Annotated in this window: 51 protein-coding genes, 1 tRNA gene and 2 pseudogenes (2 of these 54 running past the window's edge); 23 read left to right on the forward strand and 31 right to left on the reverse strand. The window is 54.8% G+C overall.

The genetic code is table 11. The features are described 5' to 3' along the window. From recB to rppH, 11 genes are all read right to left on the reverse strand, one after another. Positions 1 to 2,048, reverse strand: partial view of an exodeoxyribonuclease V subunit beta gene (gene recB / locus ELK40_RS18535; protein ID WP_127732198.1) — the 5' portion only. It extends 1,495 nt beyond the left edge of the window; only the first 2,048 of its 3,543 coding nucleotides appear in the window; the start codon lies at positions 2,046 to 2,048; the stop codon falls past the left edge of the window. Next, positions 2,045 to 4,927, reverse strand: coding sequence for a pitrilysin (gene ptrA, locus ELK40_RS18540; protein WP_127732200.1), 2,883 nt, complete (start codon positions 4,925 to 4,927; stop codon positions 2,045 to 2,047). Before ptrA ends, recB begins: the two co-directional genes overlap by 4 nt. Positions 4,928 to 5,066: 139 nt before the next feature. After that, a complete protein-coding gene (gene recC / locus ELK40_RS18545) occupies positions 5,067 to 8,441 on the reverse strand; it encodes an exodeoxyribonuclease V subunit gamma (protein WP_127732202.1) in 3,375 nt (1,124 codons plus the stop codon). A 12-nt stretch (positions 8,442 to 8,453) separates the two neighbouring features. Next, positions 8,454 to 8,777: a prepilin-type N-terminal cleavage/methylation domain-containing protein gene (locus ELK40_RS18550; RefSeq protein WP_127732204.1), complete on the reverse strand. Its 324-nt coding sequence runs from the start codon at positions 8,775 to 8,777 to the stop codon at positions 8,454 to 8,456. Next, positions 8,762 to 9,163, reverse strand: coding sequence for a DUF2509 family protein (locus ELK40_RS18555; RefSeq protein ID WP_127732206.1), 402 nt, complete (start codon positions 9,161 to 9,163; stop codon positions 8,762 to 8,764). Before ELK40_RS18555 ends, ELK40_RS18550 begins: the two co-directional genes overlap by 16 nt. Next, positions 9,160 to 9,720 carry a prepilin peptidase-dependent protein gene (locus ELK40_RS18560; protein WP_127732208.1) on the reverse strand — a complete coding sequence of 187 codons (561 nt, stop codon included), beginning with the start codon at positions 9,718 to 9,720 and terminating at the stop codon, positions 9,160 to 9,162. The genes ELK40_RS18555 and ELK40_RS18560 overlap by 4 nt, the downstream gene beginning before the upstream one ends. Beyond that, positions 9,711 to 10,175 (reverse strand): prepilin peptidase-dependent protein, encoded by a 465-nt coding sequence (locus ELK40_RS18565; RefSeq protein WP_127732830.1) that lies wholly within the window; start codon positions 10,173 to 10,175, stop codon positions 9,711 to 9,713. The genes ELK40_RS18560 and ELK40_RS18565 overlap by 10 nt, the downstream gene beginning before the upstream one ends. Positions 10,176 to 10,359: 184 nt before the next feature. Continuing rightward, positions 10,360 to 11,154, reverse strand: a complete 795-nt coding sequence (gene thyA / locus ELK40_RS18570) for a thymidylate synthase (protein WP_111966081.1) — start codon at positions 11,152 to 11,154, stop codon at positions 10,360 to 10,362. Between the two features lie 6 nt (positions 11,155 to 11,160). Beyond that, positions 11,161 to 12,036, reverse strand: coding sequence for a prolipoprotein diacylglyceryl transferase (gene lgt / locus ELK40_RS18575; RefSeq protein WP_127732210.1), 876 nt, complete (start codon positions 12,034 to 12,036; stop codon positions 11,161 to 11,163). Between the two features lie 193 nt (positions 12,037 to 12,229). After that, positions 12,230 to 14,476, reverse strand: coding sequence for a phosphoenolpyruvate--protein phosphotransferase (ptsP, locus tag ELK40_RS18580; RefSeq protein ID WP_111966082.1), 2,247 nt, complete (start codon positions 14,474 to 14,476; stop codon positions 12,230 to 12,232). Positions 14,477 to 14,488: 12 nt separating this feature from the next. Then, the gene (rppH, locus tag ELK40_RS18585; RefSeq protein ID WP_013098553.1) at positions 14,489 to 15,019 is read right to left on the reverse strand and encodes an RNA pyrophosphohydrolase; all 531 of its coding nucleotides are present in this window, start codon (positions 15,017 to 15,019) and stop codon (positions 14,489 to 14,491) included. Positions 15,020 to 15,702: 683 nt separating this feature from the next. Between rppH and mutH the strand changes: the two genes are divergently transcribed. From mutH to ELK40_RS18600, 3 genes are all read left to right on the forward strand, one after another. Continuing rightward, entirely contained in the window at positions 15,703 to 16,395 is a 693-nt protein-coding gene (gene mutH, locus ELK40_RS18590; RefSeq protein ID WP_111966083.1) for a DNA mismatch repair endonuclease MutH, read from the forward strand. A 128-nt stretch (positions 16,396 to 16,523) separates the two neighbouring features. Continuing rightward, the gene (locus tag ELK40_RS18595; protein WP_008499668.1) at positions 16,524 to 16,742 is read left to right on the forward strand and encodes a YgdI/YgdR family lipoprotein; all 219 of its coding nucleotides are present in this window, start codon (positions 16,524 to 16,526) and stop codon (positions 16,740 to 16,742) included. Between the two features lie 131 nt (positions 16,743 to 16,873). Then, positions 16,874 to 17,914 carry an NADP(H)-dependent aldo-keto reductase gene (locus tag ELK40_RS18600; protein ID WP_127732212.1) on the forward strand — a complete coding sequence of 347 codons (1,041 nt, stop codon included), beginning with the start codon at positions 16,874 to 16,876 and terminating at the stop codon, positions 17,912 to 17,914. A 92-nt stretch (positions 17,915 to 18,006) separates the two neighbouring features. Here ELK40_RS18600 and lplT read toward each other — a convergent pair whose 3' ends face one another. Beyond that, complete coding sequence (gene lplT, locus ELK40_RS18605) at positions 18,007 to 19,200, reverse strand: lysophospholipid transporter LplT (RefSeq protein ID WP_127732214.1); 1,194 nt, start codon at positions 19,198 to 19,200, stop codon at positions 18,007 to 18,009. Then, positions 19,193 to 21,352 (reverse strand): bifunctional acyl-ACP--phospholipid O-acyltransferase/long-chain-fatty-acid--ACP ligase, encoded by a 2,160-nt coding sequence (gene aas / locus ELK40_RS18610; protein WP_127732216.1) that lies wholly within the window; start codon positions 21,350 to 21,352, stop codon positions 19,193 to 19,195. Before aas ends, lplT begins: the two co-directional genes overlap by 8 nt. 425 nt (positions 21,353 to 21,777) lie before the next feature. On the opposite strand from aas, the gene galR reads away from it, so the two are divergent. Next, positions 21,778 to 22,794: an HTH-type transcriptional regulator GalR gene (gene galR, locus ELK40_RS18615; protein ID WP_127732218.1), complete on the forward strand. Its 1,017-nt coding sequence runs from the start codon at positions 21,778 to 21,780 to the stop codon at positions 22,792 to 22,794. On the opposite strand, the gene ELK40_RS18620 is transcribed toward galR, so the two are convergent. Continuing rightward, positions 22,755 to 23,240: a GNAT family N-acetyltransferase gene (locus tag ELK40_RS18620; RefSeq protein ID WP_115876206.1), complete on the reverse strand. Its 486-nt coding sequence runs from the start codon at positions 23,238 to 23,240 to the stop codon at positions 22,755 to 22,757. The genes galR and ELK40_RS18620 overlap by 40 nt on opposite strands. Before the next feature lie 220 nt (positions 23,241 to 23,460). On the opposite strand from ELK40_RS18620, the gene ELK40_RS18625 reads away from it, so the two are divergent. Beyond that, a complete protein-coding gene (locus ELK40_RS18625) occupies positions 23,461 to 24,498 on the forward strand; it encodes a LacI family DNA-binding transcriptional regulator (RefSeq protein WP_127732220.1) in 1,038 nt (345 codons plus the stop codon). Here ELK40_RS18625 and lysA read toward each other — a convergent pair. After that, the gene (gene lysA, locus ELK40_RS18630) at positions 24,468 to 25,730 is read right to left on the reverse strand and encodes a diaminopimelate decarboxylase (protein WP_127732222.1); all 1,263 of its coding nucleotides are present in this window, start codon (positions 25,728 to 25,730) and stop codon (positions 24,468 to 24,470) included. The genes ELK40_RS18625 and lysA overlap by 31 nt on opposite strands. Positions 25,731 to 25,851: 121 nt before the next feature. Between lysA and ELK40_RS18635 the strand changes: the two genes are divergently transcribed. Next, complete coding sequence (locus tag ELK40_RS18635; protein ID WP_111966091.1) at positions 25,852 to 26,784, forward strand: LysR family transcriptional regulator; 933 nt, start codon at positions 25,852 to 25,854, stop codon at positions 26,782 to 26,784. A 19-nt stretch (positions 26,785 to 26,803) separates the two neighbouring features. On the opposite strand, the gene ELK40_RS18640 is transcribed toward ELK40_RS18635, so the two are convergent. Beyond that, a complete protein-coding gene (locus tag ELK40_RS18640) occupies positions 26,804 to 27,355 on the reverse strand; it encodes a flavodoxin family protein (protein ID WP_173647440.1) in 552 nt (183 codons plus the stop codon). 187 nt (positions 27,356 to 27,542) lie between these two features. Between ELK40_RS18640 and ELK40_RS18645 the strand changes: the two genes are divergently transcribed. Next, positions 27,543 to 27,935 carry a helix-turn-helix domain-containing protein gene (locus ELK40_RS18645; RefSeq protein WP_115876208.1) on the forward strand — a complete coding sequence of 131 codons (393 nt, stop codon included), beginning with the start codon at positions 27,543 to 27,545 and terminating at the stop codon, positions 27,933 to 27,935. 14 nt (positions 27,936 to 27,949) lie between these two features. On the opposite strand, the gene ELK40_RS18650 is transcribed toward ELK40_RS18645, so the two are convergent. The 6 genes from ELK40_RS18650 to ELK40_RS18675 form a co-directional block, all read right to left on the reverse strand. Then, on the reverse strand, positions 27,950 to 28,642 hold the full coding sequence (locus ELK40_RS18650; protein ID WP_115876209.1) for an aspartate/glutamate racemase: 693 nt from the start codon (positions 28,640 to 28,642) through the stop codon (positions 27,950 to 27,952). Between the two features lie 132 nt (positions 28,643 to 28,774). After that, entirely contained in the window at positions 28,775 to 30,190 is a 1,416-nt protein-coding gene (locus ELK40_RS18655; protein ID WP_127732224.1) for a sugar porter family MFS transporter, read from the reverse strand. A 311-nt stretch (positions 30,191 to 30,501) separates the two neighbouring features. Beyond that, positions 30,502 to 31,263, reverse strand: a complete 762-nt coding sequence (kduD, locus tag ELK40_RS18660; RefSeq protein WP_127732226.1) for a 2-dehydro-3-deoxy-D-gluconate 5-dehydrogenase KduD — start codon at positions 31,261 to 31,263, stop codon at positions 30,502 to 30,504. A 63-nt stretch (positions 31,264 to 31,326) separates the two neighbouring features. Then, a complete protein-coding gene (kduI, locus tag ELK40_RS18665) occupies positions 31,327 to 32,163 on the reverse strand; it encodes a 5-dehydro-4-deoxy-D-glucuronate isomerase (RefSeq protein ID WP_111966095.1) in 837 nt (278 codons plus the stop codon). A gap of 233 nt (positions 32,164 to 32,396) precedes the next feature. Beyond that, positions 32,397 to 33,575, reverse strand: a complete 1,179-nt coding sequence (locus tag ELK40_RS18670; RefSeq protein ID WP_111966096.1) for an acetyl-CoA C-acetyltransferase — start codon at positions 33,573 to 33,575, stop codon at positions 32,397 to 32,399. A 93-nt stretch (positions 33,576 to 33,668) separates the two neighbouring features. Further along, a complete protein-coding gene (locus ELK40_RS18675) occupies positions 33,669 to 34,535 on the reverse strand; it encodes a LysR family transcriptional regulator (protein ID WP_127732228.1) in 867 nt (288 codons plus the stop codon). Between the two features lie 105 nt (positions 34,536 to 34,640). Here ELK40_RS18675 and ELK40_RS18680 point away from each other — a divergent pair, with 105 nt between their 5' ends. Together ELK40_RS18680 and ELK40_RS18685 are read left to right on the forward strand one after the other, a co-directional pair. Beyond that, positions 34,641 to 35,102, forward strand: a complete 462-nt coding sequence (locus ELK40_RS18680; protein ID WP_127732230.1) for a multidrug/biocide efflux PACE transporter — start codon at positions 34,641 to 34,643, stop codon at positions 35,100 to 35,102. Positions 35,103 to 35,221: 119 nt separating this feature from the next. Further along, the gene (locus ELK40_RS18685) at positions 35,222 to 36,451 is read left to right on the forward strand and encodes an amino acid permease (RefSeq protein ID WP_127732232.1); all 1,230 of its coding nucleotides are present in this window, start codon (positions 35,222 to 35,224) and stop codon (positions 36,449 to 36,451) included. Between the two features lie 38 nt (positions 36,452 to 36,489). Here ELK40_RS18685 and ELK40_RS18690 read toward each other — a convergent pair whose 3' ends face one another. Then, positions 36,490 to 36,960 (reverse strand): Lrp/AsnC family transcriptional regulator, encoded by a 471-nt coding sequence (locus tag ELK40_RS18690; RefSeq protein WP_127732234.1) that lies wholly within the window; start codon positions 36,958 to 36,960, stop codon positions 36,490 to 36,492. 115 nt (positions 36,961 to 37,075) lie between these two features. Between ELK40_RS18690 and ELK40_RS18695 the strand changes: the two genes are divergently transcribed. Further along, complete coding sequence (locus ELK40_RS18695) at positions 37,076 to 37,687, forward strand: LysE family translocator (RefSeq protein WP_127732236.1); 612 nt, start codon at positions 37,076 to 37,078, stop codon at positions 37,685 to 37,687. A gap of 27 nt (positions 37,688 to 37,714) precedes the next feature. Here the strand turns inward: ELK40_RS18695 and ELK40_RS18700 are convergent, their stop codons facing one another. Beyond that, positions 37,715 to 37,987 (reverse strand): GNAT family N-acetyltransferase, encoded by a 273-nt coding sequence (locus ELK40_RS18700; RefSeq protein ID WP_032664303.1) that lies wholly within the window; start codon positions 37,985 to 37,987, stop codon positions 37,715 to 37,717. Between the two features lie 10 nt (positions 37,988 to 37,997). Further along, a complete protein-coding gene (yjdI, locus tag ELK40_RS18705; RefSeq protein ID WP_008499689.1) occupies positions 37,998 to 38,228 on the reverse strand; it encodes a 4Fe-4S mono-cluster protein YjdI in 231 nt (76 codons plus the stop codon). A 176-nt stretch (positions 38,229 to 38,404) separates the two neighbouring features. Here yjdI and ELK40_RS18710 point away from each other — a divergent pair, with 176 nt between their 5' ends. The 5 genes from ELK40_RS18710 (at position 38,405) to ELK40_RS18730 (ending at position 44,894) form a co-directional block, all read left to right on the forward strand. After that, positions 38,405 to 40,045 carry a sensor histidine kinase gene (locus ELK40_RS18710; protein ID WP_115876219.1) on the forward strand — a complete coding sequence of 547 codons (1,641 nt, stop codon included), beginning with the start codon at positions 38,405 to 38,407 and terminating at the stop codon, positions 40,043 to 40,045. After that, positions 40,029 to 40,724: a response regulator gene (locus ELK40_RS18715; RefSeq protein ID WP_032638033.1), complete on the forward strand. Its 696-nt coding sequence runs from the start codon at positions 40,029 to 40,031 to the stop codon at positions 40,722 to 40,724. Before ELK40_RS18710 ends, ELK40_RS18715 begins: the two co-directional genes overlap by 17 nt. 168 nt (positions 40,725 to 40,892) lie before the next feature. After that, positions 40,893 to 41,981, forward strand: coding sequence for an ABC transporter substrate-binding protein (locus ELK40_RS18720; RefSeq protein ID WP_127732238.1), 1,089 nt, complete (start codon positions 40,893 to 40,895; stop codon positions 41,979 to 41,981). An 80-nt stretch (positions 41,982 to 42,061) separates the two neighbouring features. Then, positions 42,062 to 43,831 carry an iron ABC transporter permease gene (locus tag ELK40_RS18725; RefSeq protein ID WP_115876220.1) on the forward strand — a complete coding sequence of 590 codons (1,770 nt, stop codon included), beginning with the start codon at positions 42,062 to 42,064 and terminating at the stop codon, positions 43,829 to 43,831. Next, entirely contained in the window at positions 43,824 to 44,894 is a 1,071-nt protein-coding gene (locus ELK40_RS18730) for an ABC transporter ATP-binding protein (RefSeq protein ID WP_023326018.1), read from the forward strand. Before ELK40_RS18725 ends, ELK40_RS18730 begins: the two co-directional genes overlap by 8 nt. A 210-nt stretch (positions 44,895 to 45,104) precedes the next feature. On the opposite strand, the gene ELK40_RS18735 is transcribed toward ELK40_RS18730, so the two are convergent. Together ELK40_RS18735 and ELK40_RS22935 are read right to left on the reverse strand one after the other, a co-directional pair. Further along, positions 45,105 to 45,557 carry a hypothetical protein gene (locus ELK40_RS18735; protein WP_115876221.1) on the reverse strand — a complete coding sequence of 151 codons (453 nt, stop codon included), beginning with the start codon at positions 45,555 to 45,557 and terminating at the stop codon, positions 45,105 to 45,107. Then, positions 45,557 to 47,410, reverse strand: a complete 1,854-nt coding sequence (locus ELK40_RS22935; protein WP_244599393.1) for a VENN motif pre-toxin domain-containing protein — start codon at positions 47,408 to 47,410, stop codon at positions 45,557 to 45,559. Before ELK40_RS22935 ends, ELK40_RS18735 begins: the two co-directional genes overlap by 1 nt. Positions 47,411 to 48,609: 1,199 nt before the next feature. Here ELK40_RS22935 and ELK40_RS18745 point away from each other — a divergent pair. The 7 genes and pseudogenes from ELK40_RS18745 (at position 48,610) to ELK40_RS18770 (ending at position 52,985) form a co-directional block, all read left to right on the forward strand. After that, entirely contained in the window at positions 48,610 to 48,876 is a 267-nt protein-coding gene (locus ELK40_RS18745; RefSeq protein WP_061354404.1) for a hypothetical protein, read from the forward strand. A 167-nt stretch (positions 48,877 to 49,043) separates the two neighbouring features. Beyond that, the gene (locus ELK40_RS18750) at positions 49,044 to 49,400 is read left to right on the forward strand and encodes a hypothetical protein (protein ID WP_115876222.1); all 357 of its coding nucleotides are present in this window, start codon (positions 49,044 to 49,046) and stop codon (positions 49,398 to 49,400) included. 172 nt (positions 49,401 to 49,572) lie between these two features. Next, positions 49,573 to 50,721, forward strand: a pseudogene (locus ELK40_RS18755) (IS3 family transposase). A 20-nt stretch (positions 50,722 to 50,741) separates the two neighbouring features. Continuing rightward, positions 50,742 to 51,065: pseudogene (locus ELK40_RS18760) on the forward strand (tyrosine-type recombinase/integrase); the annotation flags it as partial. A 5-nt stretch (positions 51,066 to 51,070) separates the two neighbouring features. Beyond that, the gene (locus ELK40_RS22750; protein ID WP_164850608.1) at positions 51,071 to 51,235 is read left to right on the forward strand and encodes a hypothetical protein; all 165 of its coding nucleotides are present in this window, start codon (positions 51,071 to 51,073) and stop codon (positions 51,233 to 51,235) included. A 150-nt stretch (positions 51,236 to 51,385) separates the two neighbouring features. Then, complete coding sequence (locus ELK40_RS18765; protein ID WP_181899770.1) at positions 51,386 to 51,847, forward strand: hypothetical protein; 462 nt, start codon at positions 51,386 to 51,388, stop codon at positions 51,845 to 51,847. 10 nt (positions 51,848 to 51,857) lie between these two features. Then, on the forward strand, positions 51,858 to 52,985 hold the full coding sequence (locus ELK40_RS18770) for a PAAR domain-containing protein (RefSeq protein ID WP_115876223.1): 1,128 nt from the start codon (positions 51,858 to 51,860) through the stop codon (positions 52,983 to 52,985). An 812-nt stretch (positions 52,986 to 53,797) separates the two neighbouring features. Here the strand turns inward: ELK40_RS18770 and ELK40_RS18775 are convergent. Both ELK40_RS18775 and actS read right to left on the reverse strand, forming a co-directional pair. Then, positions 53,798 to 53,871, reverse strand: a tRNA-Gly gene (locus ELK40_RS18775). Positions 53,872 to 53,951: 80 nt separating this feature from the next. Further along, positions 53,952 to 54,695, reverse strand: a complete 744-nt coding sequence (gene actS / locus ELK40_RS18780; RefSeq protein ID WP_115876225.1) for an amidase activator ActS — start codon at positions 54,693 to 54,695, stop codon at positions 53,952 to 53,954. Positions 54,696 to 54,858: 163 nt separating this feature from the next. Between actS and idi the strand changes: the two genes are divergently transcribed. Further along, the gene (idi, locus tag ELK40_RS18785) at positions 54,859 to 55,401 is read left to right on the forward strand and encodes an isopentenyl-diphosphate Delta-isomerase (protein WP_115876226.1); all 543 of its coding nucleotides are present in this window, start codon (positions 54,859 to 54,861) and stop codon (positions 55,399 to 55,401) included. A gap of 38 nt (positions 55,402 to 55,439) precedes the next feature. Here the strand turns inward: idi and lysS are convergent, their stop codons facing one another. Both lysS and prfB read right to left on the reverse strand, forming a co-directional pair. Then, positions 55,440 to 56,957 (reverse strand): lysine--tRNA ligase, encoded by a 1,518-nt coding sequence (lysS, locus tag ELK40_RS18790; protein ID WP_021242046.1) that lies wholly within the window; start codon positions 56,955 to 56,957, stop codon positions 55,440 to 55,442. A gap of 9 nt (positions 56,958 to 56,966) precedes the next feature. After that, the gene (gene prfB / locus ELK40_RS18795) for a peptide chain release factor 2 (protein ID WP_096151315.1) occupies positions 56,967 to 57,671 on the reverse strand (it continues 394 nt past the right edge of the window). Within the gene, positions 56,967 to 57,671 belong to an annotated coding region that runs on past the window's edge; the region does not span the whole gene.

The raw sequence follows: 57,671 nt of genomic DNA on the forward strand, positions 1-57,671 counted from the left end.
CGACGCTCGCCGCCTGCGGTAGCCAGCATATTCTCCGCAATGTGGCGCTGTGCCATGAGCTCGCGCACCATCGCCATAACTCCACGCTTCTGCCATTTTTCGCGGTAGCGCACAAACTCCTCTACCACAGCATCCCACGCGGCTTCGTCATTGTTGAGCGCATCTATATCCCGCGCGTTCAGTCCGAGCATCGCGCTGGCTAATGCGCTACGCAATGTACTTTCCCGCTCCGGGGCCAGCACGGCCTGGAGCAGCCATAACATCTCTTGCGCCTCAAGCGTTTCAAAGACGCTGTCACGGTTCGATAGATAGACGGAGGGAATATTCAGTAACGTCAGGGCGTCTCGGATTAATGCGGCCTCCTGACGGCTGCGCACCAGCACCGTAATATCCGATGCCTTTACCGGGGTGGGGTTATCCCCCTTCCACAGCAGCGCCTCGCCCCGCGCCCCGGCACTGAGCCAGTCACGGATTTGCGCAGCACAGTGCTGGGCCATGGCATTTTGATAGTCGGCAACGCCGCAGCCTTCCCCATCCAGCAGCCAGAAGTTCATGGCAGGCTGCGTCACGCCGTTAAACTCGAAGCGCAGCGAGGCATTTTTCGGGGCAAATTTTACCGGCTGAAACGGGATTTCCCGAAACATAAACGCCGTATCCATGCGGCTAAAGAGCGCGTTGACGCTTTCCACCATGCCGGGAGAGGAGCGCCAGTTGGTATCGAGCGTGTAGTGTGCGTCAACCTCGCTGCGGGCTTTCATATAGGTGAAAATATCCGCCCCGCGGAAGGCGTAGATGGCCTGTTTCGGATCGCCGATTAACAACAGCGCGGTACCGGGCTGCTGGCGCCAGATACGGCGGAAAATGCGGTACTGCTGAGGGTCGGTGTCCTGAAATTCGTCTATCATCGCAACCGGGAAGCGGGTGCGAATCGCGGCGGCAAGCGCTTCGCCGTTTTCACTGCACAGCGCCGCATCAAGGCGGCTCAGCATATCGTCGAAACCCAGTTCACCCCGGCGGCGTTTCTCGCGCGCCACGGCTTCGCGAATTTCGGTCATGGCGCGAGCGATCATCAGATCGTTGAGCGTAAGGTTATCCGCCAGCAGGGTTTCTATTGCCACAAACAGGGTATGCTCAGGCACAATGCCGTCGGCTTTGGTCCGCTCAGCCAGGAAACGCTGGGAGAATTTCTCCAGCGCGTCCGGGAGCTGATAGCCCCGCGTCTCTTCCTGCGCCCAGGCGCTGATCTTGTCGATCCATTTCCCCTGATTGCCGCGGTTGAACTTGCGACGATCGATGCCGGAATTTTCGATGATGGCGGCAATCTCACCGACTGACTCCATCCATTTTTGCTTGATGTCCGCAATTTTCGCGATGATTTTTTCATGCCGCGAGGCCAGGGTTTCATCTGCCGGCGGCGGGGATTTGATTACCGGCGCTTCACCCTGGAGATAACGATCGATCGCGCGCAGCAGCGCTTCCGGGCCTTTCCAGAGCGCGTGTACCGCTTCGGCAATATCACGCTGTAAGGGATAGCAGTGGCGACGCCAGAAATCCGCGCAGGCCTGATAGCGAAGCACGGATTCATCTTCAATGAGCTGCTGTTCGAACAGCATTCCGGACTCGAACGCATTCAGGCTCAGCATACGCTGGCAAAAACCGTGAATGGTAAAGACGGACGCTTCGTCCATCTGCCGTTCAGCGAGCAGCAGCCACTGGGCTGCCTGCTGCTTATCGGCAATCTCTTCCAGAAGGCTGGCGTAGAGAGGGTTATCCGTGCTCTGACGCAGACAGGCGATGCGCAGCTCGTGGATATTGGTACGAATACGGCCCCGCAGCTCCGCGGTAGCGGCCTCGGTGAAGGTGACCACCAGCAGCTCTTCCACGCTCAAAGGGCGTGGAAAAGCTGCGTTGCCGCCAAGCCCCAGCAGCAGACGCAGATAGAGGGCGGCAATGGTGAAGGTTTTTCCCGTTCCCGCTGAGGCTTCAATCAATCGTTCACCCTGCAGAGGTAAACGTAAGGGATCAAGGGACTCAGCGGTATCGGTCATTCTTTCTTACTCCAGGGCATAGATTGCTGCAGCGCGCTGACGCTCTTCCAGACTTTCCAGCCTTTAGGGTTCACGTACTCCGTTTTCCCGTTCTGGCTACCGGAAACCTGAGACAGGATGGTGATTCCCTGCGGCTTAATGACCGCCTGATGGAAGAAGTCGGCAACCTTCTGCGGCGTCAGCTGTTTTATCTCAGCCACTACTTTATCACGCGAATCAAATTTCAGATTACCGCGATCGAAATCTTTGCTCAGCTGCGAGGCTTCTTCACCCAGCGTCTGCGGCGGCTGCATCACCTGCGCGATGACGGCCTGCTGGATCTGAGCAAATTCCTCCGGCTTCATGGCACGCAGATTTGCTTCCACCTGCGGGAAGAAGGCCTGGTAACGCTGCCAGAGATACGCCGGTTGTTTATCGCTGCTTTGCAGCAGGAAACCCAGCCCCCACTGACGACCGACGTTCATGGAGAAGGCAAATACCGCGTAGCCAAGCTGCTCCTCGGTGCGTAACTGGTTATAGAACCACGGCTGAATAATCTGTCCCAGCACGGCACTCTGCGCCGAGCTGGCGAATTCATCATAGCCCGTTGGCACAAATACCGCGGCCAGCGCGGAGTCCGTGCTGTTACCCGCCTTTTCAAAAATCACATTTTGCTTTTTCTCAACCTGCACGTCCTGGTTGCGGCACCACTCGTCGCCTTTAGAGCCGAGCTGAGTGCGAACATTCTGCGCCAGAGTTTTGGCCTGCTCCTCACTCATGTTGCCGACAATCAGGAACTCCGGACGCGTGTTGGTTTTCAGCGCGTCGCGGTACGCCAGCACGTCTTTTAAGGAGATTGAAGGCAGCAGCGCGCGGCGCTCCTCTCGCTGGAAATAAGGAACCTGCGACAGCATTTGCGCAGGCATAAGCGCAAGATCGTAGGCCTTGCCCTTCTCGGCAGAATCCATCATCTGAGCATACCAGGATTTAGCCTGCTCAAGCTGCTCTTCCGTCGGCGTGTAGCTGAAGTATCCCTCCAGCAAGGCCTGGAACAGCTGAGGCAAGCGCTGGGTATAGCCGTTTGCATTAAGCATCAAACCGTTATTGGCGTTGGTGGAGAAGCTGATCCCGCCCACGGCGGCCTGGTTGCTGAGCTGATCGAGAGCGATACCGGCGAGATAGTCATTGAGTGCGAACATCACCTGATTTTTGGCGCTGTTCATTGCTTTCGGGTTACGCAGCACCACGCTGACATCGGCTTTTGGCTCACTGGCAAAATAGCGGCTTGGGGTATACACAACGCGCAGCGTTGGCTCATCAATGATGAGTTCTGGATGCGGGTAATCTTTAGTCGTTTTGATCAGCGAGAAATCATCCGGAATATAGGGGTTCAGCTCCGGCAGCTTCAACGCAATCTCCCCGGCCTTCTTCTGCCAGTCGGCGAAGGTCTGGGCGCTGATTTTATCCACCTGATAAGGGGCATCGACAAAGTACGCCGTCTTGTTATGCGGTTCGTTCGGGCTGATGTACCAGATGCGGGCATTCTCCGGCGTCATCATCGCCAGGCGGGCTTTTACCGCCCCGGCATCATACTGGTCGGCAATATTTACCGCGTCGAGGGTATGTTCCACCGGCACGCGGATCATGGTATCCGCCAGCCACTCCACATAGTCCATGTCGCGGGTTATGGATGGGTAACGGAAATCGAGATCCAGCACGTGCGCGAGTTCATCAAAATAGCGCTTATCGACGCCTCTCTCGCGCAGCAAAGCGAGGTAGCTAAAGATAGCCGCCACGACTTCATCGCGGTTGGCCAGCCCTTTGTCGGTCAGGGTGGCGGAGATCGCCAGTACGCCGCTATTACCGTTCACTACCGGATCGGAATCGGCGCGAATACCTTCCGCCAGCCCCTGCTTTTGCAGCCAGTCAGACAGCGTACCCGGGCTACGGTTACCTATCAGGTAGGTCACCAGCTCATCGGTTTTACTGCGAAACTGCGCCGTGTTGTTATCAATGCGGAATTCGACGCGCAGCACTTTGCGCGGCATGGCAGGAACGTAGTGGATCACAATACCTTTTTGCGCGTCCGTGACCACCGGAACGGTTATTTGCGGCAGGTCGATATTTTTATTCGGCACCCGGCCAAACGTTTTGGCCGCCATGTCTGCCAGCTCAGGCAACGGTTTATTGCTGTAGATGACCGCTTTCATCAGGTTGGCGGAGTAGTATTTATCGCGAAACGCGTGCAGGGCATCCAGCACCGGGCTATTCGGTTTGTCGCTCAAGGTTTCGAGGTTACCGCCGGAGAAGCGCGAACCCGGGTGCGCCGGGTTGATGGTCTCGGCGCTGACCTGCGCCATGCGCATACCGTCTCGCGTGCGGGCCATGGTCAGCTCGGCATTCACCGCATTGCGTTCACGATCGGCGTATTTTTTATCCAGCAACGGCGCGGCGATGGAATCAGCCAGACGGTCGACTGCCCCTTCCAGCGCATCATTTTCGACTTCGAGATAAAAGGCAGTGCGGTACGGTGCCGTACTGGCATTGTGGCTACCGCCATGCATCTTGAGAAATTCGGACAGGCTATCTGGCTGTGGGTATTTTTTTGACCCCATCAGCGTCATATGTTCCAGATAGTGTGCAAGTCCAGGATGAGCGTCAGGATCTTCCAGCGACCCAACCGGCACCACTAATGCCGACAGGGATTTCACCGCCTGCGGGTCGGAAACCAGCAGCACGGTCATGCCGTTATCAAGACGAATAGCCTGATATTGACGGGTATCTTTTTCGCTCTTACGGATAGTTTCCTGAACGGGTTGCCAACCGGAGTCTGCGTGAGTGACGGGCGCCCAAAGGGCAATAAACAAAACAAACGCTTTAAACAAGGTGCTGCCTGGCATTACGACCTCTTTATCACGGCTACATCATTAACAAACTGCGTGCTGGACACGCCAACATCTCTTTCTTTGGGTACATCAGTCCGTGATAAGAAGTGCATCATAAATGAACACCCTTAGCTGCGCAATTTTTATACAGCACTCAGGACTGATTAAATTTAAACAACGGCAGCAGGTAGCGCTGCGCCTCTTCCGTAATAGCCTCAAAGTACTCTGGCTCAAGCGTTCGCCATAAGCGCTGATACCAGACATCTTCACCTTCGCCACGCACCATCATGTTACCTTCGTAGGCCTGCATAAACTTACTGCGGGCTTTCTGCAGCGAAGCCTCATCCGTTAACATCGCATCATTCTGCGCGTCATAACAGGCTTTTATCCAGGCGCCGCCACTTTCCGGCAGTAGCAGGAGGGGTTTGTTCATTCCCTGGCGGTAGCCATCAATGTACAAAGACAGATACCGTAACGCCTGATCAGACTCCATTGGCGGGAAGCGCCATTCGCCCTCTTTGCGCACGAAAATGCGGCTTTCGCCTTTATGCCCACCCGCACTGTAGACAAGATGTTCCAGCCAGAGTTGCAAACCCTGTGAAACGCTAAGCATTGAAGGCCGCCAGCGAAGCAGCCCATCCTGCTGAACCTGGGTTAACCAGCCCGTGAGCTGTACCCCGTTGCAGTTGAGATCGATTTCAATACTATTCCCTGGCTGTCGGCACGCTCTTACGCGCTCTGCCAGGGCGGTCATCTCCTGACACTGCGCCTCCCAGACGATCTCCCCGAACGCCCCATAAGGCAACTGTCCCGCAGCGCGGTAGCGGCGGTAAAGTTTTTCAGCATCTTCCTCTTCAACCAGCGCATTCAACAGCTGCAGGTTTAACTGGTAGCGCTCCAGACCTTCCAGCGTAAACGGCTCTGCATCAGGAATTTCACTCTCTTCAGAACGGAAGTTGACCTGTAGTCGCTGCTGGAAGAAAGCGCGCACCGGATGCGCCCAAAACCGCTGAAGTTGCTCGAAGGTCAGGGTGTCGACAGGGCGAGGGTCAAGTTCCTGAATAAAATCGGTATGCGCATTCCCCTCTTTTTTCGCCGCTGGCAGCCACTCCTGCGCATAGCTCTGGCGCTCGCTGGCCGTATAGTTCACCGGGTCAAACGGCATGCGGCTGTGGAAACAGGTGATATGGTCTTTCACCCTCTTCTCGCTTTCATCGCAGTTGCGCTCTTCATCCCCCGGCAGGTAGTGGCTCTGACCGATATAATCCACCAGTTCCTGCACCAGAACGGAGGGGAAACGCTCGCTGTTGTCCTGAATCGAACGGCCGATATAGCTGATATAGAGCTTACTCTGGGCGGAAATAAGCGCCTCAAGGAAGAGATAGCGGTCATCATCACGGCGGCTACGGTCGCCCCGTTTTGGATTTGCGCTCATCAAATCGAACCCCAACGGCGCGAGAGCGCGAGGATAAACGCCGTCGTTCATGCCAAGTAAACAGACCACTTTAAACGGGATAGAACGCATTGGCATCAGGGTGCAAATATTGATGGGGCCTGCCAGGAAACGCTGGCTGATTCGCTCCTGGTCAAGCCGCTGCGTCAACTCATCCCTCAACAGCGACAGCGGAATGGCCTCCTGATAGTGGGAATTGACGCCTTCGTCGATGATAGCCTGCCACTGCGTTTCAATGAGCGCCATCGCCGCTTCGGTGTCATTGTCCGGCAGGAAGAAATCATTAAGCAACGCTCTGCAAACCGGGAGCCATTCTTCAAGTGGACGCGGCTGCAGCAGCTCGTGTCGCCAGCGGTTAAGCTGCATCAGGAGCGATGCTAAATGCCCCACCAGTTCAGCAATTAACCCGCTGGACTCATCGTAAGGCAGCACCTCATTCCACTCGCCCTGACTGCTCTCCATGGCATAGCCCAGCAGCATACGCGTCAGGCCAAATCGCCAGGTGTGCTGCCCGGTTGGAGGAAGTTCGAACTCCTGAACGTTATCGTCATCGATACCCCAGCGAACGCCAGACTCATTCACCCACTGGCGAAGGTAGCGAAGCCCCTCTTCATTGATGTTGAAGCGTGCAGACAGAACGGGAACATCCAGTAACGCCAGGACATCTTCGGAGATAAAGCGGCTATCCGGCAGTGAGAGTAAAGTGATAAACGCCTGCAATGCCGGATGCGACTGACGGGCACGACGGTCAGAAATAGCATAAGGAAGATATCGCTCGCCCGTCGCGCTGCCAAAGACGGCCTGAATAAAGGGGCTGTAGCTGTCGATATCCGCCACCATTACCACGATATCACGTGGCGTCAGTTCGGGATCGTCCTGCAGCATCGCCAGCAGCTGGTCGTGAAGCACTTCGACCTCACGCTGAGGGCTATGGCAAACATGGATCGTGATGCTGCGATCGTCAGCGTCCAGCTTACGCTTGCTGTCGCTGCGTTCGAACTCGTTCGCCGTCACGCCCATGACGGCACGGTTTTCCAGATCCAGAATATCTAACTGAATATTATGCAGCAGGCTGTCCGGAGCGATCTCGACAAAGGCATCCACGTCACCTTCGCCTGAGGAAGTGATGTCTGAAAGCATGTGAATGTAGTCACGCCCCAGCTTCCCCCATGAGGCAAGCAGCGGATTGGGCAGGTTCTGGATACCATCTTCGTCAAAAAGCTGCCCGGCAGTCGAGCCGTCCTTAAACAGCGGGACGGACCGTTCTTCAAAAAGGCGCTTTCGTTGGCGAGTTACCAGACGCGCAAGCCAGCGTTCATCGAGGATATCCCCCCAATACTGTCGGCAAGGGTTGGTGAACAAAATATGAATATCAATATGTTTACCCAGCGCATTCAACGCCTTCAGATAAACAGGCGGTAAAGCGGATATCCCGCAGATAAAAACGCGTGACGGTAGTCTTGCTGGACGCTCTGTCGCATTTTCGAGTATTGAAATAAACCGATCGTACAGGTTGGCACGGTGCCACTTAGGCTGCCCAAGTTTCTCCGTATGTTCTACCAGTGCTTTCCACAGCGGTGCCTGCCATATTTGCGCCTCCGGCAGACCTTCAACCAGCTCGCCCGCTTCCCAACGAATTAACCAGTCAGAACGGTAAACAAGGTATTGGTCGTAGAGATCGGCAGTACGCGACGCCAGCTGGAACAGCTTGCGCTTGTCGGTATCGTCATTGAGGTAGTGGCGCAGCATGGCGAATTCATCATGCTGCAGCATTTCCGGCAGCAGCGCCATGAGCTTCCAGCTCATGGCCTGCTTGTTGAAGGCGCTCTGCTCCGGGATGTCCGGCAACACGCACACAAACATCTCCCAGATAAAGCTCGCGGGCAGCGGGAAATCAATATTTGCGGCTATGCCAAATTTACGGGAAAGCGACATTTGCAGCCACTGTGCCATACCGGTGCTCTGCACCAGCACCATTTCAGGCTCAAAAGGATCGTCAAGCCGCTCGCGCTCAACGATAAACTCCATCAGCGCTTCCAGCACATCCAGACGATTTGAGTGGTAGACCCTTAACATAGACGCTCCCGACTACTGGCTAACCGGGCAATGCAGACGCGTAAGCTCACCGCGCCGCCCCAGAGGAGAAATAAGTGTAACCGTGATGCTGACACATCCTGCGTGCGTTGTCTGCCCCCGACGGGCCTGCCAGCCTGCAGGGAGAACATTTGTTGAGAGCTGAGACTGATTCCAGGCATGGTGCCAGAGCTGGCGATACTGGTTAAACAGGGTAAACCGCGCCGCCAGAGCCCGGTGATAACCCGACAAAGCCGTCACGACGATCACCAGCAGCATCATCGCCAGCAGGACTTCCACCATGCTAAACCCTTTTTCTTTGCTCACGGCAGCTGGCATAACGCGCTCTCCTTAAGGGGACAAAAATCACTCCAGCCGTGAGGCAAAAAGCGAACTTCCCCGTCGACAATCTCTGCTGCGCGCCAGAGCAGCAGGCCGCTGTCTCCGGCAATCAGTAACGCGCGCCCCTCACTCAGCTGGCGCAAACACACTCGCCACGCAGGTGTCTTTTTGCACTGAATCTGGGGCTCTGACGACCAGCTCTGAACCCGTCCCCACTCAAGCGCTGACTGTACCGTCGCCTGCTGCTGAAGCGAGCGGCTCTCGCCGCCAACGAGCGCGCTAAACGTTATGAGCTGCTGATTGAGACCCGTGAGGATCAGTGTCCCGAGCACCAGTAAAAGCAGAACCAGCGCCAGCGAAGATATGCCGCGTTGACGATTCAAAGGTTGTATCCCGTGACCGTATACAACGCCTGCCAGGGCTCCCCCTTCTCGCCTTTGCGAATCGCCGCCATTTCGATATTCACCTCAGGCGCAAAACCGGCATGCTCCACTGTTCTTACCACAAAATGCGCGATCGTAAGCCTGCTCGGGTCAGTAAGCTTTTCCCATCCTTTTCCTTCACATGAGGTCGCTCCACGCAGGGTTTCCAGCGCCCCCGACTCCAGACGAAAACCGGTGCTGTCATTTTCTGATGCGCTGTTATCCCAGCTGCCGTTACTGTTGGCGTCCGACCGCACAATGACGCAACTTCCAAGCCTCGCGGTCACCAGCGCCTGCCCCTGACAGTTTCCCGCGCAGTACCCCGCACGCTGAAGCTGTTTGCCCACGGAAAACAGATGATGCCAGACCTCTTCCTCTAGTTCTCTCTGGCCGGATTGCACTAAGACCGCTCGCTGCAAGCCGGGTAAAAATCGCGATGCGCTTATCAGCAAAAGGCTGCTAATCGCCGTAGCAATCAGAACTTCAGTCAGCGAGAAACCACGCTGCCTCATCGACATGAACCTCCCCCAGTGACCTTACACATCCTGATGCGTCCTCCATTTGAGACAATAATCAACCACTCTCCTGCACGGCTTTGAACGCGTATCCGCCCTGCCCACGCCGTATCCCTTAATCCATAGAACGCGAGCGACGGCGTTACCTCGCCGATCGCGACTTCAGGCCAGAGTGGTATCAGCACAAAGGGACTGCCCTTCTCACAGCCTTGGGCGGCAGAGCTCACCAGACAGTCCCGGCCTCCCACCCGCTGATGGGTAATTTGATGGTCGCGGTTGTAGCGGTTGGCATGATTGCGTAGAAAAAGCAGGTAATCTCGCACCTGACTGGCGGTTTGCCACAGCCGCTGCTGCCGCTGCCAGCTGTCCCATCCGTACAGCCCTGAGGCGCTAAGAATAACGACAAGCGATATGGCGACCAGCGTTTCGATAAGCGTAAAACCGTTCTCTTTTTTCATACCGGGAGTGTGGCGAAGCACCGTGAACATGACGAGCATCGAAATATCGTTTTACGAGGCGTTATCCGGAGAATTGGAAGAGTTGCAGCGCGTTGCACGCTTTCTGGATAGCGCTTCGGGAAACGGGATATAGGCGAAAAAAAACCGGCGCTAAACAGCACCGGTTGTGTCACGCTTTATCGCATCAGATAGCGACGGGCGCTTTGATGCCCGGATGTGGGTCGTAGCCCTCAATTTCGAAATCATCAAAGCGGTAATCGAAGATTGATGCCGGTTTGCGCTTGATAACCAGCTTCGGCAGCGCACGCGGTTCGCGCGTCAGCTGGAGATGCGTCTGTTCCATATGGTTGCTGTAAAGATGGGTATCCCCTCCGGTCCAGACAAAATCCCCCACTTCCAGATCGCACTGCTGCGCCATCATGTGGACCAACAGCGCATAGCTGGCAATGTTAAACGGCAGGCCGAGGAACACGTCACAGGAGCGCTGGTAGAGCTGGCAGGAGAGCTTCCCATCCGCCACATAGAACTGGAAGAACGCATGGCACGGTGCCAGCGCCATTTTATCCAGCTCGCCGACGTTCCAGGCGGAAACGATGATGCGGCGCGAGTCCGGATCGTTTTTCAGCTGGTTCATCACGGTGGTGATCTGGTCAATATGGCGGCCATCAGGCGTTGGCCATGCGCGCCACTGCTTGCCGTAAACCGGGCCCAGGTTGCCATTTTCATCTGCCCATTCGTCCCAGATTGAGACGTTATTTTCGTGCAGATACGCTATGTTGGTATCGCCTTGCAGGAACCAGAGCAGTTCATGAATGATCGAGCGCAGGTGGCAGCGCTTTGTCGTCACCAGAGGGAAGCCTTCTTGCAGGTTGAAGCGCATCTGGTGGCCAAAAATGGAGAGCGTACCGGTGCCGGTGCGGTCGTTTTTCGGCGTGCCCTCGTCGAGCACTTTTTTCATCAATTCAAGATACTGTTTCATGGTTCCTCAGGAAATTTGTTGCTGTGGACGACGACGATACGCCCAAATCATCATAATGGTACCCGCGACAATCATCGGTATGGAGAGGATCTGCCCCATGCTGATGTACTGTACCCATTCGCCGGTAAACTGTGCGTCTGGCTGACGGAAGAACTCGACGATAATACGGAATGCGCCGTAGCCAATAAGGAACAGGCCGGAGACAGCGCCCATCGGACGCGGTTTGCGGATAAACAGGTTGAGAATGATAAACAGCACAACGCCTTCCAGCGCCAGCTCGTACAGCTGAGACATATGGCGCGGCAGAACGCCGTAGGTATCGAAAATGGACTGCCACTCCGGATGTGATGGCAGCAGCGCGATATCTTCCGCGCGGGAGCCCGGGAACAGCATCGTATAAGGCACGCTCGGGTCGACGCGGCCCCACAGCTCACCGTTGATAAAGTTACCCAGACGACCGGCACCCAGACCAAACGGGATCAGCGGCGCGATAAAATCCGAAACCTGGAAGAAGTTGCGTTTGGTGCGTTTGGCAAAAATCACCATCACCAGGATCACCCCAATCAGGCCGCCGTGGAAGGACATGCCGCCGTCCCAGACGCGGAACAGGTAGAGGGGATCGTTCAGGAATACAGGGAAGTTATAGAACAGCACGTACCCAATACGGCCACCGAGGAACACGCCGAGGAAGCCCGCATAGAGCAGGTTTTCAACTTCGTTTTTCGTCCAGCCGCTGCCGGGACGACTGGCGCGACGGCCAGCGAGCCACATGGCAAAAATGAAGCCCACCAGGTACATCAGACCGTACCAGTGAAGCGAAACAGGTCCTACTGAGAAAATGACCGGATCAAATTCCGGAAAATGCAGATAACCACTGTTCATCTGTCACCACAAGATGTTGTTATTCCGCTGAAAGTGGACAGCGGTAGAAATGCGATTCTGCCGTAAGCAGAGGCTCCAAAGTTGCGAATCATAGCATAAGGCGGGCGCGGAGGATGCGCCCGAGATGTAAAAGATGTGTATAGGGTGTTATGCCCTCTGGTGCCCTCTCCCACCGGGAGAGGGAGAAAGACGATTAGCGGCCGCCGCGGATCAGGCCGCCCATACCGCGTCGTTCCATAAACGCCGCGACCTGGTGACGGACCTCAGCAGCCAGCTGCGCCTCAAGGCTGCGTTCTGCGAGTTCGCGAGCATCATTGATGTCGATATGTCGCAGCAGGTATTTCACGCGGGCGACAGCGCGACCGTTCATCGACAGATGGCGGTATCCCAGACCAATAAGGATCGCAACGCACATGGAATCCCCGGCCATTTCACCGCACAGGCGTAAATCAATGCCGTACTGCTCCGCTTCACGGGCAATCATCGCTAACGCGCGAATGATCGCCGGATGCAGGCTGTCGTAGATACTGGCGACGCGGGTATTGTTGCGGTCGACGGCCAGAATATATTGCGTCAGGTCGTTGGTGCCGACAGAGATAAAATCAACACGGCTTGCCAGCTGCGGCAGCATAAAGACCATGGACGGCACTTCTAGCATCACGCCGATCCGCGGTTTCGGGATCGCATAGCCGATCATCTCTTCCACTTCACGCCCGGCACGTTCGATCAGCCGCCGCGACTCGTCGATCTCATCAATGCTTGTGACCATCGGCAGCAGGATGCTGAGATTGCCCGTCGCCGCGTTGGCGCGCAGCATCGCGCGCACCTGGATCAGGAAGATCTCCGGCTGATCGAGCGTAATGCGGATCCCACGCCAGCCCAGGCACGGGTTTTCTTCGCTGATCGGCATGTAGGGGAGCTGTTTATCCGCCCCGACATCCAGGGTTCGCAGGGTGACAGGTTTGTCGTTAAACATCTGCAGCATCCCCTGATACTGCGCCACCTGCTCCTCTTCGGAGGGGAAACCGCTCTGCAGCATGAACGGGATTTCAGTACGGTATAGGCCAATGCCGTCGATGCGGCTGCCAAGCTTTTCTTCATGCTCAGGGCTTAAACCGGCGTTGAGCATGACTTTGATCCGCTCACCGCTCTTAAGCTGTGCGGGCAGGTTAACGTCATCTTCCGCCAGCTTGCTTAATTCATTCTCTTCGCTGATAAGACGCTGGTATTCCTGGAGCAGAACCGGCTCAGGATCGACCAGCAGCTCACCGCGATAGCCGTCGACCACCAGCGTACGGCGGTGCAGTACCGACGGCTGAATGTCCGCCCCCATAACGGTAGGGATACCCAGCGCGCGCACCATAATGGCGGCGTGTGAGTTGGCGGCACCATCGCGCACCACGACACCGGCCAGCCTGTCCTGCGGCAGTTCAGCCAGCGTGGTTGCCGACAGTTCATCGGCGACCAGAACAAACCGTTGAGGCCAGGCATTCGGCCCCTGAATGGTGTCATCAAGATGGAACAGCAGACGTTGTCCCAGGGCCCGGAGATCTCCAGCCCGCTCTTTCAGGTAACCGTCGGTCAATGCCGCAAATTGGTCGGCAAATTTCTCGATAACCTTCTTAACGGCCCACTCCGCGACCGAGCCTTTATCCACTTCAGCAAAAAGCTCACGACGCAGACGCGCATCGGAAAGCAGGTGCGAATAGAGGTCGAAAATGGCCGCCGTCTCTTTTTGCGCACCTGCGGCAAAACGTTTGCTGTAACGACGAAATTCATTCGCCGCCTCTTCCAGCGCGGCGGTAAGACGCTCGCGCTCAAGCGCTTCATCAAGCGTTGAGGCTTCGTAAACCTGCTCCATTAACGGCAGCGTGGCGTCCATCCAGCCTTCAGCAATCGCTACGCCTGGCGATGCCGGAAGGGCACGAATGCGCGTATGGCGATACTGGCCAAAGAGCGCGGCAAGCTGAGACTGGGAGAGGATCGCCGCCATCTGCGTGGCCAGCGTGACGAGGAAAGACTCCTCGCTTTCGTCATACTGACGTAGCTCACGCTGCTGGACGACCAGTACGCCGAGCAGCTGGCGACGCTGGATAATCGGTACGCCAAGGAAAGCGCGGAAGCGCTCTTCTTTTACGGAAGGAATGTATTTAAAGCTGGGGTGTTTTTGCGCGTCAGCAAGGTTGATGGGTTCAGCCAGCCGCCCAACCAGACCGACGATACCCTCATCAAATGCGAGCGTTACGGTGCGTCCACGCGGCTTCTTCAAACCACGGGTCGCCATCAGGTAATAGCAGCGCCGATCGTGGTCGGCCAGATACACCGAACAGACCTCGGTCTCCATCGCAAGACAGATGTCGGTGACCAGAATATTCAGCGCCTCGTTCAGACGCGGAGCGCTGGCCACCTTCTCGACTATTTCTCGCAAGCGGGTGAGCATGATTTGCGTAGCTTAACCTCTTTTACGTCGCCAGGCAGGTGCGCTCTGCGGCTTAGGCGGGATCTCCTGAAGCTGCATGACCACACTTGCAAACTCTTTCATCACCCTACGGTAAACATCGCGTTTAAATGACACGACCTGACGAACAGGATACCAATAGCTCACCCAGCGCCAGCCATCGAACTCCGGCGTACTGCTGGTTTGCATATTGATGTCTGAATCGTTGCCCACCAACTGCAACAGAAACCACTTCTGTTTCTGGCCGATACAAACCGGCTTTGTGTCCCAACGCACCAAACGTTTCGGTAACTTGTAACGCAACCAGTTGCGGGTCGAAGCCAGGATGCGAACATCTTTCCGGCTCAAACCGACCTCTTCAAAAAGCTCCCGGTACATCGCTTGTTCTGGGGACTCTCCCGGATTGATCCCGCCTTGCGGGAACTGCCAGGAGTGCTGACCATATCGCCGGGCCCACATTACCTGGCCCTGACGATTACAAATTACTATTCCTACGTTCGGGCGGTAGCCATCGTCATCAATCACCGGACTACCCCAAACTAAACCTTATATATGAATGATTGTTTCACACTACAGGGAGGCGGTAAACCACTCTCTTACAGGGCTGCAGCCTAATAACATTTGAATAACTCACAAATAAGTGCTGAGTTATAAACAGATGAGAGCCATTAAAAGGAATTTTATTCACCTTTTCTGTGGATATAGTTGTGAAGAAGTGTCTAATTACCGATGAACAACCTCAAACAATGCCGTCCCCCCCTTTTTAGCTTAATTCAATAATACAATTATTTTCATATAGTTAAATGCATTTCCATGAACACAAAACAGAATAGCGTGACGATCGTCACATCAGGGATCGTCGTGCTGATGAAAGATCGAACAGCGTCGGTTTTATCCACAGATTGTGCCAATAAGTTAGTCACAATTTGTTTGAAAATTCGATTTTCCTCGCACGTCAAGGCTGTAGATTGAAACAGTAGTCAGGGTTATGCCCAGTTATCCCATTTTTCTGTGGATAACATGGTGTAAGATCCTGTTCATTGTCAGTGACCAGATTTGAACAACCCGTTTTCCGACTCTGGTGAAACGATTTCAAACCAGTAAAAAAACATATAAATCATGTACATGGAATATTCGTACAGAAATAGTTAAACTCTATCCACAGGGGACAATTTCTTCGTTTATTTTTTAATCAAAAGGTTACCATCATGCATCCGCTTACACCCTTGCTCTCACCGCCGTCCAGCGAGGGCCAGTTGCTACAGCAGGCACAGCGTCTTGCAGGCTTTTCGCTTGGCGAGCTGGCGGCAATGGCAGGGCTTCAGATCCCGAAGGATCTTAAGCGGGATAAAGGCTGGATCGGCATGCTGCTTGAACTATGGCTGGGTGCCAGCGCAGGGAGCAAACCCGAGCAGGATTTTGCTGCACTTGGCGTGGAGTTAAAAACTATCCCTGTAGACAGCCAGGGCAAGCCGCTTGAGACCACCTTTGTCTGCGTTGCGCCATTAACCGGCAATACCGGCGTGACGTGGGAAACCAGTCACGTTCGCCACAAGCTGAAGCGCGTATTATGGGTACCGGTTGAAGGTGAGCGTCAGATCCCCCTGGCTGACCGTCGCGTTGGCGCACCGCTGCTCTGGAGCCCGGACGAGGATGAAGAGCATCAGCTGCGCCTGGACTGGGAAGAGCTGATGGACATGATTGTGCTTGGGCAGGTAGAGCGCATCACCGCCCGACACGGAGAAGTGTTACAGCTGCGTCCGAAAGCGGCCAACAGTAAAGCGCTTACCGAGGCAATCGGCGCGCAGGGTGAACCGATACTGACGTTGCCACGCGGTTTTTATCTCAAAAAGAATTTCACTGGCGCACTCCTGGCACGTCATTTCCTGTTAAAAACATAGTTTTTTACTTATTTTGCGAGCTCTCAAACATAATCGACTGCTTTTTAAGATTTTACCGCTTCCTCAAGTCGCCATATCGGGTTAATACTAGATTATGATTTGATACAAGCCAGATGAGGACGATAACGATGAAAAAATGGGCAGTATTAGTGTCAGCAGTCGGTTTAGCGTTTGCCGTATCGGGCTGTAGCAGCGATTACGTCATGGCGACAAAAGATGGTCGAATGATCCTGACCGATGGCAAACCCGAAGTCGACGATGATACCGGTCTGGTCAGCTACCGCGACCAGGAAGGCAATAAAATGCAGATCAATCGCGACGAAGTATCGCAAATTATCGAGCGATAATCAGAGAGAGGTCAGTCGCTTGCTGGCCTTTTTGATTTTTTTCTTCCCCTTTTGCTTCCCCTCTGCCATGTTTATATTCCTTTGTCGGGCACGCCCTGACGCGGTCTATAAGTCTACTGAGGAAGCCGGCTATGCATTATCACCGTATCCCCCACAGCGCTCTGGAAATAAGCCAACTGGGGTTGGGCACGATGACATTTGGTGAACAAAACAGCGAAGCCGATGCCCATGCACAACTCGATTACGCCGTCAGCCAGGGCATTAACCTGATTGATGTTGCAGAGATGTATCCTGTTCCGCCACGCCCTGAAACGCAGGGACTTACCGAAACCTACTTCGGTAACTGGCTGGCAAAGCGCGGCAACCGTGAAAAGCTGGTGATCGCCTCAAAAGTCAGTGGCCCCGCGCGCAATAACGATACCGGGATCCGTCCGAACCAGATCCTCGATCGCAAGAATATCCGCGCCGCACTGGATGCCAGCCTGAAGCGCCTGCAAACCGACTATCTCGACCTCTACCAGGTGCACTGGCCGCAGCGACCAACCAACTGCTTTGGCAAGCTCGGATACAGCTGGAATGAGAGCGCCCCCGCCGTGACTCTGCTGGAAACGCTGGAAGCGCTGACCGAGTGCCAGCGCGCGGGAAAAATCCGCTACATTGGGGTATCTAACGAAACGGCCTTTGGGGTGATGCGCTATCTGCACCTGGCGGATAAGCACGATCTGCCGCGTATTGTGACTATCCAGAACCCGTACAGCCTGCTTAACCGCAGCTATGAGGTGGGTCTGGCCGAAGTGACACAGTATGAAGAGGTAGAGCTGCTCGCTTACTCCTGTCTCGGCTTCGGCACGCTGACGGGGAAATACCTGAACGGCGCGAAACCGGCGGGGGCGCGAAATACCCTCTTTAGCCGCTTCACCCGCTACAGCGGTGAGCAGACGCAGAAAGCCGTTGCTGCCTATGTGGATATCGCAAAGCGTCACGGTCTTGACCCTGCACAGATGGCGCTGGCCTTCGTGCGTCGTCAGCCGTTTGTTGCCAGCACCCTGCTGGGCGCGACCACGATGGAACAGCTGAAAACCAATATTGAGAGTTTCCACCTGAACCTGAGTGAAGAGGTGTTAGCGGAGATTGAAGCGGTGCATCAGGTTTATACTTATCCTGCACCATAGCCTGACGCTTTTGCCCGGTGGCGCTACGCTTACCGGGCCTACAGGTGCTCAAACGTAGGCCGGGTAAGGCGAAGCCACCACCCGGCTAGATATCAACGGCGACGCTGCCAAATCCACAAGCCCGCGATCGCAATCGCAAACAGCCCACCAAACCCGACGCCGATCCCCACCACCGGCACACCCATTTTTACCGCCAGCGAGTAGAGCCCCAGCATTAACAGCATTGCCAGGTTTTCACCCAGGTTTTGTACCGCGATGGCATTGCCTGCCCCGACGGTCTGCTTGCCCCGCTCCTGCAGTAACGCGTTCAGCGGCACCACGAAGAAGCCACCCAGAATACCAATCAGGATGAGGAGGACATACGCGGGCAATAACGCATGCTGCAGCGAGAAGATAAGCACCACGACGCCAATCAAGATCCCTGCGGGCATGCAGCGCGCGACCGTCTCGAGCGTCACCAGCTTCGCCGCCGCGCCCGCCCCAACCACAATGCCGATGGCCACCATCGCATTAAGATAGGTCGGCGTCGCATTGTCCGTAATACCCAGCGCCACCGGCACCCACAGGACCAGCAGGAAGCGCAGCGTGACGCCCGCCCCCCAGAACATACTGGTCCCCATCAGGGAGAAACGCGTTTCCCCGTTACGCCACAGCACGCGGCACGCGTTGAAGAAACTGCCGGTCATCGGTTTGAAGCGCCAGGATTGCCCCGGGCGAGCCACTGGCAGCTTCGGAATAAACAGGTTCGCCACGACCGCCCCGCCATATACCACCGCGCAGATGCCCAGTGCCGCCAGGACATGCCAGTCGGCCAGTACGCCGCCCGCGACGGATCCGAGCAGAATAGCGGCAATGGTTGACGACTCCATCAGGCCGTTGGCTTTCACCAGCTTATCGCCCGTGGTCAGCTCTCCGAGGATGCCATACTTTGCCGGGGAGTAGGCGGCAGCGCCAATGCCCACCAGCGTGTAGCCAATAAACGGATTAAAGCCAAAGCAAATGCTGGCGGCACCCAGCAGCTTGAGACCGTTGGCAAACATCATCACCCGGCCTTTCGGGAAGCTGTCCGCTACCTGCCCTACGAACGGAGCAAAAATAATGTAAGCGCCCACAAACACCATCTGCAGGATCGGCTGACTCCAGTCGGGGTAAAACTCGGCTTTCAGCAGCGCCAGCGTGGCGAACAACAGCGCATTATCACCGAACGCAGAGAGGAACTGCGCGGCAATGACCGCCATCATGCCTTTTGAACGCAGTGAGGTGTTAGTGTGTACTGACTCACGCATTTTGCTGTTCCGCCTCTTCAACCATGCCTTTCAGGGTCACGAAATCGGGCTTCCCGCTACCCAGCACCGGGAGCTGCTTCAGGTAGCGAATGTCGCGCGGCACGGCCAGTTCAGGGATACCGTGTACACGCGCATAGCTCAGTAACCTGTCGCGCTTAAGTTCAGCGTCGGTCGTAAACAGCACCAGCGCCTCGCCTTTGCTGACATCACTCTTCACCACCGTAGCATGCATCTTATCCGCAGACACGGCCGTTGCCAGCTGTTCGACCATTTCCAGAGAGACCATTTCACCGGCGATTTTAGCGAAGCGTTTCGCGCGTCCCTGAATCTGTACAAAGCCCTGCTCATCAAAACGGACGATATCCCCGGTGTCGTACCAGCCGGTTTCAACCTCGCCGTTGACGTTTTCCGCCGTCGGCGCTTCCAGCACGCCCGGGTTTTCCACGCGCAGATAACCGTTCATCACGTTTGGCCCTTTCAGCTGCAGACGGCCACCGTCCTCAATGCCCGGCACCGCCAGCAGACGCGCATCCATTCCCGGCAGGATTCGGCCAACCGTATCCGGTTTCGCCGCCATCGGCACGTTAATCGAGACCACGGGGGCACACTCGGTAACGCCATAGCCTTCAAGAATGCGCAGGCCAAACTTGTCCTGCCAGATCTGGCGCGTGCTCTCCTGCAGTTTTTCCGCACCGGCCACCACATACCGCACGCGATAGAAGTCATACGGATTGGCGAAACGCGCATAGTTGCCCAGGAAGGTTGAGGTTCCGAACAGGACGGTGCAGTTACGGTCATAGACCAGCTCCGGCACAATGCGGTAATGCAGCGGGCTCGGGTAGAGGAACACTTCTGCGCCGGTCAGGAGCGGCGTGAACAGCCCCACCGTCAGGCCAAAGGAGTGGAAAAGCGGCAGCGCCGACATAAAGCGGTCATCCGCGGTAAAGTCGGCAATGCTTTTGATCTGCTCAACGTTCGCCAGAATGCTCTTGTGGCTGTGGACGACGCCTTTAGGGTTGCCCTCCGATCCCGACGTGAAGAGGATAATGGCGTCATCTTCCGGCTGCTGTTTGACCTGCGCCAGACGCGGCACCAGCAGGTGAGCAAAAATCCACAGCTTGTCGCCGGTGGTCACGTCCGCTTTCAGATCCTCCAGGAAGACCCAGCGCACCTGGGTGAGCTGCTCGGGAAGATGCCAGAGCTTGCCTTTGTCCAGGAACTGTCGGGAGGTAAAGACGGTATTAATCTGGGCTGCGGTGATGGCGCTGGTCAACCCTTTTACGCCCGCCGTGTAGTTCATCATTGCCGGGATACGGCCCCGGGAAACCGCACCGAAAATCACCGCCGCGCTGATGCCCGCATTAGGAAGCATCAGGCCAATCTTTTCGCCTTTTTTGCTGTACTTCTCCAGAATACGGCCCACAAACAGGGTTTTGGTCAGCAGTTTGCGATAGGTGTCCGGGGTAAAGTTGATGTCTTCGATACAGTTTTTCTTCGCGCCATAGCGGTACTGCGCGGATAGCAGCGATTCGTACAGCGTTTCGCGCGGGCGCACGGCCATGCGCGCTTCCATCATAATCTGGTGCAGCATTTCCCCGGCGATTTTACGGCGATCGCGGGCACGCGGCGCTTCTGGCATCGGTAACGACGTTGGCGGCAGAATATGCAGGGTTATTTTAGGGAACAGACGCTGCTTCACCAGCCCCTTCAGGCGGCTGAAATGGGTTAGCTCCGCGCCTTCAATGCGCAGCGGCACCACGGTCGCTTTTGACTTCGCCGCGACAAACCCCGCGCCGTCGTAGATTTTCATCAGCGAACCGGTCACTGAAATACGCCCTTCAGGGAAAATAACCACCGGACGCCCTTGCTCAACCAGACGCACCAGATGCTTAATCATCATCGGCTTGGTCGGGTCGAGCGGCACAAAATCAATCAGCGGCGTCAGCCAGCGCATGTACCACTGCTGGCTGATAGAGGTATAGACCGCAAACACCGGGCGCACGGGTAAAAACAGCGCCAGCAGGATGCCATCTATAAAGGAAACATGATTTGGTGTGATAAGAACGCGTTCGCCGCGAAGCGCCTGGGCATCGCCAGTGACGTGGATGCGAAAAAGAATACGGAACAGTGTACGGAAGAACCCAAATAGCATCTCAACTCCCTTTGCCAGCCAGTGTGGAGGGTTGATAGTAAATGGTGGCAGATTACACGAGAAGTGATACGGGAGCGACAGCAAAAGTGGAGGCGAAAAAAAACCTGCGCATCCGCGCAGGTTGGTGCAAGAGATGAGTACGAAACCGTACTAAGAATTCTCACCAATCAATACCTCTGGGATCTCAACTGTATCAATCTCATTAACATCCTCGCCATCGGACAATCGCAACAGCCTGAGGCAAAGTGTAACCAAAGGTTCAGATTGACATTCTTCAGACATGACTGCGCGTGTAACGATTACACCACCAGGGTTGTCCTGCGTCACGTTTGTGGAGAGCGGAAATCCGCTCCCCTTGAATGCGCGCCGCTTTTCCGCAACACTATTTGGTGTGTAAACGCTTACCCCCAATAAGAAGGTAATGAATGGCGACAATAAAGGATGTGGCCCGTCTGGCAGGCGTGTCGGTGGCAACCGTCTCCCGCGTGATTAACGACTCCCCAAAAGCCAGTGACGCATCGCGCCAGGCGGTACAAAATGCCATGGAATCCCTGAACTATCATCCCAATGCCAATGCCCGCGCGCTCGCCCAGCAGTCCACCGAAACCATTGGGCTGGTGGTGGGTGATGTTTCCGATCCCTTTTTCGGCGCCATGGTTAAAGCGGTTGAACAGGTTTCTTATCAGACAGGTAATTTTTTGCTGATCGGCAATGGCTACCATAATGAACAAAAAGAACGCCAGGCCATTGAACAGCTGATCCGCCACCGCTGCGCGGCGCTAGTGGTTCACGCCAAAATGATCCCGGACGCCGAGCTGATTCACCTGATGAAGCAGATGCCCGGAATGGTGATCATCAACCGCATTATTCCCGGATTTGAAAAACGCTGCGTGGCCCTCGATGACCGCTACGGTGCCTGGCTTGCAACGCGGCACCTTATTCAGCAGGGCCATACCCGAATTGGCTATCTCTGTTCAAATCATCCGATTTCTGATGCAGAGGACCGCCTGCAGGGCTACTACGATGCCCTTCGTGAAAACGGGCTGCCGTGTAATGACCGCCTGGTGGCCTACGGTGAACCGGATGAGAGCGGCGGTGAACAGGCCATGACCGAGCTGCTGGGTCGCGGACGGAATTTCACGGCGGTTGCCAGCTATAACGACTCAATGGCCGCAGGGGCGATGGGGGTGTTGAATGACAACGGAATTGAGGTACCGGCAGAAATTTCGCTGATTGGCTTCGACGACGTGCTGGTCTCCCGCTACGTTCGCCCGCGTCTGACCACCGTGCGCTACCCAATCATTACCATGGCAACGCAGGCCGCCGAGCTGGCGCTAGCGCTAGCTGAACAGCGCCAGCCGCCGGAAATTACGCATCTGTTTAGCCCGACGCTGGTTCGCCGTCACTCCGTTGCGTCACCTGCGGAAGCGCAGAGCGAATAACGGTAGAGGTGAACCCGCGTGTTGGGGTATTCCAGACCATCACCGATGTACTGCCAGCCGTAACGTTCGTAGAAGTCGCGGCAGGCAGACCAGAGATGGAGCTCCTCATACCCGGACTGCGCTGCGTAAGCGATAACATGCTGCTGAAGTTGTCCCGCCAGCCCCTTACCTCGCGCCGCCTCATCAACGTACAGCGCCGCCAGCCACGGAAAGAGATCCTGTCGGGTGATCAAATCGCAGCGCCAGAGCCCTACCGTGCCAAGAAGCTGTTCGCCTTCAAGGGCAATAAACGTTAACGGTAGTGCCCCCGGGGTCTGGCTGTGCTCAACGATGCTGTGGAAAAATTCCCGAGAAAGCCCTTCGCCAAAGGCCTGCCAGAGCCAGTCGGTGACCTGCTCTGCGAAGTGTGGAGCCTTGTAAAGCGGGAGGATGACAGCCTTATTCATGTTTCACCTGCATTTTCTCATGTATTTACTGGCCTGATGCTCCAGCCCGGTTCGGTGATTATCTTACCAGAGTCAGGCTATTGAGTTTGACTTCAGGCTGGCCGGACGAATCGTTACCAAAAAGCGTGATCGTGGCAGAGTTTTTGCGCTTCCCGCATCGCTTATACGCCGCGAGGTCTGTGTTAAACTGCAAACCATTACGTGGAAGCAGGAATGTAGAATGGCAACAATGCTGGATGTCTCACTGCGCGCGGGCGTGTCGAAGGCTACCGTCTCGCGCGTGCTGAACGGCACAGGTCAGGTCAAAGAGAGTACGCGTCAGCAGGTCTTTGCTGCGATGGAAGAGCTGGGCTATCGTCCGAACTTTCTCGCGCGCTCGCTGGCTAACCAGACCAGCAACAGCATTGGTCTGGTCGTCTCGACCTTTGACGGCTTTTACTTTGGCCGCCTTCTCCAGCAGGCGTCGCGGCAAACTGAAACTCACGGAAAACAGCTGATCGTCACCGACGGTCACGACGCGCCGGAACAGGAAGAACAGGCGGTGCAGATGCTGGCCGATCGCCAGTGCGATGCCATCGTGCTTTACACGCGCTACATGAGCGAAAAAGCGATCGTCAAACTAATGAACACCGTGAAAACGCCGCTGGTGGTCATTAACCGTGAAGTGAGCCAGGCGCCGGATCGCTGCGTGTTCTTCGAACAGCAGGATGCCGCATTCAAGGCCGTGGATTATCTGATCGGCCAGGGCCATCGGGAGATCGCCTGTATCACCGTCCCGATCCACACTCCCACGGGTAAAGCGCGGCTGATGGGCTATCGCAAGGCGCTGGAAAAGCATGGTATCCGTCTGGACGAGCGTCGGATAAAGTACGGCGATGCGGGAATGACGCGGGGATACGAGCTTTGCAAGGAATTGATTGCCGACGGAGTACCGTTTAGCGCCCTGTTTGCCTGTAACGACGATATGGCGCTGGGTGCGTCCAAAGCGTTGCACCAGGCGGGGCTTAAAATCCCGCAGGATATTTCACTGTTCGGCTTTGACGATGCCCCAAGCGCGAAATGGCTGGAGCCTGCGCTCTCATCGGTTTATCTGCCCATCGACAATATGATTGTCACGGCCATCGATCAGGCGATCCGGCTGGCAAAAAACCAGCCGGTCGATGCCATCCCGCCGTTTACCGGCACGCTGGTCTTACGCGATTCGGTCACAACGGGGCCGTACTTTCATCAGATGAGTTCTAAAGCCAGCAGTTCCTGAATGGTCTGGCGACGGCGGATCAGCCGCGCTTTACCGTTATCAAACAGCACTTCCGGCAGCAGCGGACGGCTGTTGTAGTTAGATGACATAGATGCCCCGTAGGCACCGGTGTCATGCAGCACAAGATAATCGCCCGGTTTGACCTCTGGCAGCGCGCGGGTTTCCACTTTACCGCCTTCCTGCTGGGTGAACACGTCGCCCGATTCGCACAGCGGCCCCGCAACGACCGTCTCAACGCGCGGCCCCCGCGTTAAATCACGGCCGTCAGCAGCCAGGGCGGTAATGTGGTGATAGCTGCCGTACATGGACGGACGCATCAAATCGTTAAAGCCTGCGTCAATCAAGACGAAGTGGCGAGAGCCCATCTCTTTCACGCTGCGTACCTGCGAAACCAGCACGCCGGCTTCCGCCACCAGGAAACGACCCGGCTCAATTTCCAGCTTCACCGCATGGCCCAGATGCGCGGCGATTTGGTCACGCGCGGCGCTCCACAGACCGTAATAGTGATCGGTATCGATCGCCTCTTCCCCTTCGCGATAAGGAATAGAGAGACCGCCGCCCGCAGAGATCGCCTCCAGATCCTGACCGAAGTCAACAACCTGGCGCACCATCGCGCCGCACACCTGCTCCAGGTGGCCGTAATCCACGCCAGAGCCAATATGCATATGAATACCCACCAGCTTCAGGCCGTAGCGCTGTAATACCTCCAGCGCGGCAGGCATATCGGCATACCAGATCCCGTGCTTGCTATTTTCGCCGCCGGTATTGGTTTTTTGGCTGTGGCCGTGACCAAAGCCCGGATTCACCCGCAGCCAGACGCGATGGCCGGGAGATACCTGACCCAGCTGCTCCAGCATATCCACAGAACCGGCATTCACCGGGATCTGCAGCTCGTGAACGCGCGCCAGCGTCGCGTCGTCGATCACATCGGCGGTAAAGACGATCGCGTCGCCGTCAGCTTTCGGATCGTATCCGGCCGCCAGCGCGCGTTCGATTTCGCCAAGCGAGACGGAGTCGACCTTCACGCCCTGCTCACGCATCAGGCGCAGAATATGGATATTGGAGCAGGCCTTCTGGGCAAAACGCACCACGTCAAACTGATGCAGGGCGGCGATCTTCTCGCGGACAATCTGCGCGTCGTAGACCCACACCGGACAGCCAAATTCGGCAGGCAGGCGCAGCAGGTTGTCGGCGTTCAAATCGGTATCAGTCTGGTTCAGCGGGCGTGGCATGGTCTTCTCCGGATAAATGCGTTTTGATGATTACGCCACAGCGCAAAGAGAATAAAAAATATCGTTTTATCGCGAGTCTATGCAAAAATGATATGGACAGTTCTCTGCTTTCAGGTGCCCTATGCCCGCCGTCAATTTACGCCACATCGAGATTTTTCACGCCGTGATGACCACCGGCAATCTCACCGAAGCCGCACAGATGCTGCATACCTCGCAGCCGACGGTGAGCCGCGAGCTGGCCCGCTTCGAGAAAGTGCTGGGGCTGAAGTTGTTCGAACGCACCCGGGGCAGGCTTCACCCTACGGTGCAGGGACTACGCCTGTTCGAGGAAGTTCAGCGCTCCTGGTACGGGCTGGACAGAATAGTGAGTGCAGCCGAAAGCCTGCGCGAGTTTCGCCAGGGCGAGCTATCGATCGTCTGCCTGCCCGTCTTCTCGCAATCTTTTTTACCGATGCTGCTGCAGCCCTTTCTGGCGCGATACCCGGAGGTCAGCCTCACCATCGTGCCTCAGGAATCTCCCCTGCTTGAAGAGTGGCTTTCGGCTCAGCGCCATGATTTAGGTCTAACCGAAAACCTCTCAACGCCAGCAGGCACGGCGCGCACGGAGTTACTTTCGTTAGATGAAGTGTGCGTTCTGCCCGCCGGGCATCGGCTTGCCGGTAAGGCGGTGCTCACGCCAGAGGACTTCCACGGAGAAAACTACATTAGCCTGTCGCAGACCGACAGCTACAGACAGCTGCTGGATACCCTGTTTGCCGAGCATCAGGTCAAACGGCGAATGGTGGTGGAAACGCACAGCGCGGCTTCAATTTGCGCGATGGTGCGAGCGGGCATCGGCGTCGCGGTGGTGAATCCGCTTACGGCGCTGGATTATGCGGAAAGTGGAATTGTTGTGCGTCGGTTTAGCGTCTCAGTTCCTTTTACCGTTAGCCTAATCCGCCCATTGCATCGCCCGGCGTCGGCGCTGGTGGAGGCGTTTAGCGAACATCTGCAGGGAGGGCTAAGTATGTTGGCGGGCCAGCTAAATAAGATGTTGAATCAGACGCCCCGCTGAACAGCGGGCGTCTGAAAACTCAGTTAAAACGTTTCGCAATGGCCGCAACACGCTCGCCGAATTTAACCGCGGTTTGCAGATCGCCGCTGGCAATGGCGCCAGCATCAGCATCCGATGGAGACTGCACCAGCAAACCTACTGAACCGCCCAGATTATTAATGTCCTGACGGGTTGCCGCGAGAGTATTTGACGGCGGCAGCCCCAGGCTCACCCAGATCCCACCGTGCTGAGAGGCTAGCGTTTGCAGATATTGCAACGATACCTGCTTATCACCGTTCAGGCTGGCGCTGTTGCTGAATCCCGCGAACACTTTGTCCTGCCAGCTACGTACGAACCAGGCTTTAGAGGTCGCGTCAGCGAATTTCTTAAACTGCCACGGTACGCTTCCCATGTAGGTTGGCGCGCCAAAAATAATCGCTTTGGCATCGTTGAGTTTTTGCCAGTCGCTTTCCTGAATATCGCCATTACTGTCAATGGCGATAAGCTCAGCCTGCGCGCCCTCGGCGACAGTTTCAGCAACGCGTTTGGTATGGCCGTAGCCAGAATAATAGATAACTACAACGCTCATGATAGATCTCCTGATGCAATATTGCCTTGTGAGTCAAACGATTAAGACGACTTTAAAATTGCTCTGCGAGCCCGTTGCCATTTTCGGTTCCCTGGTATCAAATAGAAACCTTACGTCGTTTTATACACGCAAACATTCACGGGCGTAAGAAGGCACCTTTACCTCACCTGGTTACCTCGAGGGAACCACCATGACCCATACAGCAGTTCTGAAAAAGGAGATGCCTCCTTACAACGTGTTCGATGAGCGCTGCCCGACCCGAGGCGTGCTGACGCGTATCGCCGATAAGTGGGCACTGTTAATCCTTGCGCGTCTGGAGAAGGGACCGATGCGCTTTAGTCATCTTCAACGCGATATTCAGCGAATCACCAAAAAGGTGCTGACCCAGTCTTTACGCAAGCTGGAACGTGATGGGCTGGTGTCGCGAAAGATATTCGCCACGGTACCTGTAACAGTCGAGTACAGCCTGACACCGCTTGGCCAGACATTAACCGAAACGGTGACGGTGCTGGCGCACTGGGTGGAAAATAATATTGATGCCATTGTGGCGGCGCAATCCGCCTATGACGCCGCCAACATGTAAACCAGAACGGGTGCTCAGGACAGCATAAACGCCACGGCATCCGCAGCGTGGATGGCGGTGGTATCGAATACCGGAATCGGGCTTTGCGCTACGGGGACCAGCAAACCAATTTCCGTGCAGCCGAAAATCACCCCTTCGGCCCCCTGCTGCGCGAGTTTATCGATAACGCTGACATAATACGCGCGGGAAGATTCGCTGAAGGTACCGAGGCAGAGCTCGTCAAAGATAATCTGATTGATGCGCGCCCGATCGTCTTCATCCGGGATCAGGCTCTCGATCCCAAATTCACTGTGCAAACGTCCGCGATAAAAATCCTGCTCCATGGTGTAGCGTGTACCCAAAAGCGCTACGCGGCGCATCCCGGATGCCGCAATCACACGCCCGGTCGCGTCCGCGATATGCAAAAACGGCAGCGAGCAGCGGTCCTCAATATGCGACGCCACTTTGTGCATGGTATTGGTACAAAGCACTATACCCTCGGCGCCAGCACGCTCCAGCCCAAGCGCCGCCTGGGCCAGAATCTCCCCGGCTTTATCCCACTCGCCGCTCGACTGGCAGGCTTCGATTTCATGAAAGTCAACGCTGTGCAGGAGCAGGCTTGCGGAATGCAGACCACCCAAACGCTGCTTCACCCCTTCGTTAATCAGGCGATAATAAGGGATTGTCGATTCCCAGCTCATTCCACCTAACAGGCCGATCGTTTTCATCATCCCTCCTTTTCGTTGGTTTCTTCTTTTAACACATCCGGTGCCAATAAAAAAAGGCGCTGCATTCAGCGCCTTTTAAACAAACATTGGTTATCCCCTGCATACGTTGGGCCAGGTAAACGGGCAATACGATCACACGCCGATGTTTCGCAGTTTCTCTCCGGCCATCAGCTTGCGCTCGATGTGTTCCAGCGTCACACCTTTGGTTTCCGGGATCAGCCAGAACGTGACGCCAATAAACGCCACGTTCAGCACGGTATAGAGCCAGAACGTTCCCGCTGCGCCAATCGCGTCCAGCAGCGTCAGGAACGTCGCGCCGATGATCATGTTCGATACCCAGTTGGTGGTCGTGGAACAGGTGATGCCAAAGTCACGGCATTTGAGCGGCTGAATTTCGGAGCACAGGATCCAGACCACCGGCGCGGCGCTCATCGCGTACCCTGCGATACACATCATGGTCATCCCGACAGAAAGCCAGGAAAGCCCGCTTGAGGCCGTACCGTTATCAAACTGCATCAGGCAGTAGCCCAGGATCAGCGTGCCGAGCGCCATCACGCTGAAGCCAATTTTCAGCGCAGGTTTACGGCCCGCCTTGTCCACGGTGAACACGGCAATAAAGGTAGCGAACATGAAGGTCAGCCCGACCACCAGGGTCGCGATCATCTGCTGTTCCGTGGTGGTAAACCCGGCCATTTTGAAGATCCGTGGCGCGTAGTACATGATGATGTTCATGCCGGTGAACTGCTGCATCGCCTGCAGCAGCATGCCGAGGAAGACCGCCCGGCGCACGTTGCGGTTGATTTTAAACAGCGCCCAGCCTCCCTGCTTCAGCTTCAGGCTTTCGCGGATCTCGTTCAGCTCTTCGCGAGCTTTTTCTGAGGTATCGCGCAGCATGCGCAGCACCTCTTCCGCCTCCACGTGGCGCCCTTTTTGCGCCAGCCAGCGCGGGCTGTTTGGCAGGAAAATCACCAGGACGATCAGCACCAGCGCCGGTAAGGCCAGCACGCCCAGCATCGCGCGCCAGTTGCCGCTGTAGCTGAAGTAGGTGTCAGACAGAAACGCCAGCACAATACCCAGCGTGACCATCAGTTGATACATGCTGATCATCTTGCCGCGCACGTTTTCGCTCGCCATTTCGGAGAGATAAAGCGGCGCCGTGTAGGAGGCAATCCCCACCGCCACGCCCAGCAGCACGCGGGAAAGCAGCAGAACCTCAACGTTTACGGCAAACGCCGAGCCAATGGAGCCGGCAACGAACAGGATCGCCCCAGCCATCAGGCTGTATTTGCGCCCCAGACGAAACGAGAGCCAACCGTTGAACAGCGCGCCGATGGCCGCGCCGAGCATCATGCTGCTCACCACCCACTCCTGCAGGCGACTGCTCAGGGTAAAGTGATCGGTAATAAACGGTAATGCGCCGGCAATAACGCCGATATCCAGTCCAAATAACAGGCCCGCCACGGCGGCGGCAATGGAGACAAACTGGTTCATGCGGCGAGTATCACGCAGCGCAGCGGGCATTAGGGTAGAGTCATTTATCGATGTCATATTTTTCCTGCCTCAACAGCAAAATTCGTTAAATGAAATTACGAGAAAGCGAGGAAAAGTGTCAGGTGGGAAAAGGTGAAGATATGGATTATTTCGCTGCGACACACCGTTCTGTGATGGACATTACAATTTCAACTAACGCTTAATAATCACGTTATTTTACTAATGCATTAATTTTTCAGAATTAAAAGTGTGATGAATGTCGTTCATGATTTTTTAGTATGGATTTTTCGTGTTTACACATATGGACTTTGACCATTTTTGAGCAAAAAAACCTCCGCCCGAAAGCAGAGGTCCAGACCCGATGCGGGTTATCGCGCCAGCCAGCCGCCATCAACCGCCACGGTGTAGCCGTTGATATAGTCCGATGCCGACGAGGCCAGAAACACTACCGGCCCCATCAGATCGCCCGGCAGCCCCCAGCGCCCCGCCGGAATACGTTCAAGTATTTCCGCGCTGCGCTGCTCGTCTGCGCGCAGCTGCTGCGTGTTGTTGGTCGCCATGTAACCCGGCGCAATGGCATTCACATTGATATTGTGTTTCGCCCACTCGTTTGCCAGCAGGCGGGTCACGCCCATCACGGCGCTTTTGGACGCGGTGTAAGACGGCACGCGGATTCCCCCCTGGAACGAGAGCATAGAGGCAATATTCACGATCTTGCCGCCGTTCCCCTGCGCAATAAAATGCTTCGCCGCCGCCTGGGACATGAAAAATACGCTCTTGATGTTCAGGTCCATCACGTCGTCCCAGTCGCGTTCGCTGAAGCTGATCGCATCTTCACGGCGAATCAGCCCGGCGTTGTTGACCAGAATGTCGATATGGCCGAATTCCGCTACCGCGCGATCCAGCAGCTCAGGAATGGTATCGATTTTACGCAGGTCGGCGGTCAGGCTCAGGAAACGGCGACCCAGCGCCGTTACGCGTTCGATGGTTTCCGTCGGTTCAACGATATTAATCCCGACGATATCGCAGCCCGCTTCCGCCAGGCCTAACGCCATCCCCTGACCCAGCCCGGTATCACATCCGGAAACCACCGCCACTTTCCCCTGCAGGGAGAATGCATCCAGAATCATGTTTATTCCTTACTCTTTCAGAGCCTGTCACTCACAGGCAGGTTTATGCTTCACTGCCTGCGACTACCGCAGATCGCTGACCGCAACATGGTCCATATCATCAAAGACCTGGTTTTCGCCCACCATTCCCCAGATAAAGGTGTAGGCTTTTGTCCCAACGCCGGAGTGAATAGACCAGCTCGGTGAAATCACCGCCTGCTCGTTGTGCATCACGATATGGCGCGTTTCCTGCGGCTGTCCCATCATGTGGAACACGCAGGCGTCCTCATCCATATTGAAGTAGAAGTAGACTTCCATGCGGCGCTCGTGGGTATGGCATGGCATGGTGTTCCACAGGTTGCCTGGCGCAAGCTCGGTCAATCCCATACTCAGCTGGCACGTCTCCAGCACGTCCGGCACGAAGTACTTATTGATGGTGCGGCGGTTGCTGGTGAGGTTGTCGCCCAGCGTCACGGGTGCGACGTCTGCCGGGGTCACCTTTTTGGTTGGACAGGTGGCGTGAGCCGGCGCGCAGTTGTAGTAAAACTTCGCAGGCCTGCTGCCGTCGATGCTGGCAAAGACCACGTCTTTCGCCCCTTTACCCACGTACAGCGCCTCGCGATGGCCAATCTCATAGCACTGTCCGTCTACGGTGATGGTGCCCGGCCCGCCGATGTTAATCACACCCAGCTCGCGACGTTCGAGGAAGTAATTTACGCCCAGCTGTTTACCGACCTCGCCGCCAACGGAGACTGTTTTCGTGACGGGCATAATTCCGCCCACAATAATACGGTCGATATGGCTGTAAACCATGGTGTACCTGTCGGCCTCGAATACCTGCTCGACTAAAAACGCATTGCGCAGCCCCTGAGTATCCAGCGTTTTGGCGTGCGCGCTGTGGATGCTTTCTCTGACGTCCACGGTAACCTCCAGATGTGGTCATGCCCGAAGGCGGAAATAAACGAAACAGCGTTCCGTTTTTCATAATGAGCACATACTATCGGCATAAAGCGGCCTTTTCAATTATATTTAAAACAACGTTTCATTTTTATTTTTGTTTATAACGGAAATGGTGTCCGGCTCACAATTAAGCCGCCAGGAGAAAAAGGGCGCGAAAAAAAACCTCCCGGAGGAGGTTTTTTAATAAGAAGAGTTTAGCGTTCGATGGCCAGCGCCACCCCTTGCCCGCCGCCGATACAGAGCGTGGCAATCCCTTTGCGGGCATTGCGCTTTTTCATTTCGTGGACCAGCGAAACCAGGATCCGGCAGCCGGACGCCCCGATAGGATGACCCAGCGCGATCGCCCCACCGTTAACGTTGACCCGCAGCGGATCCCACTCCAGCATTTTTCCGACAGAGATCGCCTGAGCGGCATAAGCTTCGTTCACTTCGATTAGATCCACATCCGAAAGCTGCCACCCCGCGCGCTCCAGACAGCGGCGGGTCGCGTAGACCGGTGCGATCCCCATTAACGCAGGATCAACCCCCACGCTGGCGAACGCCTTAATGCGGGCCAGGACGGGGAGATCGAGCTCAAGAGCTTTGCTTTCGCTCATCATCATAACGGCGGCAGCGCCGTCGTTAATGGAAGAGGCATTTCCTGCCGTCACCGAGCCCTGCATTTCAAACGCGGGGTTCAGCCTGGCCAGGCCTTCAGCGCTGGCGTCGGTGCGCGGCTGTTCATCGGTATCTACGACGACATGCTCGCCGCTCTGACGCTGCGTGCTGACCGGGACAATTTCGTCGCGAAAACGACCGGAATCGATCGCCGCACGCGCTTTTTGCTGCGAGCTCAGCGCATAGGCATCCTGCACCTCACGGCTGATACCGTACTCGCGCGCCAGATTTTCCGCCGTCACGCCCATATGATAATCGTTGAATGCGTCCCACAGGCCGTCATGCACCAGACTGTCGAGCAGCTGACTGTTGCCCAGCTGTGCGCCGGTCCGGCTGTCGGTCAACACGTGCGGCGCGCGGCTCATATTCTCCTGTCCGCCAGCAATGATCACGTCCGCCTCACCACACTGAATGGCCTGCGTCGCGAGATGCAGCGCTTTTAATCCTGAACCACAGACGTCGTTGATGGTGATGGCAGAGACGGTATTGGGCAGCCCGCCCTTCAGCGCCGCCTGACGCGCAGGGTTTTGCCCGGCACCGGCCGTGAGAACCTGTCCCAGGATCACCTCATCAACTTCATGTGCTGCGATCCCGCTACGTTCCACCAGCGCTTTCACCACCACGCTGCCCAGGTCAACCGCCGAGTGACGCGCGAGCGATCCCTGAAAACAGCCGATAGCTGTACGCAACGCACCCACTATTACGACATCTTTCATCACGACCTCTGTGTTAAATGACATGACGATAGTAGAGGATTGTTACTGGCAATTATCTTAATTGTTTAAAAATAGTGAGATTAATCACAAGGATCAGCGCGCATCCTGCAGATACTGCCGCAGCCAGCTTCCGGCAATGCCGGGAGGGGATCGTTTATTCCACAGCAGATCGATGCCGATCGCCCGCGGCCAGCCGGGGACATTGAGCTGTACCAGGGATTTCGCGGCGGCAAATTCATCCACCAGCGCGCACGGCAACACGCACCAGCCAAATCCCTGTACTGCCATACTCAAGAGTAACAGGTAATTCGGGGCTGACCAGACGGGCCCGCGCGCGATCTCCGCCTCGCGCTCAAGATAGGTGCTCAGCCGCAGCTCTCGCCAGCCGTGCAGCTCGTCGCGCTGAACGTCATGCTGTCCGGCCAGCGGATGCGTGGTGGCGACATAGATCGCCATGCGGGTCTGCATCGGCAGCCGGATGGCGCCGATATCCGTAGGGTAACCGTCTCGCGCTTCGGTGAGGCCAACCTGCGCGCGCTCCTTTTGCAGCAGATCGATCACGTCCTCCTCCTCGCCAATCAGACATTCGAATTCCGTATGGGGAAAGCGCGCGTCAAACTGTTTCATCATCTCTTCCAGCACGTCCGGGTTGAGGGTATCGGAAAGGACAAACGTCAGACGCGCCTCCGTTTGCGCCGATAGCGACACCGCCAGCTCATCCAGCCGCGTGCTGGCGGCGAGAATCGCCTGCACGTAGCCCAGCACCTGTTCCCCCTGGGCCGTCAACACCGGCTGGCGCGCAGAGCGGTCAAACAGCTCGAAGCCCAGATCGGCTTCAAGATTGGCAATGGACGTGCTGATCGTCGACTGGCTTTTACGCAGCCGGCGTGCGGCCGCAGAGAAAGAGCCAGCCGCAACGGTCTCAACAAACGCGGTAAGGGCTTCGGGTGAATAGCGCATAACCTATCTGCTTTAGCGATGGATACTATCTTTAATATATCAGCTTTAGCGATGAAAATAGGCCACATCACCGCCCATACCGGCGAATTAACGAGGTCTATCGCTATGCAACATCAGAATGCACTCCAACGTAAACTGCCGGAGCGGATCTTTCATGCTGTCTGTTTTGAAGGGATTGCGACGGCGATCCTCGCCCCTACGGCGGCGTGGCTCATGCAGCGTTCCGTGGTGGAAATGGGTGGGTTGACCATTATTCTGGCGACCACCGCCATGCTGTGGAACATTATTTATAACTTCGGCTTCGACCGTTTCTGGCCCGTTCAGCGCGTCAAACGTACGGCAAAAGTGCGTGCGCTGCATGCGCTGGGGTTCGAATGCGGGTTTATTGTGATTGGCGTGTCGATTGTCGCCGCCGTGCTGGGCGTCACTCTGCTGCAGGCATTCACACTGGAAATAGGTTTCTTCCTGTTCTTTCTGCCGTACACCATGTTCTATAACTGGGCGTACGATTGCCTTCGCGATAAATTTCTTAAGCGCCGCCAGCAACGGCGCGCCCTGGCAGGCTAAACGCCTTCTGGCCGGACGCCCGTTCCGGCCAAACGCCTTCGAAGCAACTGCGCTCTCCGTGCATAACTATGGTAAATTGCACTCCATTCCGATGGTTTGATAGTTGATACGTTGCTCTAATGTCGAAAATTTGGTCAAAAGATGAGACTCTCTGGAGTTTCGCTCTCTACGGCACGGCCGTGGGCGCAGGAACGCTGTTCCTGCCCATTCAGCTGGGCTCCGCAGGCGCAATTGTCCTGTTTATTACCGCCCTCGTGGCCTACCCCTTAACCTACTGGCCGCACAGAGCGCTGGCGCAATTTATTCTGTCGTCGAAAACGAAAGGCAACGAAGGGATCACCGGCGCCGTTTCGCACTATTACGGCCGGAAGATCGGCAACCTGATCACCACGCTCTATTTCATCGCCTTCTTTGTGGTGGTGCAGATTTATGCGGTGGCCATCACCAACTCGTTAACCGAGCAGCTGGGAAAACACCTGACGGTTGATACCGCCGTTCGCGTGCTGGTCAGCCTGGGCGTGGTGCTGGTCCTGAATCTGATCTTCCTGATGGGACGGCATATCACGATAAAAGTGATGGGCTTCCTGGTGTTTCCGCTGATTGCCTATTTCCTGTTTGTCTCGCTCTATCTGATCGGCAGCTGGCAGCCCTCGCTGCTGACCAGCCAGATGGCTGTCGATCGCCACACGCTGCACCAGGTCTGGATTTCGATTCCGGTGATGGTATTTGCGTTCAGCCATACCCCGATTATCTCCACGTTTGCCGTTGACCGTCGCGAGAAGTTTGCCGATGGCGCCATGGATAAATGTAAGAAGATCATGAAGGTGGCGTACCTGATTATCTGCCTGAGCGTGCTGTTCTTTGTCTTCAGCTGCCTGCTCTCTATTCCGCCGTCGTACATTGTGGCCGCCAAAGAGCAAGGGGTGACGATCCTGTCCGCGCTGTCGATGATGCCCTCTTCACCGGCGTGGCTGGGCATCTCCGGGATTGTCGTGGCGATAATTGCGATGTCGAAATCGTTCCTCGGCACCTATTTTGGGGTGATTGAAGGGGCGACAGAGATCGTGAAGTCGTCGCTCAGTCAGGTGGGGGTGAAAAAGAGCCGCGCCTTTAACCGCGCGATTTCCATTATGGGGGTGTCGTTAATCACCTTTGCCGTCTGCTGCATTAACCCGAACGCCATTTCGATGATTTACGCCATCAGCGGCCCGCTTATCGCCATGATCCTGTTTATCATGCCGACGCTGTCGACGTATCTAATCCCCTCCCTGAAACCGTACCGTTCCATTGGCAACCTGCTGACGCTAATCGTCGGAGTGCTGTGCGTGTCGGTGATGTTTGTCGGCTAACCCCCCTTTGATGCCCGGCGTACTGCCGGGCATGCCTCTCAGTCTCGCCCAGCTAATTCCAGCGGAAAAGGCCTGTCCTGCACCACCGTTTTCATGACAAGCGTTGAGCGAAGATGCTGCACGCCGGGCATGGCGGAGAGCTTCTCGTCGTAGAGCTTCTGGAAAGCGGAGAGGTCGCGGGTCACGACGTGCATCAGGTAATCGGGATCGCCAAACAGACGCTGCGCCAGCACGATCTGCGGGATCTCCTCCACCGCCGCTTCAAACGCGCTAACCGCCTTTCGGTCCCCCTCCTTTAGCGTCGCAAACACTATTGCCAGGAAGTTGAATCCCATTTTGGCGGGGTCGAGGCTGGCACGGTATCCCGTTATCGCCCCGCTTTGCTCCAGCGCCCGCACGCGACGATGGCACGGCGATAGGCTCAGATTCACACGCTCAGCGAGCTCGGTAAGGGATAAGCGGCCATCAGACTGTAGCTCCGCAAGAATTTTTCGATCGATGCTATCCATGTGGAAGATTTTCTCAATTTCACCGTGTTATGAGCATAACATTGAAAGCCTATTTCGCAGGGTTAACGATATTCTTTTTCGCAACGTTTAACGCACTGCGGGAGTTTTCAGAACGATGGAAATGAGTATTGTGGCCGGCTTTTGGGTGGTTTCGTTTCTGCTCATCATGACGCCAGGCGCCGACTGGGCCTACGCCATAAGCGCCGGGATTAACGGACGACGCGTGGTACCGGCGGTGCTGGGGCTGATGTCCGGGCATCTGTTAGCCACGCTCATTGTCGTGGCTGGCGTGGGGGTCGTGATTGCTCAACATCCGCTGGCGTTAACCGGGCTGACCCTCGCGGGGGCCGCGTATCTCCTGTGGCTCGGCATCGGACTGTTGCGTCACCCTGCCGCCCCGGAAAAGGCGAGCCACCACGCGGGAAACTGGCGACAGTGGGCGGTGAAAGGGCTCTGCATTAGCGGCCTAAACCCGAAAGTGTTTTTGCTGTTCCTGGCCCTGCTTCCGCAGTTTACGGACCCGACCGGAAGCTGGTCGATAGCAATGCAGATGTCCACGCTTGGGATGATGCACCTTATCACCTGTACGCTGGTCTATCTGCTGGTGGGGTATGGTTCGAAAGCGGTACTGGCGACCCGGCCACAGGCGGCGCGTCTGGTAAGCATGGCATCAGGAGGGATCATGGTGCTGATTGCGATGATATTGCTGTTTGAGCAGGTAAGATAAAAAAACACCGGCCATCGCCGGTGTTATTTACGCCCGAATATCGTCATATTCCCGCGTTTTATCAAACTCATGCTTCGCGAACGGGCACAGCGGGATAATTTTACGGTTCTCACCGCGCATCTTCTCCACCACTTTCGCCACCAGCTGTTTACCGACGCCCTGCCCTTTCAGGCTCTCATCCACGTCGGTGTGCTCGATAATGCTCAGGTGCTCGCCGGTCGGTACGAAGACAATCTCCGCGACCTGATTGCCGTTCGCATCATTCACGTAAAACTTGTTATGGCCTTCCAGAATTTCCATGGTTCCTCGCTTATTTTTGGCGATACTTCAGCGCACCGCTCGGGCAGGTATCAATCACGCGGACAACCGTTTCAACGTCCACTTCATCGGGAATGATCCACGGTTTACGTTTGAGATTAAACAGCTTTGCGCTGCCACGCACGCAGTTACCGGAGTGTTTGCAGATCCCGGTGTTGAAGTAAACGTCAATTTTCTCGCCGGTATAGGCCCGGTAACCCGCATCCAGTAGCTCTTTATCCATGACATTGCCTCTGTAATTATTATCGTGCTGAATGAAGAATAGCCTGACGGGATCCTGCTGGCTATAACGCCGAAAACGAAAAGCCAGGTCACAACTCTTTTCTTGCCAGATTGCGTCCGCTATTTGCCCATGTCAGGCTCGGCAAATGTCACTTTTACATAACATCCGCAGGTTGAATGAAACGCAGACTCTCTTTTCAGGTAAAGCTATTTTTAGCGCTGGTGTGCTTCTCCTGCCTGCTGTTAGTTCTGCTGGGAACGATCCTGTTTCATTTTATTGACCGGCAGCTCCATCACGATCTCGGCCAGCGCGCCCGGGTTCAGGCCAGCCAGATCGCGCTGATGCCGGGTCTGGCGGCCATGGTCGCGGCCAGAGATATCCCCGGCATCGCCCGGTTAATTCAGCCGCTGCGCGCCGAAAGCGATGCCAGCTATATTGTGATTGGCGATACCGAGGAACAGCACCTCTATCATTCGGAATCCCCGGAGCGTATTAATTTACCGATGATCGGCGGGGATAATGCGGAGGTGTTAAAGGGTAAAACCATTATTTCCGTGCGTCAGGGTGGGATTGGCGTGTCGCTACGCAGCAAAGCCCCCATCTTCAATGCGCAGCATCAGGTGATCGGTATTGTCTCGGTCGGCTATCTGACCTCCTATATTGCCAATATTAACGCCCGTATTCTCTGGCAGTCCGGGCTGTACGGCGCGGCTCTTCTGCTGCTGCTGTTTATGTTCTCCTGGCTGTTTACCCGCAATCTCAAAAAACAGATGTTCCGACTGGAGCCGAAAGATATCGCTCAGCTGGTTTTGCAGCAGCGCGCGCTATTAGAAGCCATGTATGAGGGGGTATTTGCCGTCAATGAAGAGAAGCAGCTGATTTTAATTAACCGCGCCGCACGAGAAATGCTGGATATTCGGCAAAGTGAGAAAGACCTTATCGGTAAACCGCTGGAAGACGTTCTGCAGACGTCGCCGGGCTTTTTATCCCAGCGCTACGCCTCGGTCAGCGCTGGCAGCCACGACCAGATTGCGGTGCTGAACCAGCGCGAGGTGATCGTCAACCGCGTGGCGATTGAGGTCGAACCGGGCGTTGAAAGCGGCTGGGTCTACAGCTTTCGCGACAAAAATGACATCAACACCCTCAGCAGCCAGCTCAGTCAGATCAAGCGCTATGCGGATAACCTGCGCATTATGCGCCACGAGCAGCTGAACTGGACCGCCACGCTGGTGGGCTTGCTGCAGATGAAACACTATGACGAGGCGATTCGCTACATTCAGGTGCAGTCCGAAGGTGCGCAGCGGGTGCTGGACTTTGTCTCCGCCCGTTTTTCCTCTCCCGCGCTATGTGGGCTGCTGTTAGGAAAATACGTTAGCGCGCGCGAAAAAGGCATCGAGCTGCTGTTTGATCCCGCCTGCCAGCTCACCCGCATGCCCGCCACGCTCAACGAAACGGAGCTGATGTCGGTTATTGGAAATCTGCTGGACAACGCGGTGGACGCAACCCTTAAAGCACCGGTCCACGCGCCGGTAGAGCTTTACATTTCAGACCGTAACCAGGAGCTGCTGATCGAGGTGGCCGACAGGGGCTGCGGGGTGGAGGATGCGATGAAGCCGCATATTTTCCGCCAGGGATTCAGCAGCAAGCCGGACAGCGAAAACGACATTGTGGGCACCGAGCACGGTATTGGCCTGTATCTGGTGGCAGGATATATCGACAAGGCTGGCGGCACTATTGAGATTGCCGACAACACGCCACAAGGGACTATTTTTTCTGTGTTTATTCCGAATGGGCAAAAGCATGACCCGAGCACTTGATGTTGTGATCGTTGAAGATGAGCCGCACCTGGCGGAGCTGCATCGCGAGTATATCGAGCAAAATTTTCATTTGCGCGTGGTGGGCATCGCCGCGTCGATTGAGCAGGCATGCCGCCTGATTCGTCAGCATCAGCCGCGGCTTATCCTGCTGGACAACTATCTCCCGGACGGTAAAGGCGTGGAGCTCATCGATAATCCGCTGCTGAAAAGCTATGAGTGCTCGGTGATCTTCATCACTGCCGCCAGCGATATGCAGACCTGCAGCCACGCCATGCGCAGCGGCGCGTTTGACTACCTCATCAAGCCCGTCTTTTTCCAGCGCCTGCACGCCTCGCTGGAGCGGTTTATGCGCTTCATCCACACCGTGCAGCAGGTGAAGGTGGTCGACCAGCATGCGCTGGATCGCCTGTTTCATCTGCCCGCCGCGGAAGCCTCCGTTACGCCGTCCACAAAGGGCATTGAACCCCAGACGCTGGAGCGGATTAAACGCCTGTTCGCCGAGCATCCCGACAGCGCGATGTCGGTTGAAGAGGTGGTGGAAAACGTAGGGATCAGCAAAACCACGGGGCGCCGCTACCTTGAATACTGCGTGGAGAGCGGGTTAATCAGCGTCGAAATGCTGTATGGCAATATTGGTCATCCTCGCCGGTTATACCGCAAAGCCCCCGATAAACCGTAATCCAGAACCGTTCGTAAGCTAACGTTCGCGGATTTTATGGTGTTAATTGCTGAAACGACGGCGACAATCACACTTCGGAATCATTGCCCTCGCCTCCCTATTGTCGGAGGCGCGCTTTACGCTATGTTGACAATTAGTTCCTCAAATGTAACTAAAAGGTTAACTATAATGTCGAACACGTTCCGAATTTCTCTGCTTACCGCTACCGTACTGTTCTCTGCTTCTGCACTGTCTGCCCTGCCGCAGGGCTATCCTGCTGAGTATCAAAAAGTGGTTGATGCCGCAACGAAAGAGGGCAAGGTTGTTATTTACTCCACCACCGACATCAAAGCTGCCGGACCGCTGATCCAGGGCTTCGAAAAAACCTATCCGGGCATTAAAGTCGAATACAACGACATGAACAGCACCGAGCTGTACAACCGTTTCATCAGCGAACAGGCCTCCGGCGGCGTGAGCGGCGACGTGGTCTGGAGCTCCTCGATGGACACCGGCCTGAAGCTCGCCACCGACTACGCCATGGAGTATAAATCGCCGGAGCAAAGCCAGCTGCCGAAATGGGCGGTCTGGAAGGATAAGGCATACGGCACTACCTATGAGCCGGTGGTCTTTATCTACAACAAGCGTCTGATCCCGGCCGGCGACGTGCCGGACTCTCACGCCGCACTGGCGAAGCTGATTGCCAGCCAGACGGACAAATTCAAGGGCAAAGTCACCACCTACGACATCGAAAAATCGGGTCTGGGCTTTATGCTTTCGGTGCAGGATCACAACGCCGATCCTAATTACTTCAAAACCCTGGCCGACGTCGCCAAAGGTGGCTTATCGGTGCAGTCGTCTACCGGCACCATGATGGAGCGCGTCTCCTCCGGTGAAAACCTGATCGGCTTCAACATCCTCGGTTCCTACGCGGAAGCGCGTGCGAAGAACGATCCTTCGCTCGGCATTGCCTATCCAAAAGATTACACCCTGGTGCTGTCGCGCGTATCGTTCATCAGCCAGCAATCGCAAAACAGCAATGCCGCGAAGCTGTGGCTGGACTACGTGCTGTCTGAACAAGGGCAAAACATTCTGGCCAATCAGGCGGACATCCCCTCCATTCGTAACGATATCGAAGGGAAAAATGATATCGACGGCCTGACCAAAATCCTCGGCAACGCGCTGAAGCCAATTCCGGTTGATGAAACGCTGCTGGAATACCTGCAGCCGAAAAAACGCCTGGAGTACATCAAAGAGTGGCGTACCGCCGCCGGTAAATAAGCGTCTGAGTGCGGCGCAGGCCGCCGCGCTCCCTTATCGACTGAGTTCGTTTTTCTGGGCTGCAACACCAGGGATACCCCATGAATACACTACGCAGAAAGTGGCAAAGCCTGCCGCGAGGCATCGTCGTGCTGATAACCGCCCTGGTTATCTACACGCCGCTGTCGTTTATCGTGATACAGAGCTTCCTGTCCGCCCCGTTCTTTTCGCCGTCAAAAGAGTGGAGCTTTGAATCATTTGAATTTATTTTCACCGACCCTGATTTTTATAAGGCCCTGAAAAGCGGCTTTATTCTTGCTTTCGGGCTGGTCTTTATCTCCATTCCGCTGGGTGGCGTGCTGGCGTTTCTGATGGTACGCACCGACCTGCCCGGTCGCCGGTTGATTGAGCCGCTGATCCTGGTCCCGATTTTCGTTTCACCGATGGTGCTGGGCTTCGGCTACGTGGTGGCCGCCGGTCCGGTGGGCTTTCTCTCCCAGTGGGCTCAGGCGCTGATTGGCTTTGTGCCGTGGAACATCTACGACATGTCGAGCATTGTGGTCATCGCCGGCCTGACGCACGTCCCGCACGCCTATCTGTATATCTCGTCTGCGCTGCGCAGCGTGGGCTCCGACGTGGAAGAAGCCGCGCGCACCGCGGGCGCGTCGCCCTGGCAGGTAATGACCTCCGTCAGCCTGCCGATGGTGCGCCCGTCCATTCTGTACGCCACCGTGCTGCTGTTCTTCCTGGGGCTGGAGGTGTTCGGCCTGATGCTGGTACTCGGCGACCCGGAAGGCAATATGGTGCTGGCGACCTATCTCTATAAGCTGACGAACAAGATGGGCACCCCATCCTATAACCTGATGGCGGCGGTTGCCGTGGTCCTGATCTGCATCACCATCCCGCTGGTGATGCTCCAGCGTCGCCTGATGCGCACCGCCAACCGCTTCGTCACCATGAAGGGCAAGGCCTCGCAGGCCCGCGCGCTGCCGCTGGGTAAATGGCGCTGGGTGGCTGGCGCGGTGATTGCCTTCTGGCTCACCGTCACCATCGGCGTTCCGCTGCTCGGCGTGGTGCTGCGCGCGTTTATCTCAAACTGGGGCGTTGGCGTTTCGCTGTGGGACGAGCTTTCTCTGAACACCTTCCGCACCATCTGGGCGCAGCCCAACCTGCTGCGCGCCATCGTCAACTCCATGGCGATTGGCGTGATTGGCGGCGCGCTGGCCGTGGTGTGCTACCTGTTTGTCGGCATTGCCATGCACCGTAAGCCGGACAACACCACGCTTTTCCTGGACTACAGCGTGCTGGTGCCGCGCGCCGTGCCTGGCCTGCTGGCGGGTCTGGCGTTCCTGTGGGTGTTCCTGTTCCTGCCGATGTGGCTGGATAACTCGCTGAAATCCGGCTGGCTTTCCGGGTTTGCCTGGACCGACTGGATGCGTGAAAACGTCATCGTCTGGCTGCGTTCGCTGCGCAGCACCATTTTCAGCGTCTGGCTGGCCTATACCGTGGTGTGGATGGCTTACGGGCTGAGGCTTATCTCTTCCACTCTGCTGCAGGTGGGGCCGGAGCTTGAAGAAGCGGCGCGCAGCACCGGGGCGACGCGCGGGCAGATCACCCGCCACGTCACCATTCCGCTCTCCCGCTACGGTCTTATCGGTTCGTGGCTGCTGATGTTCCTGATCTTTGAACGCGAATACTCAACGGGTGTGTACCTGCTTTCACCCGGCACGGAGACCATCGGATCGATGCTGGTTTCCCTCTGGGCCGCGGGTGCCATTGATATCGTGGCGGCGCTCTCTTTCATTAACATCCTGCTGGTCGTGGTAGGTCTGGGCATTGCCCTTCGTTTCGGAGTGAAAATACATGATTGAATTAGCGGTTGACGATCTGCACTTAACCTACGGCGACAATCCTGTTTTAAAAGGTGTCTCCATGAACCTGAAGCGCGGCGAAGTGGTCTCCCTGTTAGGCCCCTCCGGCAGCGGCAAAACCACCCTGCTCCGCGCCGTCGCGGGTCTGGAAAAACCGACCCAGGGGTCGATTGTGATTGGCAACAATAAAGTTTACGACGGCACGCCGCGCAGCGAGGTCCCGGCGGAAGAGCGTAACCTGGGGCTGGTGTTCCAGTCCTATGCCCTGTGGCCACACAAAACCGTGTTTGAGAACGTGGCCTATCCGCTCAAGCTGCGCAAAGTCCCGGCCAAAGAGATCCAGCAGCGCGTGCAGGACGTGCTGGACCAGCTTGGCCTGGGCCATCTTGGCAAACGGCACCCGCACCAGCTCTCCGGTGGGCAGCAGCAGCGCGTGGCGATCGGCCGTGCGCTGGTGTACAACCCGCCAGTAATTTTGCTGGACGAGCCGCTCTCTAACCTCGACGCCAAGCTGCGCGAAGAGGCCCGCGTGTTCCTGCGCGAGCTGATTATCAAGCTCGGGCTATCCGCGCTGATGGTGACGCACGACCAGAACGAAGCGATGTCCATATCCGACCGCATCCTGCTGCTCAACAACGGCAAAATTGAGCAACAGGGCACGCCGCAGGAGATGTACGGCTCGCCGAAAACGCTGTTTACCGCCGAGTTTATGGGCAGCAACAACCGCCTGCACGGCAAAGTCACCGAAGTGCGCGACGGCAGAGCGCGTATCGAAGGAAAAGGCTGGGTGCTGTGGGGTCAGGCCGGTGAAGGGGTGCAGAGCGGTGATGAAGCCACGGCGGTGATCCGCGTCGAGCGCGTGGCGGTAGTCGAGGGGCCAGGGGAAAATCAGCTTGAGCTGCCGCTGCTTACCAGCATGTATCTCGGCGACCGCTGGGAATACCTGTTCCGCACGGTGGGAGATGATTTTGTCATTCGTGCGTATGGGCATGAGGTTCGGGATCCGCAGCACTGCCATCTTTCGCTGCCTGAGAAGCATGTTTGGGTGTTCCCGAAAGGGTGATGAGTCAATAATTAATCTGCCATGGCCCGGTAGCGATTCGCTTACCGGGTCTACAAAACAAAGAAATGCGCAGATGCCAGGATAGATGGCGCTAGCCATTATTGTTAAGGCATTCTGACTAAAATAGCCACCTGACACTTTTTTCCGTCCGTACGTATAACGGTTTAAGACTCCATATCAAAATATTATTACAGAGCATATAAAGAAAATTTATGCGCCATATCCAGCATTTTTGAAAACTAATTGAACATGCTCCGTCAGTCCAACAAGATCTTCATAGGCGATTTGGCCAAAATCAGGATAATGGTTTTCAATATACTCGTTAACATCTTCCATACCTTCACTCGCTCTGAGATTTTTAACAAATGTAGGCAAAATACGATGATTAACACCAGTACCATACTCTTTCGGATGATGGGTCATACACCACTCAACTTTACCTTTATATGATTGAATCGCATCTTCCAGTAAGGTGATAACTTCTGGAACCTCTTTTTCAAAACGAAAACTGGTATAAGGAGGGCACTTAGAGCGATCAATTTTTTCAAAATGATCATTTATCCATTCATCTTCAATACGGCTCTGATAATGTAACCACTCCAGTTTTCCAAGAGAACCAATGAAGTCCAACAAGATTGTTTCTTTCTTACCTATCGGAAACATTATTTTAACCCCTGTAATTCATCAGAGATCGTAACACTTCCCTGATTTATAGATTTGATATGTTTTTCCCAATCTCCTTTAGGAATCAGTTTTAAGGACACTCTTGGATCGTAAACATACTGACCATCGGTATAAACCTGATGGAAAGCTTGTTCATGTACAATTTTTCCATTTTCATACACATTTAAGTTGTACGGAGTCGTCGGCCTTGCTTCAATAATTTTCCCGTGCCCGCCAGCTGCATCGAGAAGCTTAGGTGCGATATCTGAGCAATCCGTACAATCTGTATTGCCTATCCAGGCAATAAACTTAGGTTCGTTCATTTTTTCAATAACACTCTGATTGGCTGGATAACCGGGATTTTCAGGGCGAACATTTTCAAGGCCGGGGATCTTCTCGTTCTGATAGAAAAGATCATCCAGTGAAGGAGAATCCGGAACAGGCGTAGTTGTCGTCCAGCCATTATTGTTTGACGCTCCATCACCGTTGGTATTACCAGTATGATTTATCCCTCCGGTTGCTACACTATTATTCCCTGTGTTGGAGGGCGTATTTCCGGTTACAGTCTGGTCTCCACCAGTATTTGATGGTCCCGGGTTGATGACCTGCGTACCACCAGTACTGGTGATTGTCTTACCTGTCAGGGACTCATAGGCCGCTTTCTGAGCATCATTTAACTGACTGAGCTGGGAAGGATCATTGAGCGAGGCCACATAGATCAGATGCAACTGCTCATCTTGTGACAATGTATCCATTGCTGATGTGGATGCACCAATCCCCAGTAAAGCACCCAGACCACTGGCAACCAAGCGATCACGGCAAGCAGAAATTTTCAGACATCCCTGTGCAGCCAGTTTACCGCCCTGTATAACGACACCCAGCGAGTTATTCTCAACCTCCACCTTCGCCGTTTCTGACGCCGTCGCCGCCATGGAGACGCTGCCATCCGTCACCGCAGCGCCTGCCAGCCCACCCGCGATACTCACGAGGCTACTGACCAGCCGTTTTTCCTCTGGCGTCAGGTCACTGGATTTTTTATCTCCATACAGCGCACTGACCAGATGGTCGGTCATCGCCGAGGCCGTAATGGCTCCAATGGCACCGGCCTTCAGGCCATCCGCACTGCTCCCGCCACTCAGCTGCGTCAGCGCCGCCGCCACAATACCGTGCAGCGCGGCACGGGCTGTCGGGTCTTTCTGCTCCTTGACCAGGGTCGCCAGAAGGGGTGCCGCGCCTGCCTTCAGGTTACCGCCAAGCGCACCTGCCAGTAATCCCGCCGCTGCGCTGCCCTTCATCCAGAAGGCACTCCCCGGACCGTACTCGGTATTCTGATATCCGGGCTGCGTCTTCAGGAACGCTTCCTGCTCCTGCGGGGTATCACCCTGCAGTTTTCCTTCAGATGCCAGCTTCGCGCCCAGCGCCGCATTGGATTCCCGCGCTTTCTGCTCAGCATACTTGCCGTAAGCATCCAGCGCAGAGGTGGCCAGCGCCGCGCCTTCGCTCTGGACCGCAAGGTTATCCCTGACCTTTTGCACATCACCGCTCACGTCCACGCCGTGGTGGGCGCCAGCCGTATCACGACTCAGGTCAGCAATATCCTGTTTCTGTCCCGCCGGGTTGCGAATGACAATGCTACCGCCACTCACCGCTGATGAGGTCGTGCCGGTGTGGCTCTCTTCTGACTGGCCCGTACCGATGGCAGGAGCCAGGTTGCGGTTTTCACCGTTTCCGCTGCCGGAAAGCGCCACCGTGTAGCCGTTGCCGCTGGTCTGGCTCTCGTTGTGGAGATTACTGAAACCCAGCGTACCCGTGTCGAGGCTATTTTTATCTGCAGACGCCGTGGATGCAATCACCGCGCCGTCAAGCTGGGTATGATTTCCGGTGGTGACAGCAAAGCGCCCTTGCCTGCGAATATCCCGCTCTGTTCAACAACGCTCTTACCATTCTGGGTGATATTCTCACCCGATGCACTGACGCTACGGGCATCTGGTGAAGCGCAGGATGGATTGGTGGGTTGGCTGTTTACATTGTTGTGGGCAATGGGTACGAAACAGTGGCGGCCTGGCTCGGTGAATATCACCAGGTGATGGCAGACTTTCAGCCCGTTGTGTTAACGTCGCCGTAGTAGCCCTGTGTCTGCTGGCGAATACAAAAATGTGCTTTTATGACATTTGATGAGCTGGTAACTTCAAAGGCCTGAAACCTGAAATTGTGTGGTGAGCAGCCAAACTCATCCAAAATCCTTGAACAAGAGAACTCACTTCAAATCCTCCCGAATGCTTTCCTTTTGTTGATGAAATAGCTGTTGTGTACCCCGCTTCGCATCAACACTCCGAAAAGCAATACCTGACAATTCCAGTCAAGTACTTATAATGAACCGTTATGTTAAATAGACCAAAAAACGAACAGCGAAATGCTCTATTGTGGCAAGTTTTCCCTGTTGTGATGGCCTATGGGATGAAGTAGTCAAATGCATTGTTGGGAGTGTCGGCTGTAGGATATTTTGTGAACATTCTGGTTTTTTGCGGAGGGTCTGGGCTGGTGGTCTAGCAGATCACCAACAGTTCCGAGCCTGATTATTTTAAGCACCAGAGACGAATACTCAATCGTGTGTTTTTCTCATAGTTACCAGTAACATGAATCCACATACTCAAAATCATGTTGAAGAAATCAGCACTCGATCAAATTTTGAATTTTTTTTCTTAATTATTGACATGTCTTCCAGGCCTTACGGTACGAGGACTTAGCCTTTTTTACCCTTTCACAGCTTTAACTTAACGTCAAAATAAACCCTTGTGCACAAAAGAATCATCTCTAAAATATCGACTATGTGGGGCCGCTATTGATTGACCACCCCCACATGTAGTGCTGCGCCTGAATTTTAGGCGTAAAAAAACCGGATTCATTTGCATGAACCCGGCTTACAAAGCATGACCAATACGAGTCGCCAAACTCGTACGAATCTTAGCCTTGCCTTCATTTTTCACGGCTTGATTGTGCCAGGCAAAGAGGATCATGTAAACCATAAAATGACGCTCATAAGGAGCATTGCATGACTATTTGTAAACAATCACACCGTTACAATACTCTTTTCATCAGCTTACCTCACGATCAAGGTGGTGAAGGTCGCCATAAATGTTGCGGCTGCGCTTACGATCAGGGTTACCGTGCAGGCTTGGCTCGCACAGGGCAAGTTTGGGTAGACTTAGCCGCCTTACCTGATAGCCAAGCGGGAACCGTTCGTCACAAAAGTCCTCAAGCAGCGTTCGCTGATGGTTATCGTGATGGTGTGCGTGAATCTTACCGTCACGCTGGTTAATGTTGACGAAGGGGCTTCATGCCCCTTCCTTTTTACGGAATAGACCGCCCCAAGTTTTTGTAAGATTGACTTTTTCGGTTTGAGATCTCCCCCATTCATAACGCCTTATTTGCTCTTATCCATTCCCTCTGTAAAATGTTACTTTTGTTAACATCCTAAGGCCTCCCATGAAAAAAGCTCTCATAATCGCGCTTTCGTTATTCTCCTTACCTGTACTCGCAGAAGAAGATCAGGGGCCTGGAAAATATATTTGTGACATTCGCATATCCAGCCAAGGCACAGCTACCAAAATTCTGTCGAGAGCCTCGACTGTTCTTGATAATGAAAATAACTTCATCGTCCAAATGCCCAATGGTGATCAGTTGTATTCCCCTGAACTGGAAAACACTGATGATGGATTAAAACAAAAAGCCGAAAAAGGTGGCGTGACCTTCATTCGCCGTCCAACCTTTGGCGATAGGTTCATTGTGGAAGATGCAAATACAGGGTTCTTCTATAAGATGCGCAACTGTGAGAAGAAATGAGGTAAGTCAGAGAATGAAAAAAATAGTATTGGCTGTACTGTGTCTTCTCCCTATTCTCGCTTTTGCTAACGGATATAAAGTCGTAACGAAAGATGGTGGCAGGTCTTTGTGAATCGCCACGGGTTTAACAGACACCTCAGAGCCATTTAAGATGACTTAAAGAGAAATGCCCATGAGCGGTAAGCGTTATCCTGAAGAGTTTAAAATTGAAGCAGTCAAACAGGTTGTTGATCTTGGTCATTTTGTTTCCAGCGTTGCAACACGTCTTGATATCACCACCCACAGCCTTTACGCCTGGATAAAGAAGTACGGTCCGGATTCTTCCATTAATAAAGAACAGTCAGATGCTCAGGCCGAGGTCCGCCGTCTCCAGAAAGAGCTGAAGCGGATTAAGGACGAACGGGACATATTAAAAAAAGCCGCGACGTACTTCGCAAAGCAGTCCGACTGAGGTATGCCTTTATCCGCGACAACAGCCGTTGCGGGCCTGTTCGTTTGCCCTGTCGGGTTCTGAATGTCCATCCGAGTGGTTTTATTTCTGGCTTCAGCAGCCACATTCACAGCGTCACCAGACAGACCAGATGCTGACCGGGCAGATCAAACAGTCCTCGCTTGAGTCTGGCTGCGTCTATGGTTATCGCAAGATCCATCTCGATCTTCGTGATATCGGACAGCAGTGTGGAGTGAACCAGGTCCGGCGACTGATGAAGCGTGCCGAAATAAAAGCTCAGGTTGGGTACCATAGCCCACACGCGCACGTAAAGACGAAGCCAGCATCGTGACACCCAACAGGCTCCAGCGGCAGTTCAATCCGGCCTCACCGGATGAACGTTGGGCGACGGACGTAACCTACATCCGAACCCACGAAGGCTGGCTGTATCTGGCCGTGGAGGTTGACCTGTTCTCCCGAAAAGTTATCGGCTGGTCAATGCAACCCCGCATGACAAAAGAGATTGTTCTGAACGCATTACTTATGGCGGAGTGGAGGCGTAATCCTCAAGAGCAGGTACTGGTTCACTTTGATCAGGGCAGTCAGTACACGAGCCATGAGTGGCAGTCGTTCCTGAAATCACACGGTCTGGAAGGCAGCATGAGTCGTCGCGGTAACTGCCACGACAACGCGGTTGCGGAAAGCTTTTTCCAGCTACTGAAACGCGAACGGATTAAGAAAAGGATCTACGGAACGAGAGACGAAGCCAGAAGCGATATTTTTGATTACATCGAAATGTTTTATAACAGTAAGCGTCGGCATGGTTCGAGCGAGCAGATGCCACCGGCTGAATATGAAAACCTATATTATCAACGGCTCAGAAGTGTCTAGATTATCCGTGGCGATTCACACAACGCAAGGCAGAGCAAGCCGATATACCAGTGAAGACGGATTTCATCTTTAGCAAGGGCGATCTCCGTAGCAAAGGCAACGCCGTAACCCGTAACACGGTATTCACTGAATTTGGGAAGATGGGACGTAGAGCCGGATTCTCTAACGTGGGCTGCCATACGCCGCGAAAAAGTCGGGGGCGAATCCTATTCGAAAATGGAGTGGCTATTGAAACTATCGCCCATTTCCTGGGACAGACAGATCCGCGCTCAACCATGTATTACATCGGGTACGGTCAGGACGTGCAGGACGATTTAACAGAGGAGTTTTCTTTAGAATGGTGATCGATATGAAACACTTGATTGTGCTGATAGTGGCGCTATTACCAGCCCTGGCGAATGCCGGACAGATAACCCTGATTCTCAGTGATGAAGAGGAGACAGGCAACGCGAAGATTTGCGTATACAGTAACGCCAATTATACGGAGATAGTGACGATCAGACCGTCGCAGTAATGCCGCTACACAATGACCTTTGAGGAGGAGTAACCCCCTTTACTGGTTGCTACGAAACATAATTTCGCTTAAGTCTAACACTTGTTGCTCATGTGGTCATTGCTTGTAAAATAGCCACTGAAATTATTTCCATAGCAAGTAGAGGGACTTATGAAGCAATACACCAATGAACTCACCGCCGAAATGCTGGCAGCATTTGACCAGTCACCATTCACAGCTGAACAGCTCGCGGAAATGAACGAAGAAGCCCGTAATCTGATCGCTGAAAGAAACGCCTACAACCTCGCTCACCCAGTTACAGCCGCTTATCTGATTGCTACAGAGGGTAGCTTAACCCGCAACGGGGGAGCGGTTATTAGTGAATACAACGGGCAGCAGATCGAAATTGAAGACGGAACACGCCTAAATGTATCTCTTGTGGGTGATGAAGTTCGTTATCCAGATGGAACCACCGCGAAAATCAGCACTGAAGTAGGCTATACCTCTGGTAACTCCGCCGCTCTTGTCGGTAGCTTACTCGACAACGGCGACGAAATTATCAGTAGCCCACAGAATGCCGGAAGAAGAGTAGTCCGAGCAGGGGAATCGTTGCCAGAAAACTTTCTGAAATAAGGTGGTCACTATGGCATCGGTTAACAGGGGTTGCACGGTTCACGGTAAGAACGTTGGTCTGCACGGAGATAAAACCTCTACAGGCGCACAATGTATTGCCGCCCGCCCCGGTATGTCTGTTATGGGCTTGTGGAAACTCTACATCGGCGATAAGACCACTCCTTGCCCGAAATGCGGGAAAGTGGGGGTAATTGTGAGCGGAGATCCTCGCTGCTCCAATAGCGCCGCAGTCGCCGTGGATGGTGCGGAAATCCTCTGCGGTTGTCCACAGGGTACTAATTTTCTTATCGCGCCTGGCACAGTTGAGGTTAATATCCCTTCCTGGGCTATAGCGCCTGGAGAGCCAGTGCAGCACGCACAGGTAGCGAAGAAGCAAAACAGCTTTGCTGGCACCTGCAAGCCAGAAGATAACCAGCTATTGAACGGCGTTTACATCTGGACAGAAATCACCGATGCAGGACACGCTTTCGTTTCGGTGCATGAAAATAACTCGATCTACGTTTACACCTACGGGCGCTTTGGTCGAAGAGGACCAGCTAACTTTACAGGCGATGGAATACTTAACTTCTTTACCGGTGACGATGCTCGTAGCTACTACCGTGAAGAACTTTACAAAGTTAATGCTCGGGTATTCAAAATTGATGATGCATCCATAGTGGAGACACGTTCATTGTTTGAAAACCTTTGGAACTCAGGAGCAAAGCCAATCCCTACTGAGAAAATGGGTGAAAGAACCAAACGCAGGGGAAGAGTAATTGACGTCTATGATCTTACTGGTAGCAACTGTACAACTCACACTGTTCAGGTAATTCGTAAATCTGGCTCAAACATTTTCGAAACAAGCTACACATCGACTACAACGCAATTACCGATTGAAGGCGTGGAAGATTTTGCAGTGCCTTTATCTCTGCAAAATTATCTTATGCGCAAGAGCAGCAGCCTAAACTCAATGCAAGTAACTGAAGTTACCAATGAATTTAAAGAGCAGTATCCAAACATAGATAATTACACTCTTGGTGAAGAAAATGCTATGGAGAAAAACCTTGCTGCGGGAGCCTCTACATTAGGTTCGGCTTCTGGTTATTCTGGCGGTACGGTTGGTGGATTCTTGGGTGGTTCATATGACCTTGACGAGTAGAACAAAATGTTTCATCCGATGGGGGAGCATAATCACGATCTCTTTCCTCTACATAGCATCCATTTTGGTCAATGTATTAGATTATGGGATAACGAGAAAATACACTGACATACTCAATGAAAAAACGATCACTATTGAAGCCTGTTATGCTGTGGTGGCTGATTTTGAACAGTATTACGACAGACTAATTGATGTTTCTCTCTTCGGTTACATCATTTCTACCGTGTTGATCCTGATCATCTTCAAGAAAGTGAGATGACCGTCAAAGGCTGGAGAAATCCAGCCTTTCCCCTTCTCCCTGATTTTAGACAATACAAGCCTAATGCCCGTTGGTGGTAAGACAACGCGCGGAGCCGTCAGGCGACAACATCAGGGTATGTCAGACAGTGAAGTTTATCAGGATGACCATGTACCCGAAGGAGCGAGGCCGAACCGCTGGCAGAGCTTGCATGTGGTGTGCAAGTACCGTGACCACCATAAAACCTGTTTATTCCCTGCAACGTCATCGCGACGTGTAGCATGTGGGAGCATCGGCAAAAAATGCGCTTCACTGTAAGGTTATGAGAATCAATGCCCGGATCAGGCTTTGCCTTCACGTTGTGCTATCGCGGTGTGAGGTTGGAACTGCCGCCGCCGAATAGTTATACTCTCATTTCCATAGTAACTATCCGTGACAACTAACAGTGTAATCCCCGTTGGTACTTCGTCGTTCAATGGTAGAACGATCACAGACAACTTATGTTATGTAAGTTGTTGATAGCGAAACACATTAAGCCAGTAGCTGGCGGTGTTTTGCAACAAGGGGAGAGATCTGGAGCGGGCGAAGGGAATCGAACCCTCGTATAGAGCTTGGGAAGCTCTCGTTCTACCATTGAACTACGCCCGCTTTGAGGTGCGTATGGCATTATAGACCTTACGCACCTTCATACAAGCCTCTTCACAACTAAACGGCGATTAAATAATCACTTAGCACTTCGGCTTACTGCCGGGCGCAGGCAGATAGCGCTGCGGATCGATGGCCGTCGCCTTATAGCGGATCTGGAAATGCAGCTTCACTGAATCCGTACCGGTGCTGCCCATGGTGGCAATCTTCTGCCCTGCTTTGACGTTCTGCCCGTTGTTGACCAGCATCGTGTCGTTGTGCGCATAGGCCGTGATGTAGTCTTCGCCATGCTTAATCATGATCAGGTTACCGTAGCCGCGCAGCTGGTTACCGACGTAAACCACCTTCCCGGCCCCGGAGGCATAAACCGGCGTACCGCGCGCAGCGGCGATATCAATACCCTTGTTGCCACCTTCCGAGAGTGAATAAGGGGCGACCACTTTACCGCTGGCAGGCCAAATCCAGCAGCGCTGTCCAACCGGCGGCCATGACGATTGTGGCACCTGATAGGACGGCGTTACTTTAGCGGTTTTGCCTTTCGAAGAGGATTTTTTGCCCGAGGACGATCCGCCGCTAACCTTCAGCTGCTGCCCTACCTCGATGGTGTAAGGCGGCGAAAGATTATTCAGCCGCGCCAGATCCTTCACGCTGGTTCCCGTTGCGCGCGAAATCCGGTACAGGGTGTCCCCGCGCTTAACGGTGTAGACCGAACCGGAATAGCTTCCCGTATCCGAAGATTTGCTCCCTGAACAGCCCGCCAGTAATAGCGTCAGCGTCAGGCAAAAAATTGCGGTAATGGGGTTTCTCGTCAGGCTTCCTGCAAACAAAACAGATCCTCGGTCAGCGTGAATGGCGCACTATGATAACAGCCAAAACGAATAAGGGTCATGCCCTTTTCCGCTCTACGAGCCAAACCGTTCGTATAAGAATGCAGTATAATGCTTCGGCTGATGGTGCTGAACCACTCGGCATTTTGGCACTGGAGCATCAATGAGTATTCAAGAACACGTTATTTTGGTAAACGACCAGGGAATGGTGATTGGCACTCAGGAAAAATATGCCGCGCACACGTTACATACCCCGCTGCATCTGGCATTCTCTTCCTGGCTTTTTAACGCAAAAGGCGAATGTCTGATCACCCGACGAGCCTTAAGCAAAAAAGCCTGGCCCGGCGTCTGGACCAACTCCGTTTGCGGCCACCCGCAGTCGGGCGAAGAGACTGTCCAGGCGATAATCCGCCGCTGCCGCTTTGAAGTGGGTGCTGAACTGACCGATATCACCGCCGTCGCCCCTGAATTTCGCTATCGGGAAACCGACCCGTCCGGGATCGTGGAAAATGAAATTTGCCCGGTATTCGCCGCCCGCATCACCAATGACGTGACGATAAACGAAGATGAAGTGATGGACTATCAGTGGGTTGAGCTGGAGGCGTTATTCCGCGCGCTGGACGCGACGCCCTGGGCCTTTAGCCCGTGGATGGTCATGGAAGCGACAACCGCCCGCGAAAAACTCAAAGCCTTCGCGGCGCAATAAAAAAGCCCCTTTCGGGGCTTTTTTTACATCTTAACGCCTTACTTCACCGGGCGCATCGCCGGGAACAGGATCACGTCACGGATGGTGTGGCTGTTGGTGAACAGCATCACCATACGGTCGATACCAATCCCCAGACCCGCCGTTGGTGGCAGGCCGTGCTCCAGCGCGGTCACGTAGTCTTCGTCGAAGAACATCGCTTCGTCGTCGCCTGCCGCCTTCGCGTCAACCTGATCCTGGAAGCGCTGAGCCTGGTCTTCCGCATCGTTCAGCTCGCTAAAGCCGTTGCCGATTTCACGGCCGCCGATGAAGAATTCGAAGCGGTCAGTGATTTCAGGGTTCTGGTCATTACGACGCGCCAGCGGAGAGACTTCAGCCGGGTACTCGGTAATGAAGGTCGGCTGAATCAGGTGCGCTTCGGCCACTTCTTCGAAGATCTCGGTCACGATACGGCCCAGACCCCAGCTCTTCTCAACCTTGATACCGATGCTTTCGGCGATCGCTTTCGCAGAATCGAAGTTATCCAGATCCGCCATGTTGGTTTCCGGACGGTACTTCTTGATCGCTTCGCGCATGGTCAGTTTTTCGAACGGCTTGCCGAAGTCGAAGACTTCTTCACCGTAAGGGACCTGCGTGGTGCCCAGAATATCCTGCGCAAGGGTACGGAACAGAGATTCGGTCAGCTCGATCAGATCTTTGTAATCCGCATACGCCATGTAGAGTTCCATCATGGTGAACTCTGGGTTATGACGAACGGAGATACCTTCGTTACGGAAGTTACGGTTGATCTCGAACACGCGGTCAAAACCACCGACCACCAGGCGCTTCAGGTACAGTTCCGGCGCGATACGCAGGTACATGTCCAGGTCCAGGGCGTTGTGATGGGTGATGAACGGACGCGCAGACGCGCCGCCAGGGATCACCTGCATCATCGGGGTTTCCACTTCCATAAAGTCGCGGTTGACCATGAACTGGCGGATACCGGCCATGATCTGGGAGCGAATTTTAAAGGTCTTGCGGGATTCATCGTTAGAGATGAGATCCAGGTAGCGCTGACGATAGCGCGCTTCCTGATCCTGCAGGCCGTGGAATTTGTCCGGCAGCGGGCGCAGGGCTTTGGTCAGCAGACGCAGCTCGGTGCAGTGGATAGAAAGTTCACCGGTCTTGGTTTTGAACAGTTTACCTTTCGCGCCCAGGATATCTCCCAGGTCCCACTTCTTGAACTGCTCGTTGTAGATGCCTTCCGGAAGATCGTCACGGGAAACGTACAGCTGAATGCGGCCGCCAACGTCCTGCAGGGTCACGAAGGAGGCTTTACCCATGATACGACGGGTCATCATGCGGCCTGCAACGGCCACTTCAACGTTCAGCGCTTCCAGCTCTTCGTTCTCTTTCGCGTCGAAGTCAGCGTGCAGTTGGTCTGAGGTGTGGTCACGACGAAAATCGTTCGGGAACGGCACGCCCTGCTCGCGCAGCGCTGCCAGCTTCTCGCGGCGGGTTTTCAGTTCGTTGTTAAGATCGACTACCGCGTCAGCGCCCTGTGCTTGTTGTTCAGACATGTTGGTTCCTCATAACCCTGCTTTCAAACTTGCTTCGATAAATTGGTCCAGGCTGCCGTCCAGCACCGCCTGCGTGTTACGGGTTTCAACCCCGGTACGCAGGTCTTTGATGCGGGAGTCATCAAGGACGTAAGAACGGATCTGGCTGCCCCAGCCGATGTCAGACTTGTTGTCTTCCATCGCCTGTTTCTCAGCATTTTTCTTCTGCATCTCCAGCTCATAAAGCTTCGCTTTCATCTGCTTCATGGCCTGGTCTTTGTTCTTATGCTGGGAACGGTCGTTCTGGCATTGCGTGACCAGCCCGGTTGGAATGTGGGTAATACGCACCGCCGATTCCGTACGGTTAACGTGCTGACCACCCGCGCCGGATGCGCGATAAACGTCGATACGCAGGTCCGCCGGGTTAATTTCGATATCAATATCTTCGTCAACTTCCGGGTAAACGAACGCGGAGCTGAAGGAGGTATGACGGCGGCCGCCGGAGTCGAACGGGCTCTTACGCACCAGGCGGTGAACGCCGGTTTCGGTACGCAGCCAGCCGTAGGCGTAATCGCCAATGATCTTGATGGTGACGGATTTCAGACCCGCAACTTCACCTTCAGACTCTTCGATAATTTCGGTTTTGAAACCGCGCGCTTCTGCCCAACGCAGGTACATACGCGTCAGCATGCTGGCCCAGTCCTGCGCTTCGGTACCGCCAGAACCTGCCTGAAT

Origin of the sequence: Enterobacter sp. N18-03635 (genome assembly GCF_004006055.1) — a bacterium.
Classification (GTDB): Bacteria; Pseudomonadota; Gammaproteobacteria; order Enterobacterales; family Enterobacteriaceae; genus Enterobacter; species Enterobacter vonholyi.

Excerpts from the sequence above, each read along its gene's own strand:
- mutH (WP_111966083.1), top strand. The coding sequence starts at position 15,703 with ATGCATCCGCTTACACCCTTGCTCTCACCGCCGTCCAGCGAGGGCCAG.
- ELK40_RS18550 (WP_127732204.1), bottom strand. The coding sequence starts at position 8,777 with ATGCCAGCTGCCGTGAGCAAAGAAAAAGGGTTTAGCATGGTGGAAGTC.
- ELK40_RS18645 (WP_115876208.1), top strand. The coding sequence starts at position 27,543 with ATGACCCATACAGCAGTTCTGAAAAAGGAGATGCCTCCTTACAACGTG.
- ELK40_RS18685 (WP_127732232.1), top strand. The coding sequence starts at position 35,222 with ATGTCGAAAATTTGGTCAAAAGATGAGACTCTCTGGAGTTTCGCTCTC.
- ELK40_RS18565 (WP_127732830.1), bottom strand. The coding sequence starts at position 10,175 with ATGAAAAAAGAGAACGGTTTTACGCTTATCGAAACGCTGGTCGCCATA.
- ELK40_RS18765 (WP_181899770.1), top strand. The coding sequence starts at position 51,386 with ATGAAGCAATACACCAATGAACTCACCGCCGAAATGCTGGCAGCATTT.
- ELK40_RS18655 (WP_127732224.1), bottom strand. The coding sequence starts at position 30,190 with ATGACATCGATAAATGACTCTACCCTAATGCCCGCTGCGCTGCGTGAT.
- lysA (WP_127732222.1), bottom strand. The coding sequence starts at position 25,730 with ATGCCACGCCCGCTGAACCAGACTGATACCGATTTGAACGCCGACAAC.
- idi (WP_115876226.1), top strand. The coding sequence starts at position 54,859 with ATGAGTATTCAAGAACACGTTATTTTGGTAAACGACCAGGGAATGGTG.
- ELK40_RS18560 (WP_127732208.1), bottom strand. The coding sequence starts at position 9,720 with ATGTCGATGAGGCAGCGTGGTTTCTCGCTGACTGAAGTTCTGATTGCT.
- ELK40_RS18625 (WP_127732220.1), top strand. The coding sequence starts at position 23,461 with ATGGCAACAATGCTGGATGTCTCACTGCGCGCGGGCGTGTCGAAGGCT.
- yjdI (WP_008499689.1), bottom strand. The coding sequence starts at position 38,228 with ATGGATAAAGAGCTACTGGATGCGGGTTACCGGGCCTATACCGGCGAG.
- aas (WP_127732216.1), bottom strand. The coding sequence starts at position 21,352 with ATGCTATTTGGGTTCTTCCGTACACTGTTCCGTATTCTTTTTCGCATC.
- ELK40_RS18730 (WP_023326018.1), top strand. The coding sequence starts at position 43,824 with ATGATTGAATTAGCGGTTGACGATCTGCACTTAACCTACGGCGACAAT.
- ELK40_RS18600 (WP_127732212.1), top strand. The coding sequence starts at position 16,874 with ATGCATTATCACCGTATCCCCCACAGCGCTCTGGAAATAAGCCAACTG.
- ELK40_RS18725 (WP_115876220.1), top strand. The coding sequence starts at position 42,062 with ATGAATACACTACGCAGAAAGTGGCAAAGCCTGCCGCGAGGCATCGTC.
- ELK40_RS18695 (WP_127732236.1), top strand. The coding sequence starts at position 37,076 with ATGGAAATGAGTATTGTGGCCGGCTTTTGGGTGGTTTCGTTTCTGCTC.
- ELK40_RS18635 (WP_111966091.1), top strand. The coding sequence starts at position 25,852 with ATGCCCGCCGTCAATTTACGCCACATCGAGATTTTTCACGCCGTGATG.
- lysS (WP_021242046.1), bottom strand. The coding sequence starts at position 56,957 with ATGTCTGAACAACAAGCACAGGGCGCTGACGCGGTAGTCGATCTTAAC.
- galR (WP_127732218.1), top strand. The coding sequence starts at position 21,778 with ATGGCGACAATAAAGGATGTGGCCCGTCTGGCAGGCGTGTCGGTGGCA.
- ELK40_RS18620 (WP_115876206.1), bottom strand. The coding sequence starts at position 23,240 with ATGAATAAGGCTGTCATCCTCCCGCTTTACAAGGCTCCACACTTCGCA.
- ELK40_RS18680 (WP_127732230.1), top strand. The coding sequence starts at position 34,641 with ATGCAACATCAGAATGCACTCCAACGTAAACTGCCGGAGCGGATCTTT.
- ELK40_RS18700 (WP_032664303.1), bottom strand. The coding sequence starts at position 37,987 with ATGGAAATTCTGGAAGGCCATAACAAGTTTTACGTGAATGATGCGAAC.
- ELK40_RS18720 (WP_127732238.1), top strand. The coding sequence starts at position 40,893 with ATGTCGAACACGTTCCGAATTTCTCTGCTTACCGCTACCGTACTGTTC.
- lplT (WP_127732214.1), bottom strand. The coding sequence starts at position 19,200 with ATGCGTGAGTCAGTACACACTAACACCTCACTGCGTTCAAAAGGCATG.
- ELK40_RS18750 (WP_115876222.1), top strand. The coding sequence starts at position 49,044 with ATGAAAAAAGCTCTCATAATCGCGCTTTCGTTATTCTCCTTACCTGTA.
- ptrA (WP_127732200.1), bottom strand. The coding sequence starts at position 4,927 with ATGCCAGGCAGCACCTTGTTTAAAGCGTTTGTTTTGTTTATTGCCCTT.
- ELK40_RS18770 (WP_115876223.1), top strand. The coding sequence starts at position 51,858 with ATGGCATCGGTTAACAGGGGTTGCACGGTTCACGGTAAGAACGTTGGT.
- ELK40_RS18670 (WP_111966096.1), bottom strand. The coding sequence starts at position 33,575 with ATGAAAGATGTCGTAATAGTGGGTGCGTTGCGTACAGCTATCGGCTGT.
- ELK40_RS22750 (WP_164850608.1), top strand. The coding sequence starts at position 51,071 with ATGAAACACTTGATTGTGCTGATAGTGGCGCTATTACCAGCCCTGGCG.
- lgt (WP_127732210.1), bottom strand. The coding sequence starts at position 12,036 with ATGAACAGTGGTTATCTGCATTTTCCGGAATTTGATCCGGTCATTTTC.
- ELK40_RS18595 (WP_008499668.1), top strand. The coding sequence starts at position 16,524 with ATGAAAAAATGGGCAGTATTAGTGTCAGCAGTCGGTTTAGCGTTTGCC.
- ELK40_RS18675 (WP_127732228.1), bottom strand. The coding sequence starts at position 34,535 with ATGCGCTATTCACCCGAAGCCCTTACCGCGTTTGTTGAGACCGTTGCG.
- ELK40_RS18710 (WP_115876219.1), top strand. The coding sequence starts at position 38,405 with ATGAAACGCAGACTCTCTTTTCAGGTAAAGCTATTTTTAGCGCTGGTG.
- ELK40_RS18650 (WP_115876209.1), bottom strand. The coding sequence starts at position 28,642 with ATGAAAACGATCGGCCTGTTAGGTGGAATGAGCTGGGAATCGACAATC.
- thyA (WP_111966081.1), bottom strand. The coding sequence starts at position 11,154 with ATGAAACAGTATCTTGAATTGATGAAAAAAGTGCTCGACGAGGGCACG.
- ptsP (WP_111966082.1), bottom strand. The coding sequence starts at position 14,476 with ATGCTCACCCGCTTGCGAGAAATAGTCGAGAAGGTGGCCAGCGCTCCG.
- recC (WP_127732202.1), bottom strand. The coding sequence starts at position 8,441 with ATGTTAAGGGTCTACCACTCAAATCGTCTGGATGTGCTGGAAGCGCTG.
- ELK40_RS18745 (WP_061354404.1), top strand. The coding sequence starts at position 48,610 with ATGACTATTTGTAAACAATCACACCGTTACAATACTCTTTTCATCAGC.
- ELK40_RS18715 (WP_032638033.1), top strand. The coding sequence starts at position 40,029 with ATGACCCGAGCACTTGATGTTGTGATCGTTGAAGATGAGCCGCACCTG.
- kduD (WP_127732226.1), bottom strand. The coding sequence starts at position 31,263 with ATGATTCTGGATGCATTCTCCCTGCAGGGGAAAGTGGCGGTGGTTTCC.
- ELK40_RS18690 (WP_127732234.1), bottom strand. The coding sequence starts at position 36,960 with ATGGATAGCATCGATCGAAAAATTCTTGCGGAGCTACAGTCTGATGGC.
- ELK40_RS18735 (WP_115876221.1), bottom strand. The coding sequence starts at position 45,557 with ATGTTTCCGATAGGTAAGAAAGAAACAATCTTGTTGGACTTCATTGGT.